The sequence below is a fragment of the Streptomyces sp. NPDC087310 genome (assembly GCF_044744405.1).
In the GTDB taxonomy this organism is placed as follows: Bacteria; Actinomycetota; Actinomycetes; order Streptomycetales; family Streptomycetaceae; genus Streptomyces.
On record NZ_JBIUYF010000011.1, the window covers coordinates 172,419 to 215,262 of the forward strand.

Below are 42,844 nucleotides of genomic sequence, written 5' to 3' on the forward strand. Positions count from 1 at the left end.
TGCCCTCGATCCACTGGGTCTGACCGCCTTTCGGCGGAAATGACCATATTTTCTGCTGTGGTCCGACTCGCTTCGCGACGTTACCCGAGCCGAGGTCGGTCTCCGAGTACCGCCGTACCGACGCGTACATGTGTCGCTCCCGCCGCTACCGCGTCCTCAAGGTCCGCACTCATCCCTGCTGAGACCATGTTCGCAGCCGGATGGTCCGCCCGCAGGCGGGATGACAATTCCAGCAACCGGTCGAACGCGGCCCGTTGCCGGCCCGCGTACGGACCGGCCAGCGGCGCCACGGTCATCAGACCGCCGAGCCGCAGCCCCGGTGCGTCGGCCACCGCGGCGGCCAACTCCTCGATCCCGTCGGGCGCCGCACCACCCCTCGCCCCGCGCTCACCGGACTCGGCGTCGAGGGCGACCTGAAGCAGGCAGCCGACCTCACGCTCCGTACGTACCGCCGCGGCGGAGAGCGCGGAGACAAGCTTGACACGATCGACAGATTGCACCACATCGGCGTAACTGGCTACGGAACGGACCTTGTTCGTCTGCAATTGACCCACAAAATGCCAGGTCAGCGACAAATCTTCACAAGCCGCCGCCTTGGGGGCGGCGTCCTGGTCGCGGTTCTCCGCGACCTGCCGCACCCCGAGTTCATGGAGCAGCCGGACATCGCTCGCGGGGTAGGTCTTGGTGACCACGATCAGGGTCACCTCCTCCCGCGCGCGGCCCGCGGCGGCGCAGGCGGCGGAGATCCGCCGCTCCACCGTCGCCAGATTTCCGGCGAGTTCGACCCTTCGGTCCGCCATGCCCTTCATGTCCGCCATGTCCATCAGGCCAGCCAGACATAGCCGGCGAGCCGGCCGGTCACGCGGTCGCGGCGGTACGAGTAGTGGTCGTCCGATTCCCGGGTGCAGATCTCCGAGCGCCGCCGGTCCAGGACACCGAGGGACGCGAGCTGGGCGTGCACTCCGCCGACGACATCGACGGACGGTGTCCCCCAACTGGTCTCGGCCCCGGCCTCCGGTACGGCGGCGGCGACCTCGTCCCGCATCGCCGCCGGGACTTCGTAGCAGCGCCCGCAGACGGCGGGGCCGGTGCGGGCGGTGATCCTGGCCGGGTCGGCGCCGAGCGAGACCATCGCCTCGACGGCGGCGGGGACGACGCCAGCGACCAGTCCGGGACGTCCCGCGTGGGCCGCGGCGGCGATCCCGGCGACCGGGTCGGCCAGCAGGACGGGGACGCAGTCCGCGGTGAGTACGGCGAGGGCGAGCCCGCGCCGTACGGTGACGACCGCGTCGACGGCCGGGATGTCCTCGGTCGTCCACGGTCCTTCGGTGACGGCGACGTCGCGGCCGTGCACCTGGTTCATCCAGACGACCCGCGCGGGGTCGATCTCCAGGGACTTCGCCGCGAGGTCCCGGTTGGCCAGGACGGCGGCGGGGTCGTCACCGACCGCGCCGCCGAGGTTGAGCTCACCGAACGGAGCGGCGCTCACCCCGCCCCACCGGTCGGTGAAGGCGAAGTGCGCGCCGCTCAGCTCTTCGTACTGTCGTATCACTTCAGGAAGTCCGGGACATCCAGTTCCTCGGCCTGGCTGTCCGGGAACGGACGGGCCGGCGGGACCTGCGGCGGGTTGACCGTCGTGAGCGGCTTCTCGCCGACCGGGGTCGGGTCGACCCGGATCTGGCTCTCCTCGCGCGGCGGCACCGTACCGAGCCCGCTGCCGGAACGGCCGGTGTCGGCCGAGCGGTTCGGGGCCTGCTGCTCGTCGCGCTTGCCGGAGCCCGCGCCGAGCACGGTCTCGCGCCGGGTCGGCGGCTGTCCGCCGTCGAAGCCCGCCGCGATGACGGTGACCCGTACCTCGTCGCCCAGGGCGTCGTCGATGACGGCGCCGAAGATGATGTTGGCCTCGGGGTGGGCGGCCTCGCTGACGAGCTGCGCGGCCTCGTTGATCTCGAAGAGACCGAGGTCGGAGCCGCCGGAGATGGAGAGCAGCACCCCGCGGGCGCCGTCGATGGACGCTTCGAGGAGCGGCGAGGAGATCGCCATCTCCGCGGCGGCCACCGCGCGGTCGTCGCCGCGGGCGGAGCCGATGCCCATGAGCGCCGAGCCGGCCTCGGACATCACGGACTTCACGTCGGCGAAGTCCAGGTTGATCAGCCCGGGGGTGGTGATGAGGTCGGTGATCCCCTGGACACCCGACAGCAGCACCTGGTCCGCGGACTTGAACGCGTCGAGCACGCTGACCTGGCGGTCCGAGATGGAGAGCAGCCGGTCGTTGGGGATGACGATGAGGGTGTCGACCTCTTCGCGGAGTTCGGCGATGCCGTCCTCCGCCTGGTTGGCGCGACGCCGGCCCTCGAAGGTGAACGGCCGGGTGACCACACCGATCGTGAGGGCGCCGAGCGAGCGCGCGATGTTGGCCACGACGGGCGCGCCGCCGGTGCCGGTGCCGCCCCCCTCGCCCGCGGTGACGAAGACCATGTCGGCCCCCTTGAGGACCTCCTCGATCTCCTCGCGGTGGTCCTCCGCCGCCTTGCGGCCGACCGCCGGGTTGGCGCCGGCGCCGAGGCCACGGGTGAGTTCCCGGCCGACGTCGAGCTTGACGTCGGCGTCGCTCATCAACAGGGCTTGCGCGTCCGTGTTGATCGCGATGAACTCGACGCCCTTGAGACCGACCTCGATCATTCGGTTGATGGCATTGACACCACCGCCGCCGACACCGATGACCTTGATGACTGCGAGGTAGTTCTGCGGTGCTGCCACGTCGAAGGCCTCTCGCCTCGATTTACGTGTCGTCGCGGCGCTGATGTGGCGCCGCGGCGACTGATGCCGATGGGACGGTCCGAAACGCCGACCCAAACCCTCACGTTGAAGTTCAGGGTTACCAGTGTGTCCGCTTCTTGGACTCTTCCGAACAGGACACTAAGTCGACAAGTGGCGCGCGTTCAACGAACACGCCGAACCTCCCGTTTTTCTTTTCACCCTATGTGATCACCCATAGCGCTGACCAACCAGGGTGCTGGCCAGCGCATATGTCCGTCAACTCCCTGACGCGGCAGGTGCCGTGGGTGCGCTCACATCGAAGTGCTCCGCCTTGGGGACCGCTTTCATGAGGGCGGCGAGCGCACGCGCCTTGGCCGCGCCGTCCTCACCGCTTCCCCACATCACCGTACGTCCGCCGGTCAGCTCCAGGGAGATGGAATCGTATGAACGGACCTGGAGGGCCCTCGTCTCCCTGGCTACGCCGCCGGGGAGTTCGCTCCGGACGGCCACCGCCTCGCGCATCAGCCGGTCGGTTCCGAAGCGATCGGAACCGGCCGATCGGCCGACCGTCATTTTCAGGAGGGGAACACCGGCGGGCGCCTTGTCGACGGTGGCGAAATGGACACCCTCGGCGTCCATTTCGATGAACTTCGCACCCTTTTCGATGAGCAGCGCGGGTTTACGTTCGATCACTTTCAGACTGATCCCGTCCGGCCACGACCGGGTGACGTCGACGGAGTCGATCCGGGGCAGCTCCCGTCGCAGCCGGGCCTCCACCGCGTCCGTGTCGACGGAGACCAGCGGCTCCCCGAGGGGCACCGCCGCCACCGACTCGACCTCGGCGCGGGTGAGCACCCCGGTGCCGGAGGTGGTCACCTTCCCGACGCGGAGCCACTGGGAGCCGTAGAGCGCCCAGAGGACCCCGCCGGCCACCAGGACCGCGGCGGTCACCGCGAGCAGCAGCCGGGGGCGCGGCAGCCGGAACCTGCCGCCCCCGCCCCCTTCGCCGGGGTGGCCGGAGGCCGGCTTCGGTCGTGCGCCGCGCTCGGCGGTCGTCCCTCCGGCCACGCTGCTGCCTCCTGCCTCCCGCCTACGCCCTTCGGCGTGCGGCGATCGCCTCGTACACCATGCCGACCAGCAGCTCGTCGGCGTCCCTGCGGCCGAACTCCGCCGCCGCGCGCGACATCTCGAACAGCCGGTGCGGATCGGCGAGCACCGGAAGCACCTGGCTCTGGATCCACTCGGGCGTCAGTTCCGCGTCGTCGACCAGCAGTCCGCCGCCGGCCTTCACCACCGGCTGGGCGTTGAGCCGCTGTTCGCCGTTGCCGATGGGCAGCGGGACGTAGGCGGCGGGCAGTCCGACGGCGGAGAGTTCGGCGACGGTCATCGCGCCCGCGCGGCAGAGCATCATGTCGGCCGCGGCGTACGCGAGGTCCATCCGGTCGACATACGGTACCGGGATGTAGGGCGGCATACCGGGCATGTTGTCCACGCGCGGCATTTCGTTCTTCGGACCGACCGCGTGCAGGATCTGGATCCCGGAGCGCTGGAGCACGGGGGCGATCTGCTGGATCACCTCGTTGAGCCGGCGCGCGCCCTGCGAGCCGCCGGAGACCAGGAGCGTCGGCAGGTTGGGGTCGAGCCCGAAGGCGGCGCGCGCCTCGGGGCGCACCCGGGCGCGGTCGAGGGTGGCGATGGTGCGGCGCAGCGGGATGCCGATGTAACGCGCGTCACGCAGCTTGCTGTCGGGCGTGGAGACGGCCACCGCGGCCGCGTACCGCGAGCCGATCTTGTTGGCGAGTCCGGGCCTGGCGTTGGCCTCGTGGACGATGATCGGCACCCCGAGCCGTTTGGCGGCCAGGTAGCCGGGCAGCGCGACATAGCCGCCGAAGCCGACGACGCAGTCCGCCTTGGTGCGCTCCAGGATCTGCTCGGCGGCCTTGATCGTGCCGCGCAGCCTCCCCGGTACGGTGATCAGTTCGGGGGTGGGCCTGCGCGGCAGCGGTACGGCGGGGATGAGCCCGAGTTCGTAACCGCGCTCGGGTACGAGCCTGGTCTCCAGTCCGCGCTCCGTGCCGAGGGCCGTGATCCCCACGGTGGGGTCCTGCCTGCGCAGGGCATCCGCGAGGGCGAGCGCGGGCTCGATGTGGCCGGCGGTCCCCCCACCGGCGAGTACGACATGCACCGAAATTCACCGCTCTCCGGACGGACGCTTCTTGACGCGCCGTCTCATCGTCTTCCAACTCACCCCGGCCCGCTTCCTGCCGAAGACAGGCTGCCGCATGGCCAGGGCCGCCTTCGCGGCGGGATCCTCCCGTGCGAACGCGATCAGCAGCCCGACCGCGAACATCGCCGGCAGCAGGGCCGACCCTCCGTAGGAGAACAGCGGGAGCGGGACTCCGGCGATCGGCAGCAGGCCGAGCACCGCACCGATGTTGATCACGGCCTGCACCGTGATCCAGGTGGTCACACCTCCCGCGGCGTACCTCACGAAGGGGTCCTCCGTGCGTCCGGCCACGCGAATACCCGCATAGCCTAGAGCCGCGAACAGCGCGAGTACCGACAGCGTCCCCGCCAGCCCCAGTTCCTCCCCGGTGATGGCGAAAATGAAGTCGGTGTGCGGTTCGGGCAGTTGACCCCACTTTTCCACACTCGCGCCGAGGCCGGAACCGAACCATCCGCCGGAGGCGAGGGCGTAGATTCCGTGGACCGCCTGCCAGCACTGCCCCTCGGGTCCCAGGTCCTTCGCGGCGATACAGCCGAACCGGTCCAGCCGGTTCTGGCTGGTCTGGATGAGCATGACGCCGATCAGCGCGGCGACGCCGAGGACTCCGGCGAAGAGCCGGGTGGGGGCGCCGGCCAGCCAGAGCAGCCCGAAGAGGATCGCGGTGAGGATGATCGCGGTGCCCATGTCGCCGCCGAGCATGATCAGTCCGAGCAGCAGGAAGCCGCCGGGGACCAGCGGCACCAGGAGATGTTTCCACTGGGTCAGCAGCCGTCTGTCGTTCTTGCGGGCGAGCAGGTCGGCGCCCCACAGCACGAGGGCGAGCTTGGCGAACTCACTGGGCTGGAGCTGGAACGGGCCGCCGAAGTAGATCCAGTTCTGGTTTCCGTTGACGGACCGCCCTATCCCGGGGACCTGGACGAGCACCATCAGGAAGACGCTGGAGACCAGCATGGGGTACGAGAGGGCCCGGTGCAGCTTGACGGGCATCCGGGAGGCGGCCAGCAGCAGCGCGGCGCCGATGACCACCGCGAGGAACTGTTTGCGGAAGAAGTACGTCGCGGGCAGCGAGTTCTGGAGCGCGTAGATCATCGACGCGGAGTAGACCATCACAAGGCCCAGCACGGTGATCAGCAGGCCGCTGCCGAGGATCAGGTAGTAGGCGGTGAGCGGCCGGTCCCAGGCCCGCCTCAGCCGCTCGTAGAGGCGCCTGGTGCGGGCGCCGCGGGGCGGGCGGGGTCCCCGGCTCCGCGCCGTGCGCCGGGCCGCGGGCGGCCTGCGTACGGCGGCTCCCGGGGCCCTGCCGCGGAGTGCGGGCCCTCCCCCGGTCGCGGGCACTCCCGCGAGGCTCCAGCGGGGCGTCACGGGCCCGCGTTCCCGGTCCGCGGTGTCATCGGCCGGCATCGTCGCTGTCCCCTCCAGTCGTGCCTGGCGCGGCCGTCACGGCTGTCGCGGATGTCGCGGCGTTCGGCGGGCCGGGGCGTGTTCCCGGGGCCGCCGCTGTCGCGGCCCCGCGGAACAGTTCAGCACGGCGCGCGGGCCGGACCGGTCAGGCTTGCTCATCCAGGGCGAGTACCGCGTCGGCGAACGCCTCGCCCCGCTTGTTGTAGTTGACGAACATGTCCATGGAGGCGCAGGCGGGGGCCATCAGGACCGTGTCCCCCGGCCGCGCGAGGCGCCCCGCTTCACGGACGGCCGCCGACATCGCCCCAGTGTCCGTCCGGTCGAGGTCCACGACCGGGACTTCGGGGGCGTGTCGCGCGAGTGCTTCGCGGATCAGGGCCCGGTCGGCGCCGATCAGCACCACGCCGCGCAGCCGTTTCGCGGAGGCGGTGACGAGGTCGTCGAAGGACGCGCCCTTGGCGAGTCCGCCCGCGATCCAGACGATCGGGTCGTACGCGGCCAGGGATGCCTCCGCGGCGTGCGTGTTGGTGGCCTTGGAGTCGTCGATGTACGTGACGCCCCCGATCTCCGCGACGCGCTCGATCCGGTGCGGGTCCGGATGGAACGCGCGCAGTCCGTCGCGTACGGCGGCGGGTTCGACCCCGTACGCGCGGGCGAGGGCCGCGGCGGCGAGCGCGTTGGCGACGTTGTGCGGGGCCGGCGGGTTCACGTCGGAGACCTGGGCGAGTTCCTGGGCCTGTTCGCGGCGGTTCTCGACGAAGGCCCGGTCGACCAGGATGCCGTCCACGACGCCGAGTTGGGAGGGGCCCGGGGTGCCGAGGGTGAAGCCGATCGCCCGGCAGCCCTCCTCGACGTCGGCCACGCGCACCAGGTCCTCGGTGGCCGGGTCGGCCGCGTTGTAGACGCAGGCGACGGTGTTGCCCTCGTAGACGCGGCCCTTGTCGGCGGCGTACGCCGCCATGGAGCCGTGCCAGTCGAGGTGGTCGGGGGCGAGGTTGAGCACGGCCGCGGAGTGGGCGCGCAGGCTCGGCGCCCAGTGGAGCTGGTAGCTGGACAGCTCGACGGCGAGGACGTCGTACGTCTCCTCGCCGGTGACGGCGTCCAGCAGCGAGACGCCGATGTTGCCGACGGCGGCCGTGCGCAGCCCCGCGGCGGCCAGGATCGAGGCGAGCATCCTGACCGTCGTGGTCTTGCCGTTGGTGCCGGTGACGGCCAGCCAGGGGGCCGCGCCGGGCTCCCGCAGGCGCCAGGCCAGCTCGACATCGCCCCAGATCTCCACGCCGGCCGCCGCGGCGGCCGTGAAGAGGGGCTTGTCGGGCTGCCAGCCGGGGGCCGTGACGATCAGCTCGGTGGCCTCGGGCAGGGTCGCCCCGTCGCCGAGGCGCACCGTCACGCCGAGCTTCTCCAACTCGGCGGCCTGGGCGCGGGCCCGCTCGTCGTCCTTGTCGTTGACGACGGTGACGACTGCGCCCAGGCCGTGCAGCACCCGGGCCGCCGGGATCCCGGAGATCCCGAGACCCGCGACGGTGACCCGCTTGCCCTGCCAGTTCACTTCTCTGCCGCCCAGCCCGCGTAGAAGAGTCCGAGACCGACGATGACGCACATGCCCTGGATGATCCAGAAGCGGACCACCACAAGGACTTCGGACCACCCCTTGAGTTCGAAGTGGTGCTGGAGGGGTGCCATCCGGAAGACGCGCTTGCCGGTCATCTTGAAGGAGCCGACCTGGATGACCACCGACATGGTGATCATCACGAAGAGGCCACCGAGGATCGCCATCAGGAACTCCGTGCGGGAGCAGATCGCCAGACCGGCGAGCGCGCCGCCGAGCGCGAGCGATCCGGTGTCCCCCATGAAGATCTTGGCGGGCGAGGTGTTCCACCACAGGAAGCCGAAGCAGGAGCCCATCAGGGCGGAGGCGACGACCGCGAGGTCGAGTGGATCGCGTACCTCGAAACAGGCGTTGGGGTTGGTCAGGGTCAGCGCGTTGGCGCAGGACTCCTGGAACTGCCACAGCCCGATGAACGTGTACGCGCCGAAGACCATCACCGAGGCGCCGGTGGCCAGGCCGTCCAGACCGTCCGTCAGGTTCACGCCGTTGGACATGGCGAGAATCATGAACAGCGCCCAGACGACGAAGAGCACCGGGCCGATCGACCAGCCGAAGTCCGCGACGAACGACAGCTTGGTGGAGGCCGGGGTGTTGCCCCGGTAGTCGGCGAACTGCAGCGAGAGCACCGCGAAGGCGATACCGACGATGAGCTGGCCCGCCATCTTGGCCTTGGCCCGCAGCCCCAGCGACCGCTGCTTCACGATCTTGATGTAGTCGTCGAGGAACCCGACGAGCCCCATCCCGCCCATCAGGAACAGGACGAGCAGTCCGGAGAAGCTCGGGGGCTCGCCGGTGATGACCTTCGCCAGGGCGTACGCGATGAGCGTGGCCAGGATGAAGGCGATGCCGCCCATCGTGGGCGTGCCCTTCTTGCTGCCGTGGGTACGGGGTCCGTCGTCCCGGATGAACTGCCCGTACCCCTTCCGGGCCAGCAGCTTGATCAGCAGTGGAGTGCCGATCAGGGTGAGGAAGAGCCCGATGGCTCCCGCGAAGAGGATCTGCCTCATCGGCCGGCGACCTCGCCCTCGGTGGCGTTCTCCAGCAGTGCCTGGGCGACCTTTTCGAGGCCGACCGACCTGGAAGCCTTCACCAGCACGACGTCTCCCGGACGCAGTTCACTGCGCAACAGGTCGATCGCCGCCCGCGCGTCGGACACGTGCACCGACTCCTCACCCCACGAACCCTCGTTGTAAGCGCCCAATCGCAGCCAGGACGCTTCCCTGCCCCCGACTGCCACGAGCTTGCTGACGTTGAGCCGGACGGCGAGCCGTCCGACCGCGTCGTGCTCGGCGAGCGACGCGTCACCCAGCTCGGCCATCTGCCCGAGCACCGCCCACGTACGGCCCCCCTCGGCGCGTGAGGCACCACCCATGGCGACCAGCGCACGGAGCGCCGCTCTCATGGATTCGGGGTTCGCGTTGTAGGCGTCGTTGACGATCGTCACGCCGTCCGAGCGCTCGGTGACCTCCATACGCCAGCGGGAGAGGGTCCCCGCCTCGGAGAGCGCCACGGCGATCTCGTCGACGGACATGCCCAACTCATGAGCGACGGCGGCCGCGGCGAGCGCGTTCGACACGTGGTGCTCACCGTACAGCCGCAGCGTCACCTCGCTGCACCCGGAGGGTGTTCGAAGGCTGAACGCGGGCTGTCCGGTGGCTGTGAGACGGACGTTCTCTGCCTGTACGTCTGCTTCGCCCGACTCCCCGAAGAGCACGACGCGCGCTTTTGTGCGCGACGCCATGGCGCGAACCAGTGGGTCGTCGGCGTTGAGCACGGCCACACCGCCGTCGGCGGCGGACGGCAGGGACTCGACCATTTCGCCCTTGGCCTGGGCGATCTGTTCCCGGCCGCCGAACTCGCCGATGTGCGCGGTGCCGACGTTCAGGACGAGTCCGACGGTGGGCGGGACGAGTCCGGTGAGGTAGCGGATGTCCCCGATGTACCGGGCGCCCATTTCGAGCACGAGGAAGCGGGTGTCCTCCTCGGCGCGGAGCGCCGTGATGGGCAGCCCGATCTCGTTGTTGAGGTTGCCGTCCGGCCAGACCGTGGGGCCCGCACGCCGCAGGAGCTGCGCGATCAGGTCCTTGGTGCTGGTCTTTCCGGCCGATCCGGTCAGCGCGACGGTGGTGGCGCCGAGGCGCTTCACCACGGTGCGTGCGAGGGCGCCGAGGGCCTGGACGACATCGTCGACGACGATGGCGGGCACGCCGACGGGGCGGGTGGCCAGTACGGCCACCGCGCCCGTCTCGACGGCGCGCCGCGCGTAGTCGTGGCCGTCGACGCGGTCGCCGGCGAAGGCGGCGAAGAGGCCGCCCGGCTCGACGGCGCGGGAGTCGTACACGACGGGGCCGGTGACACGGACGGCCGGATCCGGTATGTCGTGCGGCTGCCCGCCGACGATTTCGGCGATCTCGGCGAGGGAGAGGGCGATCACTGGGTCATCCCTGACTGTTGTTCTCGTTGCGGGCGCGGGACGGGGGGCGCTGCCCGCCGGGGTCTGCGTCGTGGCGCAGGGAGCGCTCGATGGCCTCGCGCAGGACCTGGCGGTCGTCGAAGGCGCGTACCACTCCGGCGACGTCCTGACCCTGCTCGTGGCCCTTGCCCGCGATCAGTACGGTGTCGTCGGCCCCGGCGCGTGCGACGGCCGCGGCGATGGCGGCGGCCCGGTCGGAGTCGATCAGGACGTCCCCGCGCTCGTGGACGGGCACCTCGGCGGCGCCGGCGAGCATCGCGGCGAGGATCGCCAGCGGGTCCTCGCCGCGCGGGTTGTCGGAGGTGAGGACGGCGGTGTCGGCGAGGCGCGCGGCGGCGGCGCCCATCGGCCCGCGTTTGGTCCGGTCGCGGTCGCCGCCGCAGCCGAGGACGATGTGCACCTTGCCCTTGGTGACCTTGCGCAGGGAGCGCAGCACCGATTCGACGGCGTCCGTCTTGTGCGCGTAGTCGACGACGGCCAGGTACGGCTGTCCGGCGTCCACGCGCTCCAGCCGGCCGGGAACGCCGGGGACGGCGGCGATGCCGTCGGCGGCGGTCTGCGGGTCGATCCCGGCGACGGCCAGGGTGACGATCGCGGCGAGGGTGTTGGCGACGTTGAACGGGCCCGGCAGCGGCGCCTCGGCGGTGACGCGCTCGCCGCGGGGGCCGACGGCGGTGAAGGTGGAGCCGTGCGAGCCGACCTGGACGTCCTCGGCGCGCCAGTCGGCGTCGGGGTGGCCCTCGGCGGAGAAGGTCGTGACGGGGACGCCGGACTCGGTGGAGAGCCGGAGGCCGTACGCGTCGTCGACGTTCACGACGCCGGTCCTGCTGCGCTCGGGGGTGAACAGCCGCGCCTTGGCCTGGAAGTAGTCCTCCATGTCGGAGTGGAACTCCATGTGCTCCGGGCTGAGGTTGTTGAAGACGGCGACGTCGAAGACGCAGCCGTCGACCCGGCCGAGCACGAGGGCGTGGCTGGAGACCTCCATGGCGACCGAGCGGACACCGCGTTCGCGCATGACCGCGAAGAGCGCCTGGAGGTCGGTGGCCTCGGGGGTGGTGCGCTCCGACTTGAGGCGCTCGTCCTCGATGCGCGTCTCCACGGTGCCGATGAGGCCCGTACGGTGGCCGGCGCCGCGCAGTCCGCCCTCGACGAGGTAGGCCGTGGTGGTCTTGCCCGAGGTACCGGTGATGCCGATCTGGAGCAGGTCGGTGCCGGGGTTCCCGTAGATCGCGGCGGCGAGTTCGCCCATGCTGCCGCGGGGGTCGGGCACGGTCAGGACGGGCAGTCCGGTGGCGGCGGCGCGGTCGGCGCCGGTCGGGTCCGTGAGGATCGCGACGGCTCCGAGGTCCGCGGCCTGGCCCGCGAAGTCCGCCCCGTGGAGGCGGGCGCCGGGCAGCGCGGCGTACACGTCCCCGGGGCGCACGGCGCGCGAGTCGTGGGTGATCCCGGTCGCTTCGCCGGGTCCGGCCGCCGTGGCGCCCGGTGCCTCGGCGCCCAGCCGGGCGGCCAGCTCGGCGAGTGAGGTCGGGCGGACCCGGTCCGGACGGGGCGTCCCCGGAGTGTTCACAGGGGCGTCCTTGGAGGGGGTTCGGTACTGATCAGCTTGTGGCACGGCGGTGAGCGTACCGGGGTGGACGGGCGCCGGGCCACGTGAGGCGGGCTGGTGCGCGGGCGGATCCGGGTGGTTCCCGGAACCGGAGGTGATCGTTGTCACTGGGGCTTTCCCTGGGGTCACTCGCCGGGTTTGAAGCTGACCGGCAGCCGGGCGGGTTTGCTGCCGGTCGGTTCGACCCGCAGTGTCTTGAGAGCGAACTCCATGACCTTCTTGTAGATGGGTCCGCAGATCTGTCCGCCGAAATAACTGCCGCTCGTGGGGTTCTGGATGGCGCAGTAGACGGTGATCTGCGGGTCGTCGGCGGGCGCGAATCCGGCGAAGGAGGCGGTGTAGCCCTTGTAGACGCCGAGCTTCGGGTCGACCCGGTTGGCCGTACCGGTCTTGCCCGCGATGCGGTAGCCGGGGATCTGTGCCTTGGTGCCGGTGCCCTCCACGTCGGCGACGACCGACTCCATCATGGTGGCCACCGTCCTGGCGGTCTTCTCGCTGACGACCCTCGTCTTCTTGGGGGCGGGCGCCGCGGTGAAGCGGTTGTCGGGGCCGTTGGTGCCGCGGATCAGGGTGGGTTCGATCCGTACGCCGCCGTTGGCGATGGTCGAGTAGACCGAGGCGGCCTGCATGGCGTTGAGGGAGAGCCCCTGGCCGAAGGGGATCGTGTACTGCTGCGAGGTGGACCAGTCCTTCGGCGGGGCGAGGATGCCGCGGGTCTCACCCGGGTAGCCGAGGCCGGTGGGCTGTCCGATGCCGAACTTGTCGAGGTAGGAGTGGAGCACCTTGTTGGCCTCGGGCTGGGTCTTGCCGAGCTGCCCGGTGGCCAGGATGGTGCCGATGTTGCTGGACTTGGCGAGGACGCCGTTGAGCGTCAGGTACCAGGTGGGGTGGTCGATGTCGTCCTTGAAGAGCCGGTCGCCGCGGTGCAGCCGGTTGGGGACGACGACATGGGTGCCGGGGGTGGCCGCCTCCTCCTCCAGGACGGCGGCCATGGACATCACCTTGGCGGTGGAGCCGGGCTCGTACGCGTCCTGGAGCGCCGCGTTGCCCATGGAGGCGGAGTTGGCCTGGGCGAGGTCGTTGGGGTCGAAGCCGGGGGCGTTGGCCATGGCGAGGACCTCGCCGGTCCTGGTGTTCTGGACCACCACGTAGCCGCGGTCGGCCTTGGACTGCTTCGCCTGGTCGGCGATGGCCTGCTGGGCCGCCCACTGGATGTCCCGGTCGATGGTCAGCTCGATGTCCGAGCCGGGTACGGCAGGGGTCTCGCGGGAGCTGGCGGTGGGGACCCGGCGTCCGCCGGACTGGGCGTAGGTGACCTTGCCGTCCTCGCCCGCGAGCTCCTTGTCGAGCATGGACTCGATGCCGCCGCCGCCACGCCCCGCGGCGTTGACGTATCCGAGTATCCCGGCGGCGAGGTCTCCGTTGGGGTAGACCCGCTTGCTGCTGGTCTCCTGGAAGACGCCCGCCAGCACGCTGACGGCGCCGTCGGCGGACTTCTCCTTGCTCGCCTTCTCGGCGAGCACCCGCTTGAGGTCCTTGATCTGGTTCCAGACCTGCGGGGTCTGGCGGCGGGCCAGCACCGCGTAGCGGGACTTGGGGGTCTTGAGCTTCTTGGCGAGTTCGCCGGTGTCGGCGCCGAGGATCGGCGCGAGCAGGGCCGCGGCCTGTTCGGGGGCGTCGGGGATCTTGCTGAAGTCGGGGGTGAACATCGACGGGTCGGCGGTGATGTCGTACGCGTCGTCGCTGGTGGCGAGCGCGACACCGGACCGGTCGGTGATCTGGCCGCGCTCGGCGGCGATGGTGTGGCTGAGGTAGCGGCTCTTCTCCGCCTTGGCCGCGTACGCGCTGGCGTCGACGGCCTGCACCTGGAGCAGCCGGACGACGAACACCAGCATGACGAGCGTCAGGCCGAGGCCGACCAGCCGGAGCCGGGGGCGGGGGCTGCCGAGCTGGATCCGGCGCGGGGCGCGGGAGCCGTTACGGGGACGGCGCGGCGCCGGGCGGGCGGCGGGGCGGGGCGGGGTGCGCCCGCCGCTGCCGGAGCGCGCGGGGTTCGGCACCCGGCGGCGCGGTGGTTCCTTGGGGGGCACTGCGTCACCTGCCGGAGGTCGTCGGGGCCGGCGTACCGGATGCCGGTGCGGGGGACGGCGAGGTCTCCTCCATGACGGAGGGCCGGGGGGCGGGCCGTACGGAGAGCTGGGCGGAGGGCTGGGCCGACGGCCCGTCCCCGGCCGCGCCGGGGAGGCCGCGTACCGTACCGTCCGGATTGAGGAAGGCCGGGCTGCCGCCGGGGACCATGCCCAGCTCGCGGGCGCGCCGCTCCAGCGCGTACGGGGCGGAGAGGTCGTCCACGTCCCGTTGCAGCGCCTGCTGTTCGTCGGTGAGGTCGGTGGTGCGCTTCTTCAGGTCGGTCAGTCTGAACGACCCTTCGCTGAGGGCGGAGTTCAGCAGCAGCAGGGCGATCAGGCCGCCCCCGAGGAGCAGCACGACCAGCAGGACGAAGGGGGTGCGGGCCGCCGAGCTGTTCCCGGCGGGCAGCACCTCGGCGAGGCGTGCGGCCCGCCCCTTCAGTTGCTTGGCCGGCCCCTTCATCACTGGACGTCCTCCCGGATCCGCTGCGCCCCCCGCAGCCGGGCGGGGGCCGCGCGGCGGTTCTCCGCGACCTCTTCCTCGGTGGGGAGTTCCGCGCCGCGGGTGAGCAGCTTCAGCCGGGGCTGGTAGCGCTCGGGGACGACGGGCAGGCCGGGCGGCGCCGTGTTGGCGGCCCCGGCCGCGAAGACCTGCTTGACCAGGCGGTCTTCCAGCGAGTGGTACGAGAGGACGGCGATCCGGCCGCCGACGGCGAGGCTCCGTACGGCGGCGGGGACCGCCTGTTCCAGGACGGAGAGTTCGCCGTTGACCTCGATGCGCAGGGCCTGGAAGGTGCGCTTGGCGGGGTTGCCGCCGGTGCGCTTGGCGGCCTGCGGGAGGGAGTCACGGATCAGCTCGACGAGCCGGGCGCTGTGGCTGAAGGGCTCCTTGTCGCGCTCCCTGACGACCGCGGACACGATGCGCTTGGCCTGCTTCTCCTCGCCGTACGCGCGCAGGATGCGCACCAGTTCGCCGGGCGGGTAGGTGTTGAGGACCTCCGCGGCGCTGACGCCGGTCGTCTGGTCCATCCGCATGTCGAGCGGCGAGTCCTGGGCGTACGCGAAGCCGCGGTCGGCCTCGTCGAGCTGCATCGAGGAGACGCCGAGGTCGAAGAGGACGCCCTGGACGCGGCGGATGCCCAGGTCGTCGAGGACGTCGGGCAGTTCGTCGTAGACGGCGTGCACGAGCGTGGCCCGGTCCCCGTAGGGGGCGAGGCGTTCGCCGGAGAGCCGCAGCGCCTCCTGGTCGCGGTCGAGCGCGACGAGCCGTGCGGCGGGGAAGGCGGCGAGCAGCGCCTCGCTGTGTCCGCCGAGGCCGAGGGTGCAGTCGACGACGACGGCGCCGGGCTCGGCGAGGGCGGGGGCCAGCAGGTCGAGGCACCGCTGGAGCATCACCGGTACATGCCGGACCTGGTTCATGCGCCCTCTCAAGTACGGACGGTCGTACGTACCACCGAGCGGGAAGGGGCCGAGCCGCACGTACGCCGCGTTATGCGGGAAAATTCGGGATGCGTTCTGGCACGTGTTCAGGGTGTGTCCGTGAACTTCGCGCCACTTTAGTCCACGCTTCCCGGTGGTTCCGGGCCACCCGGCCGGTCAGCGCGTCGCGGGGTGTTCGGCTGCCGGTCCGCCGGTCGGTCCGCGAATGCCGTTCTTCACCCGTTCGGCTGCACGGTACTCGACCTTGTGGGTTAGCTCACACCAAGCCTCGATGGTGTTCTTTGTCCCCTCCCACAGCGGGCTTCCCCCACCGGTGACGACTAACGTCACAGGTATGCCGACTTCCGCACATCTCCCCGCAGAGCCCTCAGGGGCCCCCGCCGGTGCGGCCCGCACCGGCGGCACCGTCACCGACCGCCTCGTCGACGCGAACAGCGCGTACGCGGCCGGCTTCAGCGATCCGGGCATGGACGCCAGGCCCGTGCTCCAGGTCGCCGTGGTCGCCTGCATGGACGCCCGGCTCGACCTGCACGACGCGCTGGGCCTCTCGCTCGGTGACTGTCACACCATCCGTAACGCGGGGGGTGTCGTCACGGACGACGTGATCCGCTCGCTCACCATCAGCCAGCGGGCGCTGGGGACACGCAGTGTCGTCCTGATCCACCACACCGGCTGCGGTCTGGAGAGCCTCACCGAGGAATTCCGGCACGAGCTGGAGATGGAGGTCGGCCAGCGGCCCGCGTGGGCCGTCGAGGCGTTCCGTGACGTCGATCAGGACGTGCGGCAGTCGATGCAGCGAATACGAACCTCGCCGTTCCTTCCGCACACCGACGACGTACGCGGCTTCGTCTTCGACGTGAAGACCGGGCTGCTGCGGGAAATCGATCCCGCGGGCTGAGCAGGACCGCCCTGCCCGTACGTATGGAACGGGGGCGTTGACCGGCCCCGAAAGGCAGCAAAGCAGACAGGGACCCACCGACTTATCCACAGGCGGATGACACGAAGCGGTAACGGCGACGAGAATGCGTGTGGGACACCGCTCCGGAACCTTCCGGAGACGGTGTCCGTGTTTCGGGGAGGGCCGGGCCGTCTGATGAGCATCGGCCCGTTGAAAGGGCCGAGGAGGGCCGGGTGACGACCTATGACGATCGAGCGAGCCTCACAGATCTGACCACCACAGCGGAGCGTGTGCGCGCATCGGTGGAGGGTGTGATCGAGGGCAAGCCTGAGGTCGTACGGCTTTCGCTGACCGTGCTCCTCGCCGAGGGCCATCTTCTGATCGAGGATGTTCCCGGCGTGGGCAAGACCATGCTGGCCAAAGCGCTCGCGCGCTCCATCGACTGTTCGGTGCGGCGTATCCAGTTCACGCCCGACCTGCTGCCTTCCGACATCACCGGGGTGTCGATCTACGACCAGCAGCGGCGGGACTTCGAGTTCAAACCGGGGGCGATCTTCGCGCAGATCGTGATCGGCGACGAGATCAACCGCGCCTCGCCCAAGACCCAGTCGGCGCTGCTGGAGTCGATGGAGGAGCGTCAGGTCACCATCGACGGGCAGACCTACGAACTGCCCAGCCCGTTCATGGTGGTGGCCACCCAGAACCCGGTCGAGATGGAGGGCACGTACCCCCTGCCCGAGGCGCAGCGCGACCGCTTCATGGCCCGGGTGTCGATCGGCTACCCGAGCGCGGAGGCCGAGTTGCAGATGCTGGACGTGCACGGCGGGGTCTCCCCGCTCGACGACCTCCAGCCGGTGGCGCACGCGCACGACATCGTCAAACTGATCGACGCCGTACGCACGGTCCATGTCGCCGAGTCCGTGCGGCGGTACGCGGTCGAGCTGGTCGGGGCGACCCGTAACCATCCGGACCTCAGACTCGGCGCCTCACCGCGCGCCACGCTCCATCTGCTGCGCGCGGCGAAGGCCGCGGCGGCGCTCGCCGGGCGGGAGTACGCGCTCCCGGACGACGTGCAGTCGCTGGCGTCGGCGGTGCTGGCGCACCGGCTGCTGCCCACGGCCCAGGCCCAGTTGAACCGGCGTACGGCGGAGCAGGTCGTCCAGGACATCCTCCAGCGGACCCCGGTGCCCACGGCGGACGGCGGACGGACCGCAGCGGGCCGCCCGGTGGTCGGCGGGCCCGCGGGGCCCGGCGGGGCGCTCTTCGGCCAGCAGTCCGGCGCCCGGCGGCTGTGATGGCGTCCGGGGGGCCGGCCGCCGGGGACGGCGAGGACAAGGGCGGGGTGCGGGCCGCCCTGTCCGGACTGACCACCCGCGGCCGGTCGTTCCTCGCGGCCGGTATCGCCGCCGCAGTCTGCGCCTACGTCCTCGGCCAGTCGGATCTGCTGCGGGTGGGACTGCTGCTCGCCGTACTGCCGCTGATCTGTGTGGCGGTCCTGTACCGCACGCGCTACCGGGTGGCGGGCAGCAGGCGGCTGGCGCCCTCGCGGGTCCCGGCGGGGGCCGAGGCGCGGGTGCATCTGCGGATGGACAACGTCACACGGCTGCCCACCGGGCTGCTGATGCTCCAGGACCATGTGCCGTACGTGCTCGGGCCGCGCCCCCGCTTCGTGCTGGACCGGGTGGAGCCGGAGGGCCGCCGTGAGGTGTCCTACCGGGTCCGCTCCGATCTGCGCGGACGCTACCCGCTCGGACCGCTCCAGCTCCGGCTGAGCGACCCGTTCGGGATGTGCGAGCTGACCCGCTCGTTCAGCGCGTTCGACATCCTGACGGTCATCCCGCGCACCGAACCGCTGCCGCCGGTACGGCTCGCGGGCGAGGCCGCGGGCCACGGCGACGGGCGCCAGCGCTCACTGGCGCTGGCCGGTGACGACGACGTGATCCCGCGGGGATACCGGCACGGCGACGACCTGCGCCGGGTGCACTGGCGCTCCACCGCCCGCTACGGCGAGCTGATGGTGCGCCGCGAGGAGCAGCCGCAGCGGGCGCGCTGCACGGTCCTGCTGGACACCCGGCGGATCGCCTACCAGGGTTCGGGGCCCGACTCGGCCTTCGAGTGGGCGGTGTCCGGGGCGGCCTCCGCGCTGGTGCACATGCTGGAACGGGGCTTCGCGGTACGGCTGCTGACGGACACCGGCGGTTCGGTGCCCGGCGAGGGCACGGAGGGCTTCGCGGGCGCCACCCAGGACTCCGCGGACTCCGCCGGGCTGATGATGGACATGCTCGCGGTCGTCGACCACTCCGACGGGGCGGGCCTCTCCCGCTCGTACGACGTGCTGCGCGGCTCCACCGAAGGGCTGCTGGTGGCGTTCTTCGGCGATCTGGACGAGGAGCAGACCGCGGTGGCCGCCCGGATGCGGCAGCGCAGCGGCGCGGCCGTCGCCTTCGTCCTCGACTCCTCCGGCTGGACGCGGGGGCCGAGGGACGGCGCCGAGGTCGAGACGCGGCTGCGGCAACTGCGCGAGACGGGGTGGACGGCCCTGGCCGTGCCCTCCGGGGCGGCGCTGGCCGACCTGTGGCGGCAGGCCGGCCGCCAGCACTCGGAATCGGCCGTCGCCGGCGGTACGACAGGGTTCTCCGGAGGATGGTCATGAGCGCTCACGGAAGACTGGCGCTGTGCGCCTTCGCCGCCACGCTGATGGCGGCGGGCGCGCTGACCCCGCTGGTCGAGTCGCCCACCTGGCTGGTGCAGTGCGCGTTCATGGTGGGCGTCGTGAGCGGGGTGGGGGCGCTGGCCCGGCGGGTTCCGCTGGCGCGGGCGCTGACCGTCGTGTTCCAGACGGTCACGGTCCTGCTGCTGCTCACCCTGGTCTTCACCAAGGAGCAGGCCCTGTTCGGCTTCGTGCCGACGCCCGACTCCGTCCGGGAGTTCGGCCGGCTGCTGACCTCCGGCGGCGACGACGTCGGGCGGTACGCGATACCCGCCCCGGCGACCGAGGGCATCCGGCTGATGCTGATCGGTGGCGTGCTGGTCATCGGGCTGGCGGTGGACGCGATCGCGGTGACCTTCCGCAGCGCCGCCCCGGCGGGGCTGCCGCTGCTCGCGCTCTACTCGGTCGCCGCGGGGCTCTCCGGCGGGGCCGGGGGGTGGCTGTGGTTCCTGCTGGCCGCCACCGGCTATCTGCTGCTGCTCCTGGCCGAGGGCCGGGACCGGCTCTCGCAGTGGGGCCGGGTCTTCGGGGGCGCGCCGCGCCCGGCCGGCCGGTTCGCCTCGGCCTTCGACTCGACCGGGCGGGCCCCGGTCCGTACCGGCCGCAGGATCGGTGTGGTGGCGCTGGGCGTCGCGCTCGCGGTCCCGGCGGCCCTGCCCGCCCTGGACGGCGGCCTGCTGGCCGGCGCGGGCGCCGGGAACGGCTCGGGGGTGGGCGGCGGGGGCACTATCTCCGCGGTCAACCCGCTGGTGTCGCTCCAGGACAATCTGAACCAGCCCGAGGACCGCGAGGCGCTGCGCTACCGGACGAACGCGAAGGACACGCAGGACCTGTATCTGCGGATCATGGCGCTGGACAGGTTCGACGGCACGTCCTGGCGGTTCTCGCAGCGCGGTGTGGAGGACGTGCCGGACACCCTGCCCTCCGCGCCCGGGCTGCGGAGCGAGGTCGAGGCCACGGAGATCAGGACCACCATCTCGGCGGCCGGGTGGTACCGGCAGAACTATCTGCCGATGCCCTACCCGGCCTCCAAGGTGAAGATCGACGGGCGCTGGCGCTTCGAGCCCACGGGCCGGACGCTGGTGGGCGACCGGGGCCAGTCGACGCGCGGCGCGCGGTACGAGGTCACCAGCCTCCAGGTGACCCCGAGCAGGCAGCAGCTCGCCGAGGCGCCCGAGGCCCCGTCGGCGCTGCGCCGTGAGTACACGCGGGTGCCCTCGGTGCTGCCGGAGGTCGTCAGGTCGACGGCGCGGGAGGTCACTGCGGGGGCGACGAACGACTACGAGAAGGCCGTCAAGCTCCAGGACTGGTTCGCGCTGGACGGCGGCTTCTCGTACAACACGGCCGTCGACTCCGGCACCGGCGTCACAGCGATCACCCGCTTCCTGCGGAACAAGGAAGGTTTCTGCGTCCACTTCTCCTTCTCGATGGCGGCGATGGCCCGCACGCTGGGCATCCCGGCGCGGGTCGCGGTCGGCTTCACCCCGGGCACCGCGCAGTCGGACGGCTCGATGTCGGTCGGTCTGCGGGACGCGCACGCCTGGCCCGAGCTGTATTTCGAGGGGGTCGGCTGGACCCGCTTCGAGCCGACGCCGAGCCGGGGCAGCACCCCCGACTACACCCGTCCCGAGGCCCCGACCGACACCCCGAGCGACTCGGCGAGCGAGTCCACCGACACCTCGGCCGCGCCGTCCACGGAGCCGTCGGCCTCGGAGAGCTGCCCGGCGCAGGCCCGGCGGCAGGGCGAGTGCGACCCGACGGCGGACGCGGGCGCCCTGCCGCCGACGGACCAGGGCACCCCGACCGGAACGGTGCTCGCCGTGGTGGCGGGCTCGCTGGCGGTGCTGCTGCTGCCGCTGCTGCCCCTGCTGTGGCGGACACGGGTCAGGGCGCGGCGGTTCGGCTCCGGCGGGCGGACGCCGGCGGACGCCACGGCCAGGACGCTCGCGGCCTGGCGTGAGGTCACCGATACGGCGTGGGACCACGGCATACCACCGGACGAGTCGCAGACCCCCAGGAAGACGGCCGGGCGGATCGTCCGGCTGGGCGGCCTGGACGGTGAGGCGGCCGAGGCGGTGCACCGGGTGGCCGGATCCGTGGAGCAGGTGCTGTACGCGCCGGTGCCACGGCCCGGCGTGGGGCTCGCCGAGGACGCCCGGCTGATCCGGCAGGGTCTGAGCGCCTCGGCCGACCGGTGGACACGGCTGCGCGCACTGCTCGCGCCTCGCTCGTCCGTTCGGGTGATCTGGTACGCGGCGGAGCAGTGGCGTGCACTCGCCACACGGTGGACGGACCGGCGCCTGGAACTCACCCGCCGGATGGCCACGGCCACGACGCGCCTGCGGCCGTCACGACAGCGCGGCTGAGACGGGCAGGGCCGAGCCGGGACGGACCAGGCTGAACTGATACGGGTACGGCTGAGGGGCGGACGCTTGAAGCGTCCGCCCCTCAGCCTTGCTGTCCCGAGCCTTACTGCCCCTGTTCGTCGCGGCGGCGCTGCCACCGCTGCTCGATCCGGTTCATCATGGAGCGGCGCTGTCTCGGTTGGCGCCGGTCGGCGGGTGCGCCGCCCGCCGCCTGCTGCTGCTCACCTGGTTTGGGCGCTTTGCGCCAGCCGGTGACCGCCAGGACCGCACAGCCCAGCATGACGAGGAACCCCACCACGCTGATCCAGATCTGCTGGGCGACCATTCCGGCCATGAGGAGCGCGATACCCACCAGGAAGCCTGCGACTGCCTGGTAGACCCGTCGCCGGGTGTACGTACGCAGCCCGCTTCCCTCAAGCGCTGTCGCGAACTTGGGATCTTCGGCGTACAGCGCTCGCTCCATTTGCTCGAGCATTCGCTGCTCGTGCTCCGAGAGCGGCACGGAGTCCTCCTAGTCGTCGGTCGCGGGGGGCGACCGGTATGCGGCTCCTTCAAGGATAGGCAGGGAATCGCCCCCGTGAAACCCGCCCTCAACGCCAAATCGCCATTCCGGGCCGCCATGTCGGCTCGGTCGCTGAGGCGTTGATTCCCCAACCATCGATCCGTCATGCCGGATGGTGTACCCCGATCATACGGCGCCCGGAGCCCCACTGGGGGGCCTGTGGCGCACTCCATGCGGAGCTGCGTCGCTGATCAGCCATGTACGGGGCGTTCCGGACGGTTCACCGGGGGTTCCCGGGGCCGTTGGCGGTCAGCTCCTTTTCTCGCCCAGAACGTGGAGCTGGCTGGCCACGGAGTGGAAAGCGGGCAGCTCGGCGGCTGCCGCCTCCAGCTTCAGCAGGGCGTCCAGGGCCCCCGGCTGGGTGTCCACGAGACCTCCGGGCACCAGATCCGCGAAGACCCGGACGCCGTGGACGGCGCCGATCCGCAGACCGGACCCGGCGACCAGCTCCGTGAGCTGCTCGGCGGTGAACCGCCGGGGCACCGGATCGGCCTCGCCCCAGCGGCCCGCCGGGTCGGTGAGCGCCTGCCGGGCCTCCGTGAAGTGCCCGGCGAGCGCCCTGGCCAGCACGGCGCCGCCCAGCCCCGCGGCGAGCAGGCTCAGCTCGCCCTCGGGGCGCAGCGCGTCGACCGCGTTCCGTACGCCTTCGGCGGGATCGTCCACGTACTCCAGGACGCCGTGGCACAGCACCGCGTCGAAGCCGCCGCGTCCGACCACGTCGAAGAGGCCGTGGATGTCCCCCTGCACCCCGTGGACACGGTCGGCGACCCCGGCCTCCGCCGCCCTGCGCTCCAGGGCGAAGAGCGCGTTCGGGCTGGGGTCGACCACGGTGACCCGATGCCCCAGACGGGCGACGGGCACCGCGAAGTTGCCCGTTCCCCCTCCGGTGTCGAGGACGTCCAGGGCGTCCGTGCCCGCCGCCTGGACCCGGCGGTCGAGGGCGTCCTTGAGGACTTCCCAGACCACGGCGGTACGGAGGGAGCCGCGGGGGCGCGATGGCGTCTCCCCACCGATGACAGGGGAAGGATCCGACACGGCAGTTGACTCCTCGGCGCGGTGCCGCCCCTGGCGGCGGGGCGTGGAACAGGACAGACTGCGCCCACCCTATTGCCTCGGCCGTCCTGCCTGGTCACCCAGCGGCATCGCCCGGCCGTGGCTGTTCCTCGCGGGGCTGGGGAAGCACCGGTTCGAGCACGAGCAGGCGCTCCACCAGGCGCAGGAACATCCCGGCGGCCCTGAGCAGGTCGTCGGCGTCGCGGCCGGTGGCCGCGCCCTGTATGCCGGCCTCGGCGCGGGCCCTGCGGGTGGCTCCCGAGGCGAAGAGTCCGCCCCATTCGGACAGCTCGGGCGCGATCTCGGGAAGGACTTCCCAGACGCTCCTGATCCGCTGCCGGCGCCGCGGGGTGGTCTCGGGGCGGCCACGGGCCGCGAGGACCGCGGCGGCGGTGCGCAGGGCGGCGAGGTGGGCCGTGGCGTAGCGCTCGTTCGGAGTGTCCAGGGTGGCGGCCTCGTCCAGTCCGCCGCGCGCCTGCGCGAGCAGATCGAGGGCGGCGGGCGGTGCGGTGGCCCGGCGCGGGACGGGGTGGACGTCGCTCGGTGGTCCGGTCGGTGAGGGTGCAGGGCCGTCGGTACGGCGCCGGTGTGCGGCACGTGCGTAGGAACTGGCCATGACGAACCTCCTGTCGTCGTGTGACGGCTTCGTGGCCGTATGTGTCCATCGTGACGGGTACCACTGACAATCGGCCTGACCTGCGGCTTCGCCCCGAATGGCGGAAACGTGCGGACGCGGCGCCGGGGCCGGGGAGCACCTGTGACAATCGTCGCCATGGACAGCACCAGCACCCGCCGCCGGGCCACTCGGCAGAAGCTCTACGAGGCCGCCGTGACCCTCATCGCGGAGCAGGGCTTCTCGGCGACGACGGTGGACGAGATCGCCGAACGCGCCGGGGTGGCCAAGGGCACCGTCTACTACAACTTCAAGAGCAAGACGGAGCTGTTCGAGGAGCTGCTGCGGCACGGCGTCGGGCTGCCCACCGTGTCCCTGAAGGACGCGGCCGACCGTACGGCGGCGCGCGGCGGCGGCCCGGTCGCATCGCTGGACGCGATGATCCGGGCTGGTCTGGTCTTCATCGACCGCTATCCGGCCTTCACGCAGCTCTACGTGGCGGAGCTGTGGCGGACCAACCGGGCCTGGCAGTCGACGCTGCTGGTGGTACGTCAGCAGGCGGTCGCGGTGGTGGAGGCGGTCCTGGTGCGGGCCGTCGAGGCCGGTGAGCTGAGCGACGAGATCGATGTGCCGCTGACGGCGGCGGCGCTGGTGGGGATGGTGCTCGTGGCGGCGCTGGACTGGAAGGCGTTCCAGCCGGAGCGTTCGCTCGACGAGGTGCACTCGGCGCTCTCGCGGCTGCTGCACGGACGCGTCGCCGGGCACTGAGACGGGCGCGAGGGGCTTCCGTATACGGAAAGGCGTCGGTCCGGTGCGGCTCATCCCCCATGAGCCGCACCGGACCGACGCGTTCCCCCGTATCCCCCGTATCCCCCCTGTCCCCCGTTCCCCCCGTCCCCCTCCTGCTTTCCCCCGTATCCCCCGTATCCCCCTGCTTTCCCCCCTTGGTGCCCACCCCGTTCCCCCGTGGTGCCGGAGGGCCCGCCCTCCACCGATCCTCTGTGGATCCCCCGTGGTCGCCGAGCCCTCCGTTCCGCACCCCCGTCACGTCCGGGGAGCCGCACCCGTTCCGCCGCCCCGTGCCGGCGGTACCGGTGCCGCGCCCCTTCCGTGGGCTCCACTCTTCCGTTCGCGCAGGTCGCGGCCCATCCGCGTCCCTACTCATCTCTCCCACTAGGTACCTGTACTCAGGTCTCCGTACGCGTCCCCACTCCCGGCCGCACGGCTACGATCGCGTCCGTGTCCGTACTTCCCCTGATCTTCACGAGCGGCTGGGCCAGTGGCATCAACGCCTATGCGGTGGTGCTGCTGTTGGGCCTCTTCGGCGCCACCGGGCTGACCGACGAGGTGCCCGCGTCACTGCAGCGCACCGACGTCCTGATCGTCGTGGGCGTGCTCTTCCTCTGTGAGGCGGTGGCGGACAAGATCCCGTACGTCGACTCGGTGTGGGACTCCGTGCACACGGTTCTCAGACCGCTGGCGGGCGCGGTGGTCGGCGCGCTGCTCGCCGGGCAGAGCGGTTCGCTGCCGGAGCTCGCGGCGGGCGCCGTGGGCGGCTCCACGGCCCTGGTGAGCCATCTCGTCAAGGCCGGCACCCGGATGGCGATCAACACCTCCCCCGAACCGCTGAGCAACGTGCTGGTGAGTACGGCGGAGGACCTGGGCGTCGCCGCGATCGTCATCTTCGCGCTGTTCCATCCGGTCGCCGCCGCGGTCATCGCGGGGACCCTGCTGGTGGCGGGCGTCGCGACGGTGTTCTTCCTGGCCACCAGGATCCGCCGGTTCCTGCGACGCAGGGCGCGGCGCCGGACTGTCAGCAGCACTGGCTAGGGTTCTGGGCATGGGACAGATGGTGATGGTCGGCGCCGGGATGGGCGCCATGGCCGCGGCTGCCCGGCTGGCCGTGGCGGGCCACCGGGTGACGGTGTACGAGCGCTCCGGGACGTACGGCGGGGCGGTGGACCGGTTCGAGCGGGACGGCTTCGTCTTCGACACCGGCCCCGGGCTGCTGCACCTTCCCGCGGTCTACCGCGATCTGTTCGTGAAGACCGGCAAGGAGTCCCTGGAGCGGAGTGTGACGCTCGACCAGGTGGACCCGGCGAGCCGGCATGTCTTCGCCGACGGTACGGACGTCACGCTGCCGAACGCGTCGCGGGCGGGCGCCGTCGCCGCACTGGACGCGGCGCTGGGCGCGGGCGCCGGTGAGCGGTGGGCGGAGTTCCTCGGCCGCGCCAGGGACGCCTGGGACCGCTCGCGCAGGCCGCTGCTGGAGGAGCCGCTGTGGAGCGACCCGCGGGCGCTCGGGCGCGACCCGTATCCGGCGGTGCGGCAGCGCCGGCTGCTGCGCGGCGCCCGGCAGGCCGCCACGGTCGCGGAGATCGGCGCCTGGGAGCTGGGTGACCCGCGGCTGGCGGCCCTGTTCGACGGATACGCCCTGTCGTACGGGCTGGACCCGCGGCACGCCCCGGCGTCCGCCGCGGTGCTGCCGTATCTGGAGCAGACCTTCGGCAGTTGGTATGTGCGCGGCGGCATGCGGGAGTTGGCCCGTGCGGTGTACGAGCGGTGTCTGGCCCGCAAGGTGGAGTTCGTCTTCGGCGCCGAGGTGACGCGGATCGTCGAGAAGGACGGCGCTGCGGCCGGTGTGGAGCTGGCGGACGGCACGCTCGTCGCGGCCGACGCGGTGGTGGCGGGGGTCGCGGCAGGCCGCCTCGTGGCCCGGGATCTCGACGGGCCCGGGGACGGAGCCGTACGGGAGCGGCGCGGCGCGGCGGTCCCCGGGCGGTGCGCGGTGCTGCTGGCGCTGCGCGGCGGCCGGGACGGGGACGCCGCGCACCGCACGGTGGTGCACGCGCCGGACGGCGCGGCCGAGGCCGCCGCCGTCTTCGGCGGACGCCTCGCGGAGCGGCCGACGGTCACGGTGCTGCGGCCCGACGACGCGGCGACGCGTCCCGACGACGGGCACGAGGCGGTGACGCTCACCGCGACCGTCGCCCCGCACGGCCCGGTCGACTGGTCCGACGGAGCGCTGCGCGCGCGGTACGCGGAGGTGCTGATGGCGGCGGCGGAGTCCGCCCTGCCCGGGCTGGCGGGGCGGCTGCTGTGGCACGAGGTGCGGACGCCCGCCGACACGGCCGCGCGGACCGGGGCCGAGGGCGGCGCGGTCCCGGCACCGGCGCTGGCCGGGGCGTCGGGGGCGCTGCTGCACCCGGCGAACACCACACGGCTGCGGGGGCTCTACCGCGCGGGCGGCTGGGCGCACCCCGGTGGCGGGCTCGCGCACGCGGGCATGTCGGGGGCGCTGGTCGCCGGACTGATCGTCGAGGGCGCGGAGTTCCGGGGCTCGCAGTGAGCGTGGCGTACGCGGGCGTCGTGCGGGCGTGACGCGGGCGGGCGGTCGCCGGGGGTACGGGCCTCAGTAGCGGTACTGGTCGTTGTAGCCGGAGCCGGAGCCCGCGTCGTACCCCTGCTGGGGCTTCTCGCCCGGCGCCGGGGGGAACGGGTCGTCCCGCTCGCGCTGCTGCGGGACCCATACCCCGCCGGGCGGGGTGTCGTTGCCGTAACCCTGCTGGTCGCCCTGGTCTCCGTACGGCGCCGTGTACTGCTGCCGGCCGCCGAAGCTGTCGTACGCGTCGTACTGCTGGCCGCCGTTGGCCGCGCCGCCCCCGCCGTACGGGTCCGCGTAGGCGGCGTACTGCTGGTCGCCGGTGCCGTAGCCGTACGCGTCCTGGCTCGTGGCGTAGGTGTCCTGGGGCGCGTAGCCGCCCTGCCCGGCGTACTGGTCCTGGGCCGCGTACGCGTCGTGCGGGGCGTAGGCGTCGTGGGCCGCGTAGACGTCCTGGCCGGCCGGCTGCGTCCCGTAGCCGGGGTAGGCGTCGTAACCGCCGCCGTATCCGCCCGGGTCGGCCGCGTCCGTGGACGCGTCGGTCCGCGAGGCGGTGCGCGGGTCCTGGACCGCGTCGTCGTAGACGCCGTACTGCCCGGTGTCGTCGGGCAGGGGCTCCGTCGCGTACACCGAAACGGGACCGGTCAACGGCGTTGCCGGGGCCGCCGGCTCGTACTCCAGGTCCGAGACCTCAAGGGCGGGTTCGCGGTCGGCGGCCTGCTCGCCGACGGCCTTGCGGCGGCGGCTGGCCCCCGGCCTGCCGCCGATGGCCCACCCCGTCGAGAAGCCGCTGCGGTAGGAGAGCGTCACATACGTCTGGCCGACCGCGAAGGCGATCGTGCCGAGCGCGATGACGGGGACGGACGCGATCAGCACACCGAGCACCACACCCATGAACCCGGTGAAGGCGAGTATCCGCCAGCGCAACCGCGCCTTGTACTGAAGCAGCACCTCGGCCAGCAGCCAGAGGGCAACGATGCCGAATGCGATGTAGAGGACCGCCAAGCCCATGCCCGCCCCTAGTCACGACTGCTCGTGCAGTCCGAGATTCTCGTAGATTTCGAGCGTCGCCGTGGAATTGTTGAGGGTGATGAAGTGAAGGCCAGGTACGCCTTCGGACAGCAGTCCGGCGCAGAACTCCGTCGCGAACTCGATGCCAATGGAGCGTACAGCGACCGGATCGTCCTTGACGGAGAGGATCCGCTCTTTCAGCTCCGCCGGGAAGACCGCGGTGGAGAGCTGGGGCAATCGCTCCAGCATCTTCACACTGGTGACCGGCATGATCTCGGGAATGATCGGGGTCGCGCAACCCGCGGCGGCGACCCGGTCACGGAGCCGCAGATAGCCCTCGGGGTCGAAGAACATCTGGGTGATCGCGTAGTCGGCGCCCGCCCGGCACTTGGCGACGAAGTGCCGGATGTCGGTGTCCCAGTCGGCCGAGCGCGGATGCATCTCGGGGAAGGCGGCCACCCCGACGCAGAAGTCCCCGGACTCCTTGATGAGCCTGACCAGGTCTGCGGCGTACCGCACGCCCTGGGGGTGCTCGGTCCACTCGCCCATCGGGTCGCCGGGCGGGTCGCCCCGTACGGCGAGGATGTTGCGGATCCCGGCGTCGGCGTACTGCCCGACCATGTTGCGCAGCTCGGCGACGGACTGGTCGACGGCCGTGAGGTGCGCGACGGGGGTGAGGGTGGTGTCGGCGGCGATCCGCTTCGTGGCCCTGACCGTGCCGTCCCGGGTGGAGCCGCCCGCTCCGTAGGTCACCGAGACGAAGCTCGGGGCGACCGCCTCGACTCTGCGCAGCGCGTTCCAGAGGTTCCGCTCGCCCTTCTCGGTCTTGGGTGCCCAGAACTCGAAGGAGTACGAGGTTTTTCCGGTCGCGAGCAGGTCACGCACGGTATGCGCGTGATCCGATCGGGTCGAAGCTGTGCCAAGGGCCATATGTGCAGGTTATCGAGGGCGTGGCGGCCACCCAACCGAACGTGAGGCTTTTAACGGTATTGCCGGGAAGGTGTCCGCTCCCGGACACTCGCTCAGGAGGCGCGTTCCCTTATCCGCGCGGCCAGGGCCGCCGTCGCCTCGGCCGGGTCGTCGGCCTCCGTGATCGCCCGTACGACGACGACCCTGCGGGCCCCGGCGTCCAGCACCTGGTCCAGGTTGCCCGCGTCGATGCCGCCGATCGCGAACCACGGGCGGTCCGTGCCGCTCGCCGCCGCGTACCGCACGAGGTCGAGCCCCGGGGCGTGGCGGCCCGGCTTGGTGGGGGTGGGCCAGCAGGGGCCGGTACAGAAGTAGTCCACGCCGGGTTCGGCGACCGCCGCGTCCACCTCGGCCGGGGCGTGGGTGGAGCGGCCGATCAGCGGGGTGGTGCCGAGGATGGCCCGGGCCGCCGGGACGGGCAGGTCGCCCTGGCCGAGGTGGAGGACGTCGGAGCCGATGGCGTGCGCCACGTCGGCGCGGTCGTTCACGGCGAGCAGCCGGCCGTGGCGGCGGCAGGCGTCGGCGAAGACCCGGAGGTGGTCCAGCTCCTCGGCCGCCTCCATGCCCTTGTCGCGGAGCTGCACGATGTCCACGCCGGACGCCAGCACGGCGTCGAGGAACTCGGGGAGGTCCCCCTGCCGCCTGCGGGCGTCCACGCACAGGTAGAGCCGGGCGTCGGACAGTGCCTGGTGGGGCGTGGGCATGGGAAGGTCCCCCCGTTGGTTCCGCGTCTGATTCCGCGTCGTGAAACTGCTTCTTGGATCCGCGTCGGACCTCCGTGGACGGACGACGGCGCCGCCCGTCCACGGACGGTCAGGCCGTCAGACGGCGAGCGCCTGAGCCCGGCGCTTCACCTCCGTACCGCGATTCTCGCTGAGCGCCTGCGCGGGGGTGCCGGGCAGGCTCGGGTCGGAGGTGAAGAGCCACTCAAGCATCTCTTCGTCGGTGAAGTGGTCGTCCCTCAGGAGCGTCAGGGTCCCGGCGAGGCCCTTGACGACCTTGTTGCCGTCAATGAAGGCCGCGGGCACCTGGAGCGTCCTGTTCTCACCCCGGCGCACGGCGATGAGCTGGCCTTCCTTGACCAACTGCCGCACGCGCGTCACCTCGACATCGAGCATTTCGGCGATATCGGGCAGGTGAAGCCAGGCGGGGACGAGAGCATCGATCTTTGCGTCAATCTCGGTCACAGGACAAGCGTGCCATCCCGGACTGACAGTGGGCACCCCGAGCCACCCCGGACGGGGTCGAAACCAGGCCGTATCGGCCTTTCGAGCCCTCCGCGCACCCGGAAAACCCGGCGGGCGTGCCCGAGTGGAAAGCCCGGAGTCCTCAGAGAGCCCGGAGCGCTCAGAGCGCCCGGAGTTCAGAGCGCCCGGAGTACCGCCTTGCGCAGCGGCACCGCCGGATCGGCCGCCGGCTCCGGGTCCAGCCGCGCGCCCGCCTCGATCAGCTTGCGGCCCTGGGCCAGGTCACGGGGTCTTCCGACGGCCAGCAGGGCCACCAGGACGCCGTCGCGCAGCCAGACCACCGACCAGGCCGCCCCCGCGGGGTCGCCGCGCCTCACCAGGGTGTCGGCCGCCGGGTGGTGGCCCGCGTACTGGACGAACCGGCCGAACTGCTCCGACCAGAAGTACGGCACGGGGTCGTAGACCGGGTCGGTCTCCCCGGCGGCCTGCGCGGCGACCGTGAGCGGCCCCTGGAGCGCGTTGTCCCAGTGGTGGACGAGCAGCCGTTCGCCGTAGCGCGCGGACGGGAAGGACGCGCAGTCGCCGACCGCGTACACGTCGGGCAGCGAGGTGCGCAGCCGCTCGTCCGCGGTGACCGAGCCGTCCGCGCCCAGCGCGATGCCGGAGCCGGCCAGCCAGGCCGTCGCGGGCCGCGCGCCGATGCCCACGACCACCGCGTCGGCGGGGAGCCCGCGGCCGTCCGCGAGGACCACCGTGCCCGCCTCGACGCCGGCCACCCGGGCGTGCGTCAGCAGCGTGGCGCCGCTCTCCGCGTACCAGCCGGTCATGGGCGCGGCGACCTCGGCCGGCAGGGCGCCCGCGAGCGGCCGGTCGGCCGCTTCCACGACCGTCACGGCGCACCCGGCCTCGCGGGCGGCGGTGGTGAACTCCGCGCCGATCCACCCGGCGCCCACGACGACGACCCGCTGCCGCCGCTCCAGCACGGGGCGCAGCCGTTCGGCGTCGTCGAGGGTGCGCAGCGGATGGACGCCGGGCACGCCCTCCGTGCCGGGCAGTACGGCGGCCTCGGCGCCGGTGGCGATGACCAGCACGTCGTACGGGACGGGCCCGGCGGTGGTGTCGATCTCCCGGGCGGACGGGCGCAGCCCGGTGGCTTTCAGGCCCACCCTGAGGTCGACGGAGAGGGCCGCGAAGTCGATGTCGAAGGCCGATCCCTCGGCCTGGCCGAGCAGGACGGCCTTGGAGAGCGGGGGCCGGTCGTAGGGCGGGTGGGGTTCCTCACCGATCAGGGCGATCCGGCCGTCGTACCCCTTCTCGCGCAGGGCCACGGCGGTCTGTACGCCCGCCATGCCCGCGCCGACGACGACCACTCCGGGCCCGTCCGTCCGCCCGTCCCGCCCGAGTCCCTGCGTCAGTTCGCTCACCCGGCCACCTTAGAGAGGCGGTGTCCGTCCCGTGAACGGGCCACGGCCGGCACTCCCTTACCGCACGGCACACCGCGCGTTAGGCTTTCCGTCGACACTACCTCGCGGGAGTCCGGACGCACCGGGCTGAGAGGGAGGCTGGAGCGGCCTCCGACCGTACGAACCTGATCCGGGTCATGCCGGCGAAGGGAGGGGCTGGACGCCCATGCAGTCATCCCAGCGGTCACCTCTGGAACAACCGCCCCATGGAGCACACGGCACGTCCGCCTCCACGGGGTACGACGTCCTCGTCGTCGGGGGCGGGATCATCGGTCTGGTCACCGCCTGGCGGGCGGCGCAGCGCGGGCTGCGGACCGCTCTCGCCGACCCCGATCCGGGCGGCGGCGCGGCGCGCGTCGCGGCGGGCATGCTCGCCGCCGTCACCGAACTCCACCACGGCGAGCAGACCCTGCTCGGCCTCAACCTCGCCTCCGCCGAGCGCTATCCCGCGTTCGTCGCGGAGCTGGAGGAGGCGAGCGGCCGGGACACCGGCTACCGCGCGTGCGGCACGCTCGCCGTGGCGCTGGACTCCGACGACCGCGCCCAGCTCCGTGAGCTGCACGCCCTCCAGGTGCGCTCGGGGCTGACGTCCGAGTGGCTCACGGGGCGCGAATGCCGGCGCCTGGAGCCGATGCTCGCGCCGGGCGTCCGTGGTGGTCTGCGGGTCGACGGCGACCACCAGATCGATCCGCGGCGGCTCGCCGCGGCGCTCCTGACGGCCTGCGAGCGGGCCGGGGTGGTCTTCCACCGCTCCTGGGCGCGGCGGCTCTCCGTCGTACGGGACCGGGCCGTCGGCGCCGTCCTGACCGACGGCGGCGCGCTCGGCGCGGACCGGGTGGTGCTGGCGGGCGGCAGCCTCAGCGGCGGGCTGGCGGGCGTGCCCCCGGAGGCCGTACCGCCCGTACGGCCCGTCAAGGGGCAGGTGCTGCGGCTGGCGGTGCCCCGTCCTTACGCGCCCTTCCTGTCCCGGACGGTGCGGGCCGTGGTGCGCGGCTCCCAGGTCTATCTCGTGCCGCGCGAGAACGGCGAGCTGGTCGTCGGCGCGACCAGCGAGGAGCTGGGCTGGGACACGACGGTCACGGCGGGCGGGGTGTACGAGCTGCTGCGGGACGCGCACGAGCTGGTGCCCGGCATCACCGAGCTGCCGCTGACCGAGACCCGCGCGGGGCTGCGCCCCTGTTCGCCGGACAACGCGCCGCTGCTGGGGCCGACCGTGCTGCCGGGGCTCTCACTGGCCACCGGCCACTACCGCAACGGGGTGCTGCTGACGCCGGTCACCGGTGAGGTGCTGGCGACCGTCCTGACGACCGGTGAACTGCCGCCCGAGGCCGCGCCCTTCACCCCGTTGCGCTTCTCCCCCGCCGCGTCCGGCTCCCCCACCATGACCGGCTCCCCCACCGTGACCGGTTCTCCCGCCGCGTCCGGCTCCCCTACCGCGACCGGTTCCCCGTCCGTATCCCTGGAGCAGCCCGTATGAACACCGCCGTGATGTACGTGTCCGTCAACGGCGAGCCACGCGAGTTCGCCGCCGCGACCACGCTCGACACCGTCGTCGCGACCCTCACTCCGGCGCGCTCCGGGGTGGCCGCCGCCGTCAACGAGACGGTGGTCCCGCGTACCCGCTGGTCCGGCACCGCGCTGAACGACGGCGACCGGGTGGAAGTCCTCACCGCGGTCCAGGGAGGCTGACCGACATGGCCGACGACCTTCTCACCATCGGCTCCACCACCTTCGCCTCCCGGCTGATCATGGGGACGGGCGGGGCGCCCAGCCTCGATGTCCTCGAACGCTCGCTGATCGCCTCCGGCACCGAACTCACCACGGTCGCGATGCGCCGTCTCGACCCCACCGTGCAGGGCTCCGTGCTCTCCGTGCTGAAGACGCTGGGCATCCGTCCGCTGCCCAACACGGCGGGCTGTTTCACCGCCGGTGAGGCCGTCCTCACCGCCCGGCTCGCCCGCGAGGCGCTCGGCACGGAGTGGATCAAGCTGGAGGTCGTCGCCGACGAACGCACCCTGCTGCCCGACCCGGTCGAGCTGCTGGACGCCGCGGAGACGCTGGTGGACGACGGGTTCACGGTTCTGCCGTACACCAACGACGACCCGGTCCTCGCGGCGAAACTGGAGGACGTGGGGTGCGCGGCGATCATGCCGCTGGGCTCGCCCATCGGCTCCGGGCTGGGCATCCGCAACCCGCACAACTTCCAGCTCATCGTGGAGCGCGCCCGGGTCCCGGTGATCCTGGACGCGGGCGCGGGCACCGCGTCGGACGCGGCGCTCGCGATGGAGCTGGGGTGCGCGGCCGTGATGCTGGCGTCCGCGGTCACCCGCGCCCAGGAGCCGGTGCTGATGGCCGAGGCGATGCGGCACGCGGTGACGGCGGGCCGGCTGGCGCGGCGTGCGGGCCGGATCCCCCGGCGCCACTTCGCCGAGGCGTCCTCGCCGCTGGACGGGGTGGCGGCGCTCGACCCGGAGCGGCCCGCCTTCTGACCGCCTTCCTACCGCGACGTCGCCGCGGGGCCGCCCGCCCGGTACGGGCCTTCCCGGGGCCTGTCACAGCTCGGCTTCAGTCGTGTGTCCGGTCCGACCCGGGCCTACGGGGGTGTCGGTGGCGACTCGTAGACTCACCAGCGTGGATACGACCCTTCAGGACCCCATCGTCGGGCAGGTGCTCGACGGCCGCTACCGCGTCGACGCGCGGATCGCGGTCGGCGGCATGGCCACGGTCTACCGGGCCGTGGACACCCGGCTCGACCGGGTCCTGGCGCTCAAGGTGATGCATCCGGCGCTCGCGGCCGACGTCTCCTTCGTGGAGCGTTTCATCCGTGAGGCCAAGTCGGTGGCGCGGCTGGCGCACCCCAATGTGGTCGCGGTCTTCGACCAGGGCGCGGAGGGCGCGTACGTCTACCTGGCGATGGAGTACGTCGCGGGGTGCACCCTGCGCGATGTCGTACGGCAGCGCGGGGCGCTGCGCCCGCGGGCCGCGCTGGACATCCTGGAGCCCGTGCTGGCCGCGCTGGGCGCCGCGCACCGGGCCGGGTTCGTCCACCGGGACATGAAGCCGGAGAACGTGCTGATAGGGGACGACGGCCGGGTCAAGGTCGCCGACTTCGGGCTCGTCAGGGGCGTCGGCGATGTGACCAACACCACCGGGACCGTCCTCGGCACGGTCTCGTACCTCGCGCCGGAGCAGATCGAGCACGGCACGTCGGACACCCGGGTCGACGTGTACGCGTGCGGGGTCGTCCTGCACGAGATGCTGACCGGCGCCAAGCCGCACTCCGGGGACACCCCGGCGCAGGTCCTCTACCGCCATCTCAACGAGGACGTCCCGGCCCCGTCCGCCGCCGTTCCCGGGCTCGCCCCCGAGCTGGACCGGCTGGTCGCCGCGGCCACCGCGCGCGACCCCGAGGAGCGTCCGCTCGACGCGGTCGCGCTGCTGGCGCTGACCCGGGCGGCCCGCGCGGCGCTCACCGACGCGCAGCTCGACGCCGTACCGCCGCAGGCCAGGCCCGAGGCGGAGGACGGCACGGGCGCCGACGGGCGTACGGCGGTGATCCCCCGGATCCGGCCCGTCGAGGTGCCGGACGACGAGCCCGTCCGGCACACGAGCAGGCTGGAGATGGCGCCCTCGGATGTCGCGGCGCCGCCCGGCCGGACGCGTGGCGGGGCCGGTGGGCTCCGTGGCATGCCGTCGCGGGGCGTGCTCGCGGCGATCGTCGCGGTGCTGCTGGTCCTCGGGGTGGGGACGGGCGTCTGGTACATCAACTCCGGCCAGTTCACCCGGGTGCCCTCGCTGCTCGGGCAGACGGAGAAGGAAGCGCGCAAGCGGCTCGGCGACGAGGGGATCGACGCGAAGGTCACCCGGGACTTCAGCGACTCCTTCGACCGGGGCACGGTCATGGGCACGGATCCGGAGCCCCGCTCCCGGGTCCGGGGCAGCGGTCCCGTCACGCTGGTCATCTCCCGCGGCCCGAAGATCGTCCAGGTGCCCGAGCTGGCCGGCCTGTCGCTGGCCGAGGCACGGTCCGCGCTGAAGAAGGCCGGACTGGCCTCCGGGCTCGTCAAGCGGGAGTTCGACGAGGACGTCGCGCGGGGCGCGGTCATCAGCTCCACGCCGGAGGCCGGCGCGGACATACGGCCCGATTCGGGGGTCGCACTGCTGGTCAGCAAGGGCGCCCCGATCGACATGCCCGATGTGACCGGCGAGTCCGTGGACGACGCCACCACCGAGCTGGAGGACGCGGGGCTCACGGTGAAGATCGCCCCCGACCGGGTGGACTCGGAGCAGGACGCGGGCACGGTCGCCCGGCAGTCCGCGGCGGAGGGGACCCGCCTCGCCCAGGGCGACACGGTCACGCTGACGGTCTCCAAGGGCCCGCGGATGGTCTCCGTACCGGATGTGACCGGGCAGAGGACCGACGACGCCAGGAAGGCGCTGGAGGACGCGGGCTTCCAGGTCAAGGTCGAGCGGAACTTCCCGTTCCTGGGGGACACGGTGGGCGAGCAGTCCGTCGCCGGCGGCGAACAGGCCCCTGAGGGCTCCACGATCACCATCAAGACCAAGGGACTCTAGAAGCAGATGCGCAACCCTGTCGGTGGCCATGTCCCCGTGGCCGGCGGGCTCGCCACGACCGGTCTGGCGTACGCGCGCGAGCTGGGCGCGGAGACCGTCCAGGTCTTCGCGGCCAATCCGCGCGGCTGGGCGACGCCCGCCGGGAATCCGGCGCAGGACGAGCAGTTCCGCGCCGCGTGCGAGGCGGCGGAGATGCCCGCCTATGTGCACGCCCCGTATCTGATCAACTTCGGCTCGCACACGGAGGCGACCGCCGAGAAGTCCGTGGAGTCGCTGCGCCACAGTCTGCGGCGCGGGCGGGAGATCGGCGCGCTGGGCGTGGTCGTGCACACCGGGTCCGCGACGGGCGGCCGGCCGCGCGAGGTGGCGCTCGCGCAGGTACGGGAGCGGATGCTGCCGCTCCTGGACGAGCTGACCCATGACGACGACCCGTTCCTGCTGCTGGAGTCGACGGCGGGCCAGGGCTCCTCGCTCTGCTCGCGGACCTGGGACTTCGGCCCGTACTTCGAGGCGCTGGACTCCCACCCCAAGCTGGGGATCTGCCTGGACACCTGCCACATCTTCGCGGCGGGGCACGATCTGGCCGGACCGCACGGGATGCGGCAGACGCTGGACCTCCTGGTGGACACGGTCGGTGAAGGCCGGCTCAAGCTGATCCACGCCAACGACTCGAAGGACGTGGCGGGCGCGCACAAGGACCGGCACGAGAACATCGGCGCCGGCCATATCGGGGAGGAGCCGTTCCGCGAGCTGTTCTCGCATCCGGCGACCGCGAACGTACCGCTGGTGATCGAGACGCCGGGCGGCAAGGAAGGGCACGCGGCGGACGTGGCGCGGCTGAAGAAGCTGCGCGACGGCTGAGCCACCGGCCTCAAGGATCCGCGCGCCGTCACCCAGCAGGGGCAGCAGCAGGGGTGGGGGCAGCGGCAGGGTTCCCGCGCGCCGTCACAGCTCCGGGCCGTCGCCCGGGACCTCCTGGTAGGAGTAGCGCTGCTCGGACCAGGGGTCGCCGACATTGTGGTAGCCGCGTTCCTCCCAGAAACCGCGGCGGTCGGCGGTCATGTATTCCACGCCGCGGACCCATTTGGGGCCCTTCCAGGCGTAGAGCTGCGGAACGATGAGCCGCACCGGAAATCCATGTTCGGCGGTGAGCAATTCGCCGTCCTTGTGGGTGGCGAAGATCGTGCGGTCGGAGACGAAGTCCGCGAGCCGCAGATTCGAGCTGAAGCCGTACTCGGCCCAGACCATCACATGCGTGACGTTCGGCGCCGGTGGTGCGAGTTCCGCGATCGTACGGGCGGGCACCCCGCCCCATTCGGCCCCCACCATGCTGAATTTTGTGACGCAGTGCAGATCCGCGACCACCGTGGAGAACGGCAGAGCCGAGAACTCCTCGTGGTTCCAGCAGTGTTTGTCACCGTCGGCCGTGGCGCCGAAGACCCGGAACTCCCAGCGTTCCTGCCGGAACTTCGGTACGGGGCCGTAATGGGTGACCGGCCAGCCGCGCTGCAGCCGCTGTCCGGGCGGTAGCTCGGACTCTTCCGGCTCCCGGCGCTCCAGGCTCTCCGGCTGACCCATGCCTTCCATGGTGACAGACCGGGAGGGGTGGTGATGACCAGGCACACGTCGATTCCGGCAACTCCTACTAAGCGTGCACTTACTGGACGGCCTCCTGATCACGGTGCGAGGATGCGCGCATTCTGCTCCGTCACCGGCTTGGAAGGAGTCTGCGCGATGCAGGGCGACCCCGAGGTCATTGAATTCCTCAATGAGCAGTTGACCGCCGAACTGACCGCGATCAACCAGTACTTTCTCCACTCGAAAATGCAGGAGAACTTCGGCTGGACGAAGCTCGCCAAGTACACCAGGGCCGAGTCGTTCGACGAGATGAAGCACGCCGAACTCCTCACCGACCGGCTGCTGTTCCTGGAGGGGCTGCCGAACTACCAGCGGCTCTTCCACGTCCGGGTCGGCCAGACGGTCACCGAGATGTTCCAGGCGGACCGGCAGGTCGAGGTGGAGGCGATCGACCGCCTCAAGCGCGGTATCGACGTGATGCGCACCAAGGGCGACCACACGTCCAAGGGCATCTTCGAATCGATCCTGGAGGACGAGGAGCATCACATCGACTATCTCGACACCCAACTGGAGCTGATCGAGAAACTCGGTGAACCGCTCTACATCGCGCAGCTCATCGAGCAGCCGGACAGCTAACAGCCAGCCGGACAGCTAACAGCGAGCGCTACGCGGCCTCGGGCAGGACGGCCGCGATCGCGGCGACAGCCGGGGCGCCGACTTCCCCGAGGGCCGGGGTGCTCTGCTCCAGCAGCTCACGCCGGGGGCATCCGCCACGTCCCAGGAGCGACTGGATCTGCCGTACGCACGAGCCGCAGTCGGTGCCGGCCTTACTGGCCGACGCGATCTGGCGGGGCGTGCAGGCACCGGCGGCCGCGTGTTCCCTCACCTGCGTCTCGGTGATCCCGAAACATGAGCAGACGTACACGCGGTTCACCTCCCGGCGGGATCGTTCCTGACTGGGCCGCCCCCGACCAGGTCGGTGAGGCTAACCTAACCTTACCCGCCCTGTCCGATTCGGAAAAGTCCGGGAAACGCCGGTGGGGCACGGATCACATTCGATCCGTGCCCCACCGGCGTCGCGTTTCCGCCCCTGACGAGCTACTGGTCCCTACTGGTCGCGGTACATCTCCGCCACCAGGAAGGCCAGGTCCAGCGACTGGCTGCGGTTGAGCCGCGGGTCGCAGGCCGTCTCGTAGCGCTGGTGGAGATCGTCGACGAAGATCTCGTCGCCGCCGCCCACGCACTCGGTGACATCGTCACCGGTCAGTTCGACATGGATGCCGCCCGGATGCGTGCCGAGCCCCTTGTGGACCTCGAAGAAGCCCTTGACCTCGTCGAGCACGTCGTCGAAGCGGCGGGTCTTGTGACCGGAGGCCGCCTCGAAGGTGTTGCCGTGCATCGGGTCCGTCACCCAGGCCACCGTGGCGCCGGAGGCGGTCACCTTCTCGACCAGCTCGGGGAGCTTGTCCCTGACCTTGTCGGCGCCCATCCGGACGATGAAGGTCAGCCGGCCGGGCTCGCGGTCCGGGTCGAGGCGGTCGATGTAGGTCAGCGCCTCGTCGACAGTGGTCGTCGGGCCGAGCTTGATCCCGATCGGGTTCTTGATCTTCGACGCGAACTCGATGTGCGCGCCGTCGAGCTGACGGGTGCGCTCACCGATCCACACCATGTGGCCCGAGACGTCGTAGAGCCCGCCGGTCCGGGAGTCGACCCGGGTCAGCGCCGACTCGTAGTCCAGCAGCAGCGCCTCGTGCGAGGCGTAGAACTCGACGGTGCGGAACTCGGCCGGGTCGGTGCCCGCCGCCTTCATGAAGTTCAGCGCGTTGTCGATCTCGCGGGCGAGCTGCTCGTAACGCTGGCCGGACGGGGACGACTTCACGAAGTCCTGGTTCCAGGCGTGCACCTGGCGCAGGTCGGCGTAGCCGCCGGTGGTGAAGGCGCGCACCAGGTTCAGCGTCGCGGCGGACGCGTGGTACATCCGCTTGAGGCGCTCGGGGTCGGGGATCCGGGACTTCTCGTCGAAGGCGAAGCCGTTGACCGAGTCGCCCCGGTACGTCGGCAGGGTCAGACCGTCGCGGGTCTCGGTGCCCTTGGAGCGCGGCTTCGAGTACTGCCCGGCGATCCGGCCGACCTTCACCACCGGCACGGACGCGGCGTACGTGAGGACCGCGCCCATCTGGAGGAGGGTCTTCAGCTTGTTCCTGATGTGATCCGCGGAGACGGCGTCGAACGCCTCGGCGCAGTCACCGCCCTGGAGCAGGAACGCCTCCCCCTTGGCGACGGCCGCCAGACGGGCGCGCAACTGGTCGCACTCGCCCGCGAAGACCAGCGGCGGATAGCTCTCCAGCTCGGCCACGACCTCACGCAGGGCTTCCCGGTCCGGATACTCCGGCTGCTGGGCAGCGGGAAGATCTTGCCAGGACGGCACATGGGCGGCGGAGTTCTCAGCGTTCACTGTCACGCGCTCCAGATTACGTGGTCGGGCGCACCGGTCGGCGCGGCGCTCACAGTGTGGAACAGACCGCTGCCCCGGCGCATGCGCTAATGTGCCGCTCATGTTCGCGCGCTCGCATCAGACCTGGTGGTGGCCCCCTTACCCGGCGGCCCTCTGATTGACGCGCGCACCACGCATCGCGAAGGCCGCCCGAGGGGCGGCCTTCAGTGTTCTCCGGGTCCGGACACCAGGTTCCCGGCCGGGGAAGCGGGCCGTTCCTCCCCCCTCCTCCGGAAGGAACACCGCAGATGAACACCGACACAGGCGACGGCACCGGCTCCCGTACCGACGCCGGCCCCCGTACCCGCCCGTCCACGAGCGACATGATCGACCGGCTGCTGGACGACGGCTGCCCCCCGTTCGCCCTGCTGCGCCGCCGCACCCCCGGCCGGGACCACGACACCGTGGAGCTGCTGATCGGCCCCGTGCACGAGGCGGAGCGGCTCGCCGATCTCCCGGCGGGTGACCGCACCGCGCTGGCCCTGGTGCCGTTCCGGCAGATCAGGGAGCGCGGCTTCGACGTACGGGACGACGGGACGCCGCTGGCCGTGCTGGTCGCGGACGAGACGTACGAGCTGCCCCTGGGCGAGGTGCTCGACCGGCTGCCCGCGCACGCGGTACGGGTCGAGGGCGGCGCCTTCGACATCGACGACGAGCGGTACGCGGAGATCGTGCGGCGGGTCGTCGACGAGGAGATCGGCCGGGGCGAGGGCGCGAACTTCGTGATCCGGCGCACCTTCGAGGGCCGGATCCCCGGCTTCGGCCGGGCCGACGCGCTCGCGCTCTTCCGGCGGCTGCTCGTCGGGGAGCAGGGGGCGTACTGGACGTTCCTCGTCCACACCGGCGGGCGCACGCTCGTGGGGGCCAGCCCCGAGGCGCATGTCCGGATGAGCGGCGGGACCGTCGTGATGAACCCGATCAGCGGGACCTTCCGCTATCCGGCCGGGGGCCCGGAGCCCGAGGCGCTGCTGGAGTTCCTGGGCGACCGCAAGGAGACCGACGAGCTCTCCATGGTCGTCGACGAGGAGCTGAAGATGATGTGCACCGTCGGCGACCGGGGCGGCGTGGTGATCGGCCCCCGGCTCAAGGAGATGGCCCACCTCGCGCACACCGAGTACGAGCTGCGCGGACGCTCCTCGCTCGATGTGCGCGAGGTGCTGCGGGAGACGATGTTCGCGGCGACGGTCACGGGCTCGCCGGTGCGGAACGCCTGCCGGGTCATCGAGCGCCACGAGGAGGGCGGGCGCGGCTACTACGCGGGCGCGCTCGCGCTCCTCGGGCGGGACTCCGGCGGGGCCCGGACCCTCGACTCGCCGATCCTGATCCGTACCGCCGACATCGGCGCCGACGGCGCGCTGCGGGTCCCGGTCGGGGCCACGCTCGTACGCCACTCCCGGCCGGAGAGCGAGGTCGCCGAGACGCACGCCAAGGCGGCGGGGGTGCTGGCGGCGCTGGGCGTACGGCCTGGGCGCCCGCGCGCGGAGTCGGCGCGGCCCCGGCTCGCCGACGACCCGCGGGTACGGGCGGCGCTGGACGCCCGGCGCGCGGATCTCGCGCCGTTCTGGCTGCGGATGCGGGAGACCACCGGGGCGCTGTCGGGGCACGCGCTGATCGTGGACGGCGAGGACACCTTCACCGCGATGCTGGCGCACCTCCTGCGCTCCTCGGGGCTGGCCGTGACCGTACGGGCGTACGACGAGGCGGGGCTGCGGGAGGCGGCGCTCGGGCACGCGGACGGCGTGGGGCCGGTGGTGCTGGGTCCCGGACCCGGCGACCCGGCGGACCCGGCGGACCCGAAGATGCGGCTGCTGCGCGGGCTGGCGGCGGAGCTGCTGGACGCGCCCGGCGGCCGGCGCCACGCGGTGCTCGGGGTCTGTCTGGGACATGAGCTGCTGGCGGCGGAGCTGGGGCTGGGGACCGTACGCAAGCGGGTTCCGTACCAGGGTCTCCAGACGCGTATCGAGCTGTTCGGCCGGGAGGAGACGGTGGGCTTCTACAACAGCTTCACCGCGCACTGCGACGACGCGGCGGCGGCGCGGCTGGCCGCGCGGGGCGTCGAGGTGAGCCGGGAGGCGGCGAGCGGGGAGGTGCACGCGCTGCGGGGCGCGGGGTTCGCGTCGGTGCAGTTCCATCCGGAGTCGGTGCTGACGCTGGACGGCCCGGGGATCGTGGCGGAGCTGCTGGCGGGGGCGGGGGTGCCGGGAGCGGCGGTGCGGCGGGGGTGACGGAGCCCTGCCGGGGGGGCGGGGGGCCCCCCCCCCCCCCCCCCCCCCCCGCCCCCCCCCCCCCCCCCCCCCCCCCGCGCCGCCGGGGGGGGCCCCCCCCAAAGCCCCCC

General features: G+C 72.1%; 38 protein-coding genes and 1 riboswitch. Of the genes, 14 read left to right on the top strand and 24 right to left on the bottom strand.

Features of this window, described 5'->3' with window-relative positions; translation table 11 throughout:
* Positions 1-80: 80 nt before the first annotated feature.
* From ACIO3P_RS35465 to rsmH, 13 genes are all read right to left on the bottom strand, one after another.
* Positions 81-800 (bottom strand): YggS family pyridoxal phosphate-dependent enzyme, encoded by a 720-nt coding sequence (locus ACIO3P_RS35465; RefSeq protein ID WP_329826314.1) that lies wholly within the window; start codon positions 798-800, stop codon positions 81-83.
* Between the two features lie 23 nt (positions 801-823).
* Positions 824-1,552, bottom strand: coding sequence for a peptidoglycan editing factor PgeF (gene pgeF / locus ACIO3P_RS35470; RefSeq protein ID WP_329826036.1), 729 nt, complete (start codon positions 1,550-1,552; stop codon positions 824-826).
* A complete protein-coding gene (gene ftsZ / locus ACIO3P_RS35475) occupies positions 1,549-2,760 on the bottom strand; it encodes a cell division protein FtsZ (RefSeq protein WP_329826035.1) in 1,212 nt (403 codons plus the stop codon). The genes pgeF and ftsZ overlap by 4 nt, the downstream gene beginning before the upstream one ends.
* 276 nt (positions 2,761-3,036) lie before the next feature.
* Positions 3,037-3,828, bottom strand: a complete 792-nt coding sequence (locus ACIO3P_RS35480) for an FtsQ-type POTRA domain-containing protein (protein ID WP_329826034.1) — start codon at positions 3,826-3,828, stop codon at positions 3,037-3,039.
* Between the two features lie 22 nt (positions 3,829-3,850).
* Positions 3,851-4,945 carry an undecaprenyldiphospho-muramoylpentapeptide beta-N-acetylglucosaminyltransferase gene (gene murG / locus ACIO3P_RS35485; protein ID WP_329826033.1) on the bottom strand — a complete coding sequence of 365 codons (1,095 nt, stop codon included), beginning with the start codon at positions 4,943-4,945 and terminating at the stop codon, positions 3,851-3,853.
* A gap of 6 nt (positions 4,946-4,951) precedes the next feature.
* Positions 4,952-6,388 carry a putative lipid II flippase FtsW gene (ftsW, locus tag ACIO3P_RS35490; RefSeq protein WP_329826032.1) on the bottom strand — a complete coding sequence of 479 codons (1,437 nt, stop codon included), beginning with the start codon at positions 6,386-6,388 and terminating at the stop codon, positions 4,952-4,954.
* Positions 6,389-6,533: 145 nt separating this feature from the next.
* On the bottom strand, positions 6,534-7,940 hold the full coding sequence (gene murD, locus ACIO3P_RS35495; protein WP_401850386.1) for a UDP-N-acetylmuramoyl-L-alanine--D-glutamate ligase: 1,407 nt from the start codon (positions 7,938-7,940) through the stop codon (positions 6,534-6,536).
* Positions 7,937-9,007: a phospho-N-acetylmuramoyl-pentapeptide-transferase gene (gene mraY / locus ACIO3P_RS35500; protein WP_329826031.1), complete on the bottom strand. Its 1,071-nt coding sequence runs from the start codon at positions 9,005-9,007 to the stop codon at positions 7,937-7,939. Before mraY ends, murD begins: the two co-directional genes overlap by 4 nt.
* Complete coding sequence (gene murF, locus ACIO3P_RS35505; protein ID WP_329826030.1) at positions 9,004-10,434, bottom strand: UDP-N-acetylmuramoyl-tripeptide--D-alanyl-D-alanine ligase; 1,431 nt, start codon at positions 10,432-10,434, stop codon at positions 9,004-9,006. Before murF ends, mraY begins: the two co-directional genes overlap by 4 nt.
* Positions 10,435-10,438: 4 nt before the next feature.
* Positions 10,439-12,040, bottom strand: coding sequence for a UDP-N-acetylmuramoyl-L-alanyl-D-glutamate--2,6-diaminopimelate ligase (locus ACIO3P_RS35510; protein ID WP_329826029.1), 1,602 nt, complete (start codon positions 12,038-12,040; stop codon positions 10,439-10,441).
* 164 nt (positions 12,041-12,204) lie between these two features.
* Positions 12,205-14,169: a peptidoglycan D,D-transpeptidase FtsI family protein gene (locus tag ACIO3P_RS35515; RefSeq protein WP_401850388.1), complete on the bottom strand. Its 1,965-nt coding sequence runs from the start codon at positions 14,167-14,169 to the stop codon at positions 12,205-12,207.
* A gap of 4 nt (positions 14,170-14,173) precedes the next feature.
* Positions 14,174-14,671, bottom strand: coding sequence for a cell division protein FtsL (locus tag ACIO3P_RS35520; RefSeq protein ID WP_401850389.1), 498 nt, complete (start codon positions 14,669-14,671; stop codon positions 14,174-14,176).
* Positions 14,671-15,627 carry a 16S rRNA (cytosine(1402)-N(4))-methyltransferase RsmH gene (gene rsmH, locus ACIO3P_RS35525; RefSeq protein WP_329826026.1) on the bottom strand — a complete coding sequence of 319 codons (957 nt, stop codon included), beginning with the start codon at positions 15,625-15,627 and terminating at the stop codon, positions 14,671-14,673. Before rsmH ends, ACIO3P_RS35520 begins: the two co-directional genes overlap by 1 nt.
* A gap of 292 nt (positions 15,628-15,919) precedes the next feature.
* Between rsmH and ACIO3P_RS35530 the strand changes: the two genes are divergently transcribed.
* The 4 genes from ACIO3P_RS35530 (at position 15,920) to ACIO3P_RS35545 (ending at position 21,622) form a co-directional block, all read left to right on the top strand.
* Entirely contained in the window at positions 15,920-16,546 is a 627-nt protein-coding gene (locus ACIO3P_RS35530; protein WP_329826025.1) for a carbonic anhydrase, read from the top strand.
* 233 nt (positions 16,547-16,779) lie between these two features.
* Positions 16,780-17,841, top strand: coding sequence for a MoxR family ATPase (locus ACIO3P_RS35535; protein WP_329826024.1), 1,062 nt, complete (start codon positions 16,780-16,782; stop codon positions 17,839-17,841).
* The gene (locus ACIO3P_RS35540; protein WP_329826023.1) at positions 17,841-19,199 is read left to right on the top strand and encodes a DUF58 domain-containing protein; all 1,359 of its coding nucleotides are present in this window, start codon (positions 17,841-17,843) and stop codon (positions 19,197-19,199) included. The genes ACIO3P_RS35535 and ACIO3P_RS35540 overlap by 1 nt, the downstream gene beginning before the upstream one ends.
* Positions 19,196-21,622 carry a DUF3488 and transglutaminase-like domain-containing protein gene (locus ACIO3P_RS35545; RefSeq protein WP_329826022.1) on the top strand — a complete coding sequence of 809 codons (2,427 nt, stop codon included), beginning with the start codon at positions 19,196-19,198 and terminating at the stop codon, positions 21,620-21,622. Before ACIO3P_RS35540 ends, ACIO3P_RS35545 begins: the two co-directional genes overlap by 4 nt.
* A gap of 103 nt (positions 21,623-21,725) precedes the next feature.
* On the opposite strand, the gene ACIO3P_RS35550 is transcribed toward ACIO3P_RS35545, so the two are convergent.
* The 3 genes from ACIO3P_RS35550 to ACIO3P_RS35560 form a co-directional block, all read right to left on the bottom strand.
* Positions 21,726-22,124: a DUF3040 domain-containing protein gene (locus ACIO3P_RS35550; protein ID WP_329826021.1), complete on the bottom strand. Its 399-nt coding sequence runs from the start codon at positions 22,122-22,124 to the stop codon at positions 21,726-21,728.
* A 309-nt stretch (positions 22,125-22,433) separates the two neighbouring features.
* Complete coding sequence (locus ACIO3P_RS35555) at positions 22,434-23,219, bottom strand: class I SAM-dependent methyltransferase (protein WP_401850390.1); 786 nt, start codon at positions 23,217-23,219, stop codon at positions 22,434-22,436.
* A gap of 94 nt (positions 23,220-23,313) precedes the next feature.
* Positions 23,314-23,853, bottom strand: coding sequence for an SAV_6107 family HEPN domain-containing protein (locus ACIO3P_RS35560; RefSeq protein ID WP_401850392.1), 540 nt, complete (start codon positions 23,851-23,853; stop codon positions 23,314-23,316).
* Positions 23,854-24,009: 156 nt separating this feature from the next.
* Between ACIO3P_RS35560 and ACIO3P_RS35565 the strand changes: the two genes are divergently transcribed.
* The 3 genes from ACIO3P_RS35565 (at position 24,010) to ACIO3P_RS35575 (ending at position 27,199) form a co-directional block, all read left to right on the top strand.
* Complete coding sequence (locus tag ACIO3P_RS35565; RefSeq protein ID WP_401850394.1) at positions 24,010-24,618, top strand: TetR/AcrR family transcriptional regulator; 609 nt, start codon at positions 24,010-24,012, stop codon at positions 24,616-24,618.
* Between the two features lie 471 nt (positions 24,619-25,089).
* On the top strand, positions 25,090-25,680 hold the full coding sequence (locus ACIO3P_RS35570; RefSeq protein WP_401788057.1) for a DUF4126 domain-containing protein: 591 nt from the start codon (positions 25,090-25,092) through the stop codon (positions 25,678-25,680).
* A gap of 25 nt (positions 25,681-25,705) precedes the next feature.
* Positions 25,706-27,199, top strand: a complete 1,494-nt coding sequence (locus tag ACIO3P_RS35575; RefSeq protein WP_401850847.1) for a phytoene desaturase family protein — start codon at positions 25,706-25,708, stop codon at positions 27,197-27,199.
* A gap of 63 nt (positions 27,200-27,262) precedes the next feature.
* On the opposite strand, the gene ACIO3P_RS35580 is transcribed toward ACIO3P_RS35575, so the two are convergent.
* The 5 genes from ACIO3P_RS35580 to ACIO3P_RS35600 form a co-directional block, all read right to left on the bottom strand.
* Positions 27,263-28,243 carry a hypothetical protein gene (locus tag ACIO3P_RS35580; RefSeq protein ID WP_329826015.1) on the bottom strand — a complete coding sequence of 327 codons (981 nt, stop codon included), beginning with the start codon at positions 28,241-28,243 and terminating at the stop codon, positions 27,263-27,265.
* A 12-nt stretch (positions 28,244-28,255) separates the two neighbouring features.
* Entirely contained in the window at positions 28,256-29,173 is a 918-nt protein-coding gene (gene metF / locus ACIO3P_RS35585) for a methylenetetrahydrofolate reductase [NAD(P)H] (protein WP_329826014.1), read from the bottom strand.
* Positions 29,174-29,265: 92 nt separating this feature from the next.
* On the bottom strand, positions 29,266-29,916 hold the full coding sequence (thiE, locus tag ACIO3P_RS35590; RefSeq protein WP_329826013.1) for a thiamine phosphate synthase: 651 nt from the start codon (positions 29,914-29,916) through the stop codon (positions 29,266-29,268).
* Between the two features lie 117 nt (positions 29,917-30,033).
* The gene (locus ACIO3P_RS35595; RefSeq protein ID WP_329826012.1) at positions 30,034-30,399 is read right to left on the bottom strand and encodes an Rv2175c family DNA-binding protein; all 366 of its coding nucleotides are present in this window, start codon (positions 30,397-30,399) and stop codon (positions 30,034-30,036) included.
* A 176-nt stretch (positions 30,400-30,575) separates the two neighbouring features.
* A complete protein-coding gene (locus ACIO3P_RS35600) occupies positions 30,576-31,748 on the bottom strand; it encodes an NAD(P)/FAD-dependent oxidoreductase (protein ID WP_401850849.1) in 1,173 nt (390 codons plus the stop codon).
* Positions 31,749-31,917: 169 nt separating this feature from the next.
* Positions 31,918-32,031: riboswitch (TPP riboswitch) on the top strand.
* On the opposite strand from ACIO3P_RS35600, the gene thiO reads away from it, so the two are divergent.
* The 5 genes from thiO to ACIO3P_RS35625 all read left to right on the top strand — a co-directional run bounded on the left by thiO (position 32,029) and on the right by ACIO3P_RS35625 (position 37,298).
* Entirely contained in the window at positions 32,029-33,339 is a 1,311-nt protein-coding gene (gene thiO, locus ACIO3P_RS35605; protein ID WP_401850396.1) for a glycine oxidase ThiO, read from the top strand. (Overlaps the previous riboswitch by 3 nt.)
* Positions 33,340-33,350: 11 nt before the next feature.
* Entirely contained in the window at positions 33,351-33,551 is a 201-nt protein-coding gene (gene thiS / locus ACIO3P_RS35610; RefSeq protein ID WP_329826312.1) for a sulfur carrier protein ThiS, read from the top strand.
* 5 nt (positions 33,552-33,556) lie between these two features.
* Entirely contained in the window at positions 33,557-34,351 is a 795-nt protein-coding gene (locus tag ACIO3P_RS35615) for a thiazole synthase (protein ID WP_329826009.1), read from the top strand.
* 142 nt (positions 34,352-34,493) lie between these two features.
* Complete coding sequence (gene pknB / locus ACIO3P_RS35620) at positions 34,494-36,437, top strand: Stk1 family PASTA domain-containing Ser/Thr kinase (protein ID WP_401850397.1); 1,944 nt, start codon at positions 34,494-34,496, stop codon at positions 36,435-36,437.
* A 6-nt stretch (positions 36,438-36,443) separates the two neighbouring features.
* Positions 36,444-37,298, top strand: coding sequence for a deoxyribonuclease IV (locus ACIO3P_RS35625; RefSeq protein ID WP_329826007.1), 855 nt, complete (start codon positions 36,444-36,446; stop codon positions 37,296-37,298).
* Positions 37,299-37,382: 84 nt separating this feature from the next.
* Here the strand turns inward: ACIO3P_RS35625 and ACIO3P_RS35630 are convergent, their stop codons facing one another.
* Positions 37,383-38,015, bottom strand: a complete 633-nt coding sequence (locus ACIO3P_RS35630) for a sulfite oxidase-like oxidoreductase (protein WP_329826006.1) — start codon at positions 38,013-38,015, stop codon at positions 37,383-37,385.
* A gap of 156 nt (positions 38,016-38,171) precedes the next feature.
* On the opposite strand from ACIO3P_RS35630, the gene bfr reads away from it, so the two are divergent.
* The gene (gene bfr / locus ACIO3P_RS35635; protein WP_329826005.1) at positions 38,172-38,651 is read left to right on the top strand and encodes a bacterioferritin; all 480 of its coding nucleotides are present in this window, start codon (positions 38,172-38,174) and stop codon (positions 38,649-38,651) included.
* Between the two features lie 28 nt (positions 38,652-38,679).
* Here bfr and ACIO3P_RS35640 read toward each other — a convergent pair whose 3' ends face one another.
* Together ACIO3P_RS35640 and ACIO3P_RS35645 are read right to left on the bottom strand one after the other, a co-directional pair.
* On the bottom strand, positions 38,680-38,949 hold the full coding sequence (locus ACIO3P_RS35640) for a bacterioferritin-associated ferredoxin (protein WP_401850399.1): 270 nt from the start codon (positions 38,947-38,949) through the stop codon (positions 38,680-38,682).
* 174 nt (positions 38,950-39,123) lie between these two features.
* Entirely contained in the window at positions 39,124-40,476 is a 1,353-nt protein-coding gene (locus ACIO3P_RS35645; protein WP_329826003.1) for a class II 3-deoxy-7-phosphoheptulonate synthase, read from the bottom strand.
* Positions 40,477-40,832: 356 nt separating this feature from the next.
* On the opposite strand from ACIO3P_RS35645, the gene ACIO3P_RS35650 reads away from it, so the two are divergent.
* Complete coding sequence (locus ACIO3P_RS35650; protein WP_401850851.1) at positions 40,833-42,734, top strand: anthranilate synthase family protein; 1,902 nt, start codon at positions 40,833-40,835, stop codon at positions 42,732-42,734.
* Positions 42,735-42,844 lie beyond the last annotated feature (110 nt).

What these genes read in the sequence shown, in the direction of transcription:
- ACIO3P_RS35465 (WP_329826314.1), bottom strand. Translation starts at nt 800, where the DNA reads ATGGCGGACCGAAGGGTCGAACTCGCCGGAAATCTGGCGACGGTGGAG.
- ftsW (WP_329826032.1), bottom strand. Translation starts at nt 6,388, where the DNA reads ATGCCGGCCGATGACACCGCGGACCGGGAACGCGGGCCCGTGACGCCC.
- mraY (WP_329826031.1), bottom strand. Translation starts at nt 9,007, where the DNA reads ATGAGGCAGATCCTCTTCGCGGGAGCCATCGGGCTCTTCCTCACCCTG.
- ACIO3P_RS35520 (WP_401850389.1), bottom strand. Translation starts at nt 14,671, where the DNA reads ATGAAGGGGCCGGCCAAGCAACTGAAGGGGCGGGCCGCACGCCTCGCC.
- rsmH (WP_329826026.1), bottom strand. Translation starts at nt 15,627, where the DNA reads ATGAACCAGGTCCGGCATGTACCGGTGATGCTCCAGCGGTGCCTCGAC.
- ACIO3P_RS35530 (WP_329826025.1), top strand. Translation starts at nt 15,920, where the DNA reads ATGGTGTTCTTTGTCCCCTCCCACAGCGGGCTTCCCCCACCGGTGACG.
- ACIO3P_RS35540 (WP_329826023.1), top strand. Translation starts at nt 17,841, where the DNA reads ATGGCGTCCGGGGGGCCGGCCGCCGGGGACGGCGAGGACAAGGGCGGG.
- ACIO3P_RS35545 (WP_329826022.1), top strand. Translation starts at nt 19,196, where the DNA reads ATGAGCGCTCACGGAAGACTGGCGCTGTGCGCCTTCGCCGCCACGCTG.
- ACIO3P_RS35560 (WP_401850392.1), bottom strand. Translation starts at nt 23,853, where the DNA reads ATGGCCAGTTCCTACGCACGTGCCGCACACCGGCGCCGTACCGACGGC.
- ACIO3P_RS35565 (WP_401850394.1), top strand. Translation starts at nt 24,010, where the DNA reads ATGGACAGCACCAGCACCCGCCGCCGGGCCACTCGGCAGAAGCTCTAC.
- ACIO3P_RS35575 (WP_401850847.1), top strand. Translation starts at nt 25,706, where the DNA reads ATGGTCGGCGCCGGGATGGGCGCCATGGCCGCGGCTGCCCGGCTGGCC.
- ACIO3P_RS35580 (WP_329826015.1), bottom strand. Translation starts at nt 28,243, where the DNA reads ATGGGCTTGGCGGTCCTCTACATCGCATTCGGCATCGTTGCCCTCTGG.
- metF (WP_329826014.1), bottom strand. Translation starts at nt 29,173, where the DNA reads ATGGCCCTTGGCACAGCTTCGACCCGATCGGATCACGCGCATACCGTG.
- thiE (WP_329826013.1), bottom strand. Translation starts at nt 29,916, where the DNA reads ATGCCCACGCCCCACCAGGCACTGTCCGACGCCCGGCTCTACCTGTGC.
- ACIO3P_RS35600 (WP_401850849.1), bottom strand. Translation starts at nt 31,748, where the DNA reads ATGGCGGGCGTACAGACCGCCGTGGCCCTGCGCGAGAAGGGGTACGAC.
- thiO (WP_401850396.1), top strand. Translation starts at nt 32,029, where the DNA reads ATGCAGTCATCCCAGCGGTCACCTCTGGAACAACCGCCCCATGGAGCA.
- thiS (WP_329826312.1), top strand. Translation starts at nt 33,351, where the DNA reads ATGTACGTGTCCGTCAACGGCGAGCCACGCGAGTTCGCCGCCGCGACC.
- ACIO3P_RS35615 (WP_329826009.1), top strand. Translation starts at nt 33,557, where the DNA reads ATGGCCGACGACCTTCTCACCATCGGCTCCACCACCTTCGCCTCCCGG.
- ACIO3P_RS35625 (WP_329826007.1), top strand. Translation starts at nt 36,444, where the DNA reads ATGCGCAACCCTGTCGGTGGCCATGTCCCCGTGGCCGGCGGGCTCGCC.
- ACIO3P_RS35630 (WP_329826006.1), bottom strand. Translation starts at nt 38,015, where the DNA reads ATGGGTCAGCCGGAGAGCCTGGAGCGCCGGGAGCCGGAAGAGTCCGAG.
- bfr (WP_329826005.1), top strand. Translation starts at nt 38,172, where the DNA reads ATGCAGGGCGACCCCGAGGTCATTGAATTCCTCAATGAGCAGTTGACC.
- ACIO3P_RS35650 (WP_401850851.1), top strand. Translation starts at nt 40,833, where the DNA reads ATGATCGACCGGCTGCTGGACGACGGCTGCCCCCCGTTCGCCCTGCTG.